Source organism: Escherichia sp. KTE96 (assembly GCF_000408525.1).
Lineage (GTDB): Bacteria > Pseudomonadota > Gammaproteobacteria > Enterobacterales > Enterobacteriaceae > Escherichia > Escherichia marmotae.
Genome location: NZ_KE137146.1, coordinates 165688 through 223358, shown reverse-complemented (window position 1 = coordinate 223358; position 57671 = coordinate 165688). Strand labels below are relative to the sequence as shown.

At 50.8% G+C, this 57671-nt stretch carries 42 protein-coding genes, 3 pseudogenes and 1 riboswitch (2 of these 46 only partly in view); of the genes and pseudogenes, 18 read left to right on the top strand and 27 right to left on the bottom strand.

Going from position 1 to position 57671, the window contains the following annotated elements:
• The 3 genes in view from A1WG_RS20155 to A1WG_RS20165 are tightly spaced (at most 4 nt apart) and all read left to right on the top strand, a layout consistent with a single transcriptional unit that may run on beyond the window.
• Window positions 1-685 carry the 3' portion of an ABC transporter permease gene (locus A1WG_RS20155; RefSeq protein WP_001516699.1) on the top strand. The gene continues 473 nt to the left of window position 1, outside the view, so 685 of the gene's 1158 nt are visible here — the last part of the coding sequence; its start codon lies beyond the left edge, outside the window; its stop codon occupies window positions 683-685.
• Window positions 678-1604, top strand: a complete 927-nt coding sequence (yehX, locus tag A1WG_RS20160; RefSeq protein ID WP_000569388.1) for a glycine betaine ABC transporter ATP binding protein YehX — start codon at window positions 678-680, stop codon at window positions 1602-1604. Before A1WG_RS20155 ends, yehX begins: the two co-directional genes overlap by 8 nt.
• Window positions 1605-1608: 4 nt before the next feature.
• Window positions 1609-2340 (top strand): ABC transporter permease, encoded by a 732-nt coding sequence (locus A1WG_RS20165; RefSeq protein WP_001516698.1) that lies wholly within the window; start codon window positions 1609-1611, stop codon window positions 2338-2340.
• Here the strand turns inward: A1WG_RS20165 and A1WG_RS20170 are convergent.
• Together A1WG_RS20170 and mlrA are read right to left on the bottom strand one after the other, a co-directional pair.
• Complete coding sequence (locus A1WG_RS20170; RefSeq protein WP_001216965.1) at window positions 2321-2428, bottom strand: protein YohO; 108 nt, start codon at window positions 2426-2428, stop codon at window positions 2321-2323. The genes A1WG_RS20165 and A1WG_RS20170 overlap by 20 nt on opposite strands.
• A gap of 59 nt (window positions 2429-2487) precedes the next feature.
• A complete protein-coding gene (gene mlrA / locus A1WG_RS20175) occupies window positions 2488-3219 on the bottom strand; it encodes an HTH-type transcriptional regulator MlrA (protein WP_001240391.1) in 732 nt (243 codons plus the stop codon).
• A gap of 225 nt (window positions 3220-3444) precedes the next feature.
• Here mlrA and btsS point away from each other — a divergent pair, with 225 nt between their 5' ends.
• From btsS to A1WG_RS20190, 3 genes are read left to right on the top strand one after another with little or no spacing between them, the layout of a single operon-like run.
• Entirely contained in the window at window positions 3445-5130 is a 1686-nt protein-coding gene (gene btsS / locus A1WG_RS20180; protein ID WP_001516697.1) for a two-component regulatory system sensor histidine kinase BtsS, read from the top strand.
• A complete protein-coding gene (gene btsR, locus A1WG_RS20185; protein ID WP_001516696.1) occupies window positions 5127-5846 on the top strand; it encodes a two-component system response regulator BtsR in 720 nt (239 codons plus the stop codon). The genes btsS and btsR overlap by 4 nt, the downstream gene beginning before the upstream one ends.
• A gap of 46 nt (window positions 5847-5892) precedes the next feature.
• The gene (locus A1WG_RS20190) at window positions 5893-6363 is read left to right on the top strand and encodes a YehS family protein (RefSeq protein WP_001516694.1); all 471 of its coding nucleotides are present in this window, start codon (window positions 5893-5895) and stop codon (window positions 6361-6363) included.
• A gap of 41 nt (window positions 6364-6404) precedes the next feature.
• On the opposite strand, the gene A1WG_RS20195 is transcribed toward A1WG_RS20190, so the two are convergent.
• From A1WG_RS20195 to metG, 11 genes and pseudogenes are all read right to left on the bottom strand, one after another.
• On the bottom strand, window positions 6405-6866 hold the full coding sequence (locus A1WG_RS20195; protein ID WP_001516693.1) for a YehR family lipoprotein: 462 nt from the start codon (window positions 6864-6866) through the stop codon (window positions 6405-6407).
• A 106-nt stretch (window positions 6867-6972) separates the two neighbouring features.
• Window positions 6973-8991 (bottom strand): SWIM zinc finger family protein, encoded by a 2019-nt coding sequence (locus A1WG_RS20200; protein WP_001516692.1) that lies wholly within the window; start codon window positions 8989-8991, stop codon window positions 6973-6975.
• The gene (locus A1WG_RS20205; protein ID WP_001516691.1) at window positions 8988-10124 is read right to left on the bottom strand and encodes a vWA domain-containing protein; all 1137 of its coding nucleotides are present in this window, start codon (window positions 10122-10124) and stop codon (window positions 8988-8990) included. Before A1WG_RS20205 ends, A1WG_RS20200 begins: the two co-directional genes overlap by 4 nt.
• On the bottom strand, window positions 10117-12390 hold the full coding sequence (locus A1WG_RS20210) for a DUF5682 family protein (RefSeq protein WP_001516690.1): 2274 nt from the start codon (window positions 12388-12390) through the stop codon (window positions 10117-10119). Before A1WG_RS20210 ends, A1WG_RS20205 begins: the two co-directional genes overlap by 8 nt.
• Before the next feature lie 10 nt (window positions 12391-12400).
• On the bottom strand, window positions 12401-13489 hold the full coding sequence (locus A1WG_RS20215; RefSeq protein ID WP_001516689.1) for an ATP-binding protein: 1089 nt from the start codon (window positions 13487-13489) through the stop codon (window positions 12401-12403).
• A gap of 600 nt (window positions 13490-14089) precedes the next feature.
• On the bottom strand, window positions 14090-14395 hold the full coding sequence (locus tag A1WG_RS20220) for a hypothetical protein (protein ID WP_001516688.1): 306 nt from the start codon (window positions 14393-14395) through the stop codon (window positions 14090-14092).
• A gap of 52 nt (window positions 14396-14447) precedes the next feature.
• Window positions 14448-18069, bottom strand: a pseudogene (gene yehI, locus A1WG_RS0121320) (DUF4132 domain-containing protein YehI).
• A gap of 9 nt (window positions 18070-18078) precedes the next feature.
• A pseudogene (locus A1WG_RS25350) lies at window positions 18079-19566 on the bottom strand (DUF4132 domain-containing protein); the annotation flags it as partial.
• 1328 nt (window positions 19567-20894) lie between these two features.
• Window positions 20895-21111 (bottom strand): annotated as a pseudogene (locus A1WG_RS25345) (WGR domain-containing protein); the annotation flags it as partial.
• Between the two features lie 12 nt (window positions 21112-21123).
• The gene (locus A1WG_RS20230; protein ID WP_016242518.1) at window positions 21124-24927 is read right to left on the bottom strand and encodes a WGR and DUF4132 domain-containing protein; all 3804 of its coding nucleotides are present in this window, start codon (window positions 24925-24927) and stop codon (window positions 21124-21126) included.
• Between the two features lie 140 nt (window positions 24928-25067).
• Window positions 25068-27101 (bottom strand): methionine--tRNA ligase, encoded by a 2034-nt coding sequence (gene metG / locus A1WG_RS20235; RefSeq protein ID WP_001516682.1) that lies wholly within the window; start codon window positions 27099-27101, stop codon window positions 25068-25070.
• Between the two features lie 132 nt (window positions 27102-27233).
• On the opposite strand from metG, the gene apbC reads away from it, so the two are divergent.
• The 6 genes from apbC to A1WG_RS20265 all read left to right on the top strand — a co-directional run bounded on the left by apbC (window position 27234) and on the right by A1WG_RS20265 (window position 34025).
• Entirely contained in the window at window positions 27234-28343 is a 1110-nt protein-coding gene (apbC, locus tag A1WG_RS20240) for an iron-sulfur cluster carrier protein ApbC (RefSeq protein ID WP_001005460.1), read from the top strand.
• Window positions 28344-28606: 263 nt separating this feature from the next.
• A complete protein-coding gene (locus tag A1WG_RS20245) occupies window positions 28607-28888 on the top strand; it encodes a DUF2574 family protein (protein ID WP_001516679.1) in 282 nt (93 codons plus the stop codon).
• A 293-nt stretch (window positions 28889-29181) separates the two neighbouring features.
• The gene (locus A1WG_RS20250; RefSeq protein WP_001516678.1) at window positions 29182-29724 is read left to right on the top strand and encodes a fimbrial protein; all 543 of its coding nucleotides are present in this window, start codon (window positions 29182-29184) and stop codon (window positions 29722-29724) included.
• Between the two features lie 85 nt (window positions 29725-29809).
• Entirely contained in the window at window positions 29810-30484 is a 675-nt protein-coding gene (locus A1WG_RS20255; protein WP_001516677.1) for a fimbria/pilus periplasmic chaperone, read from the top strand.
• A gap of 15 nt (window positions 30485-30499) precedes the next feature.
• Window positions 30500-32980: a fimbrial biogenesis outer membrane usher protein gene (locus A1WG_RS20260; RefSeq protein WP_001516676.1), complete on the top strand. Its 2481-nt coding sequence runs from the start codon at window positions 30500-30502 to the stop codon at window positions 32978-32980.
• Window positions 32981-32990: 10 nt separating this feature from the next.
• Window positions 32991-34025 (top strand): fimbrial protein, encoded by a 1035-nt coding sequence (locus A1WG_RS20265; protein ID WP_001516675.1) that lies wholly within the window; start codon window positions 32991-32993, stop codon window positions 34023-34025.
• Window positions 34026-34106: 81 nt separating this feature from the next.
• Here A1WG_RS20265 and rcnB read toward each other — a convergent pair whose 3' ends face one another.
• Together rcnB and rcnA are read right to left on the bottom strand one after the other, a co-directional pair.
• Entirely contained in the window at window positions 34107-34445 is a 339-nt protein-coding gene (gene rcnB, locus A1WG_RS20270; protein ID WP_000153060.1) for a Ni(II)/Co(II) efflux transporter accessory subunit RcnB, read from the bottom strand.
• Window positions 34446-34662: 217 nt separating this feature from the next.
• On the bottom strand, window positions 34663-35490 hold the full coding sequence (gene rcnA, locus A1WG_RS20275) for a nickel/cobalt efflux protein RcnA (protein ID WP_000134639.1): 828 nt from the start codon (window positions 35488-35490) through the stop codon (window positions 34663-34665).
• A 120-nt stretch (window positions 35491-35610) separates the two neighbouring features.
• Between rcnA and rcnR the strand changes: the two genes are divergently transcribed.
• The 5 genes from rcnR to A1WG_RS20300 all read left to right on the top strand — a co-directional run bounded on the left by rcnR (window position 35611) and on the right by A1WG_RS20300 (window position 39373).
• Window positions 35611-35883, top strand: a complete 273-nt coding sequence (gene rcnR, locus A1WG_RS20280; protein ID WP_000019944.1) for a Ni(II)/Co(II)-binding transcriptional repressor RcnR — start codon at window positions 35611-35613, stop codon at window positions 35881-35883.
• Between the two features lie 91 nt (window positions 35884-35974).
• Window positions 35975-36071, top strand: a riboswitch (TPP riboswitch).
• A 34-nt stretch (window positions 36072-36105) separates the two neighbouring features.
• Entirely contained in the window at window positions 36106-36894 is a 789-nt protein-coding gene (gene thiM / locus A1WG_RS20285) for a hydroxyethylthiazole kinase (RefSeq protein ID WP_001195641.1), read from the top strand.
• Window positions 36891-37691: a bifunctional hydroxymethylpyrimidine kinase/phosphomethylpyrimidine kinase gene (gene thiD / locus A1WG_RS20290; protein ID WP_001516674.1), complete on the top strand. Its 801-nt coding sequence runs from the start codon at window positions 36891-36893 to the stop codon at window positions 37689-37691. The genes thiM and thiD overlap by 4 nt, the downstream gene beginning before the upstream one ends.
• Window positions 37692-37756: 65 nt before the next feature.
• Window positions 37757-38575: a glycoside hydrolase family 25 protein gene (locus A1WG_RS20295; RefSeq protein ID WP_001516673.1), complete on the top strand. Its 819-nt coding sequence runs from the start codon at window positions 37757-37759 to the stop codon at window positions 38573-38575.
• Between the two features lie 51 nt (window positions 38576-38626).
• Window positions 38627-39373, top strand: a complete 747-nt coding sequence (locus tag A1WG_RS20300; RefSeq protein ID WP_000434029.1) for a GntR family transcriptional regulator — start codon at window positions 38627-38629, stop codon at window positions 39371-39373.
• On the opposite strand, the gene A1WG_RS20305 is transcribed toward A1WG_RS20300, so the two are convergent.
• From A1WG_RS20305 to A1WG_RS20315, 3 genes are read right to left on the bottom strand one after another with little or no spacing between them, the layout of a single operon-like run.
• A complete protein-coding gene (locus A1WG_RS20305) occupies window positions 39347-40312 on the bottom strand; it encodes a carbohydrate kinase family protein (protein ID WP_001516672.1) in 966 nt (321 codons plus the stop codon). The two genes, A1WG_RS20300 and A1WG_RS20305, sit on opposite strands and share 27 nt — an antisense overlap.
• Window positions 40309-41313 (bottom strand): ADP-ribosylglycohydrolase family protein, encoded by a 1005-nt coding sequence (locus tag A1WG_RS20310; RefSeq protein WP_000846195.1) that lies wholly within the window; start codon window positions 41311-41313, stop codon window positions 40309-40311. Before A1WG_RS20310 ends, A1WG_RS20305 begins: the two co-directional genes overlap by 4 nt.
• Window positions 41310-42587 carry a nucleoside permease gene (locus A1WG_RS20315; RefSeq protein ID WP_001516671.1) on the bottom strand — a complete coding sequence of 426 codons (1278 nt, stop codon included), beginning with the start codon at window positions 42585-42587 and terminating at the stop codon, window positions 41310-41312. Before A1WG_RS20315 ends, A1WG_RS20310 begins: the two co-directional genes overlap by 4 nt.
• 256 nt (window positions 42588-42843) lie before the next feature.
• Between A1WG_RS20315 and fbaB the strand changes: the two genes are divergently transcribed.
• A complete protein-coding gene (fbaB, locus tag A1WG_RS20320; protein ID WP_000129564.1) occupies window positions 42844-43896 on the top strand; it encodes a class I fructose-bisphosphate aldolase in 1053 nt (350 codons plus the stop codon).
• 115 nt (window positions 43897-44011) lie between these two features.
• Here the strand turns inward: fbaB and yegS are convergent, their stop codons facing one another.
• From yegS to mdtA, 9 genes are all read right to left on the bottom strand, one after another.
• Window positions 44012-44911: a lipid kinase YegS gene (yegS, locus tag A1WG_RS20325; protein ID WP_000753102.1), complete on the bottom strand. Its 900-nt coding sequence runs from the start codon at window positions 44909-44911 to the stop codon at window positions 44012-44014.
• A gap of 256 nt (window positions 44912-45167) precedes the next feature.
• On the bottom strand, window positions 45168-46529 hold the full coding sequence (gene yegQ / locus A1WG_RS20330; RefSeq protein WP_000476033.1) for a prephenate-dependent tRNA uridine(34) hydroxylase TrhP: 1362 nt from the start codon (window positions 46527-46529) through the stop codon (window positions 45168-45170).
• Window positions 46530-46872: 343 nt separating this feature from the next.
• Window positions 46873-47205 carry a YegP family protein gene (locus tag A1WG_RS20335; RefSeq protein WP_001516646.1) on the bottom strand — a complete coding sequence of 111 codons (333 nt, stop codon included), beginning with the start codon at window positions 47203-47205 and terminating at the stop codon, window positions 46873-46875.
• A 207-nt stretch (window positions 47206-47412) separates the two neighbouring features.
• Window positions 47413-48135: an envelope stress response regulator BaeR gene (baeR, locus tag A1WG_RS20340; protein WP_000137876.1), complete on the bottom strand. Its 723-nt coding sequence runs from the start codon at window positions 48133-48135 to the stop codon at window positions 47413-47415.
• Window positions 48132-49535 carry an envelope stress sensor histidine kinase BaeS gene (gene baeS, locus A1WG_RS20345; RefSeq protein ID WP_000675181.1) on the bottom strand — a complete coding sequence of 468 codons (1404 nt, stop codon included), beginning with the start codon at window positions 49533-49535 and terminating at the stop codon, window positions 48132-48134. The genes baeR and baeS overlap by 4 nt, the downstream gene beginning before the upstream one ends.
• Window positions 49532-50947, bottom strand: coding sequence for an MFS transporter (locus A1WG_RS20350; protein ID WP_000130868.1), 1416 nt, complete (start codon window positions 50945-50947; stop codon window positions 49532-49534). Before A1WG_RS20350 ends, baeS begins: the two co-directional genes overlap by 4 nt.
• The gene (mdtC, locus tag A1WG_RS20355; RefSeq protein ID WP_000667491.1) at window positions 50948-54025 is read right to left on the bottom strand and encodes a multidrug efflux RND transporter permease subunit MdtC; all 3078 of its coding nucleotides are present in this window, start codon (window positions 54023-54025) and stop codon (window positions 50948-50950) included.
• Window positions 54026-57148 carry a multidrug efflux RND transporter permease subunit MdtB gene (gene mdtB, locus A1WG_RS20360; protein WP_001516645.1) on the bottom strand — a complete coding sequence of 1041 codons (3123 nt, stop codon included), beginning with the start codon at window positions 57146-57148 and terminating at the stop codon, window positions 54026-54028.
• On the bottom strand, window positions 57148-57671 hold the end of the coding sequence (gene mdtA, locus A1WG_RS20365) for a multidrug efflux RND transporter subunit MdtA (protein ID WP_000679018.1). Its footprint extends 724 nt past the window's final position; 524 of the gene's 1248 nt are visible here — the last part of the coding sequence; its start codon lies beyond the right edge, outside the window — the gene reads right to left on this strand; its stop codon occupies window positions 57148-57150. The genes mdtB and mdtA overlap by 1 nt, the downstream gene beginning before the upstream one ends.

Here is a 57671-nt window from a genome sequence, read left to right as displayed (position 1 = left end):
CGATCTTTCATTAATGAAAGAGTATGCCAACCGTCAGGATGTATTCGATGATGCACTGGCTCAACATCTGGCACTGCTGTTTGGTTCGGTACTGCCTGCGCTGGTTATCGGCGTACCATTGGGCGTCTGGTGCTACTTTTCCACCGCGCGGCAGGGGGCGATTTTTTCTTTACTCAATGTCATTCAGACCGTGCCTTCGGTGGCGCTGTTTGGTTTGTTGATCGCACCGCTTGCCGGACTGGCCGCTACCTTTCCGTGGCTGGGGACGCTCGGCATAGCAGGAACAGGCATGACGCCAGCATTGATTGCCCTGGTGCTCTATGCCTTGTTGCCGCTGGTGCGCGGCGTGGTAGTGGGCTTGAACCAGATCCCGCGCGATGTGCTGGAAAGCGCCAGAGCAATGGGCATGAGCGGGGGGCAGCGATTCCTTCATGTCCAGTTACCTCTGGCGCTGCCGGTATTTCTGCGCAGTCTGCGGGTGGTAATGGTGCAGACCGTCGGTATGGCGGTGATTGCGGCGTTAATTGGCGCGGGCGGTTTTGGTGCGCTGGTTTTTCAGGGACTGTTAAGCAGTGCCATTGATTTAGTGTTGCTGGGGGTGATCCCGGTGATTGTACTGGCGGTGCTGATCGACGCGCTGTTCGATTTGGTTATCGCACTGCTGAAGGTGAAAAGTCATGATTGAATTTAGCCATGTCAGCAAACAGTTCGGCACGCAAAAGGCCGTTAACGATCTCAATCTCAATTTTCAGGAGGGGAGCTTTTCGGTGCTGATTGGCACGTCAGGCTCCGGTAAATCAACCACTCTGAAGATGATCAACCGCCTGGTGGAGCACGACAGTGGCGTGATCCGTTTTGCCGGAGAAGAGATTCGTTCGCTGCCAGTGCTGGAGCTGCGCCGCCGAATGGGCTACGCCATTCAGTCGATAGGTTTATTTCCCCACTGGAGCGTGGCGCAAAATATCGCCACCGTACCGCAATTACAAAAATGGTCGCGGGCGCGAATTGACGATCGTATCGACGAATTAATGGCGCTACTGGGGCTGGAGGCAAATTTACGCGAGCGTTATCCGCATCAGCTTTCCGGCGGTCAGCAGCAGCGCGTGGGGGTTGCCCGTGCACTGGCTGCCGATCCACAAGTCTTGCTGATGGATGAACCGTTTGGCGCACTGGATCCGGTAACGCGCGGCGCGTTGCAACAAGAGATGACGCGCATTCACCGTTTGCTGGGGCGCACCATTGTGCTGGTGACTCACGATATCGATGAGGCGCTGCGCCTGGCGGAGCATCTGGTGCTGATGGATCATGGTGAAGTGGTGCAGCAGGGCAATCCGCTGGCGATGCTTACCCGTCCGGCGAATGATTTTGTGCGCCAGTTTTTTGGTCACAGCGAGCTGGGCGTGCGCCTGTTATCGTTACGCAGTGTGACCGATTATGTGCGCCGCAACGAACGTGCTGAAGGTGAGGCGCTGGCAGAAGAGATGACGCTACGTGATGCACTCTCATTGTTTGTCGCCCGTGGCTGTGAAGTGCTGCCGGTGGTTAACGCTCAAGGCCAACCTTGCGGCACACTGCATTTTCAGGATCTGCTGATGGAGGCGTAATCGCATGAAAATAGTGCGCGATCCGCTTTTCTGGTTGATTGCCCTGTTTGTGGCGCTGATTTTCTGGCTGCCATACAGCCAGCCGCTGTTCGGTGCCTTATTCCCACAACTGCCGCGGCCTGTTTATCAGCAAGAAAGTTTTGCTTCCCTGGCGCTGGCCCATTTCTGGCTGGTGGGGATCTCAAGTTTGTTTGCCGTGGCTATTGGCGTCGGTGCAGGAATTGCGGTCACTCGCGCGTGGGGCGCGGAGTTTCGCCCGATGGTGGAAAACATAGCCGCCGTTGGGCAGACTTTTCCACCCGTAGCGGTACTGGCGATTGCCGTTCCGGTGATGGGGTTTGGTCTGCAGCCAGCGATTATTGCGCTGATCCTTTATGGTGTATTGCCCATCTTACAGGCGACACTTGCCGGACTGGGAGCGATTGATGATAGCGTGACAGACGTTGCCAAAGGTATGGGAATGAGCCGGAGTCAGCGATTGCGTAAAGTGGAGTTACCGTTGGCCGCACCAGTGATTCTGGCTGGCGTGCGGACTTCGGTGATTATCAACATTGGCACGGCGACCATCGCCTCAACGGTCGGGGCCAGCACGCTGGGAACGCCGATCATCATCGGACTTAGCGGATTTAATACCGCTTATGTCATTCAGGGGGCGTTGCTGGTGGCACTGGCGGCGATCATCGTAGACCGCCTGTTTGAACGGCTGGTGCAGCGACTTAGCCAGCACGCAAAATAAAGGTATAACCTGCGAGCATGACGCCACCGATACCGCCTAACGCCATCAACAGGAACAGGGTGATAACCCCAATTTTAGCTATGCGCATAATGCACTCCTTATGTTAACGAAAGGATTGTACAGTAAAGCGCATTTGTTAACGAATCATTAAATGCCAAGCGGAAAAATATCATGTCCTTGCTCTTGCCAGTGGGTAAGTTGCTGCTGCTGGGCGGGAGACTGGTTGTCACCGCACCATACCAATAATGTTCGGCCTTCGAACAGTTCCGGGCGTAGCTGATTGAGCGAGTGAGCGAGAACATCAATACGCCATCCCTGTTGGCTGGCGATCCAGCCTTCCAGCCACAGGCGGGTGGTGTCCTGAATATTCCAGCCGACGACCAGCGCATCTTTGCCCTGTTTTTTACGTGCCGAGGCCAGACAAATGGCGATGTAGTTGATCAACACGCCATCAAGGATCGCCAGCAACGTCTGGAGGGTTGGCTGCTGACACTGAAGCCGTCGGCGCAGAGGAATAAACAGATGTGTGGTGAGGGTCTGAGCGGGATAATCCTGACCGCGCTCTTTGATCCACATTCGCAGACTTTGCAGATTGCCGCTTTGCAGGTAATTAAGCAGAGTTTCTTGCTGATCGCGCCAGCCGTTCTGCACATCAACATTTTCATTACTGAGTAGCATTTTGACTTTGCTCACCTGCACGCCGTTGTCGATCCAGCGTTTGATCTCCCGGATCCGGTCGATATCCGCATCGTTGAACAGGCGATGACCGCCGTCGGTCCGCTGTGGTTTCAGCAATCCGTAACGTCTCTGCCACGCGCGTAACGTGACAGGATTGATATCACAAAGCAACGCCACTTCACCAATTGTGTAAAGCGCCATCCATCCTACCACCCTTGCTCGCGAGGTCCCGGTTTAACTTTAGACGTAGTTTTGCGAACCAGGTAGTTTTGCCCGTTTTTTGTTCATCTTCAGGGTGATTTTGTTTTTGCCAGATTGTTTTGAGTGATCGTAATCACGAATTCTCATTTTTCTGCAAGAGTTCAAAGAAAGTTAAACGCAGGCAATGTATGTTACGCATGTTTAAGGGATCTGTGGTTTGCGGGTATGTACGATTTTAATCTGGTGTTGCTGCTGCTTCAGCAGATGTGCGTTTTTCTGGTTATCGCGTGGTTAATGAGTAAAACGCCATTATTCATACCATTAATGCAGGTCACGGTTCGTCTGCCGCATAAATTTCTCTGCTATATCGTCTTTTCCATCTTCTGCATCATGGGCACCTGGTTCGGGCTGCACATTGACGATTCTATTGCCAACACCCGGGCGATTGGCGCGGTGATGGGCGGCTTACTGGGCGGCCCGGTGGTGGGCGGGCTGGTTGGTCTGACCGGCGGGTTACATCGTTACTCGATGGGAGGTATGACCGCGCTGAGTTGCATGATCTCGACCATCGTCGAAGGTTTGCTCGGGGGGCTGGTACACAGCATCCTGATCCGTCGCGGGCGCACCGATAAAGTCTTTAATCCGATTACCGCAGGTGCTGTTACATTCGTCGCGGAAATGGTGCAGATGCTGATTATTCTGGCGATTGCCCGACCTTATGAAGACGCCGTGCGTCTGGTGAGTAATATCGCTGCGCCGATGATGGTAACCAACACCGTGGGCGCGGCGCTGTTTATGCGCATTTTGCTTGATAAGCGCGCGATGTTTGAAAAATACACTTCGGCTTTTTCTGCCACGGCGCTGAAAGTGGCAGCCTCGACAGAAGGGATTTTGCGCCAGGGCTTTAATGAAGTGAACAGCATGAAAGTGGCGCAAGTGCTCTATAAAGAGCTGGATATTGGGGCGGTGGCGATTACCGATCGTGAGAAACTGCTGGCGTTTACCGGAATTGGCGATGATCACCATCTGCCCGGTAAGCCAATCTCTTCTACGTACACCTTAAAAGCGATAGAAACCGGCGAAGTGGTGTACGCCGACGGCAACGAAGTGCCTTACCGTTGTTCTCTGCACCCGCAGTGCAAGTTAGGTTCAACGCTGGTTATTCCATTGCGTGGCGAAAATCAGCGGGTGGTGGGAACCATCAAATTGTATGAAGCGAAAAACCGCCTGTTCAGTTCGATCAACCGCACGCTGGGTGAGGGGATCGCACAACTCCTTTCGGCGCAGATCCTCGCCGGGCAGTATGAGCGGCAAAAAGCGATGCTTACGCAGTCGGAAATCAAGCTGTTACACGCCCAGGTGAATCCCCATTTCCTGTTCAATGCGCTTAATACCATTAAAGCGGTGATCCGCCGCGACAGTGAGCAGGCCAGTCAACTGGTGCAGTATCTTTCTACTTTTTTCCGCAAAAACTTAAAGCGGCCTTCGGAGTTTGTTACTCTCGCTGACGAGATTGAACATGTGAACGCTTATCTGCAAATTGAAAAGGCGCGTTTTCAGTCGCGCTTGCAGGTCAATATTTCTATTCCGGAGGAATTATCCCAGCAGCAGTTGCCTGCGTTTACCCTACAACCGATAGTCGAAAACGCCATTAAACATGGGACATCGCAACTACTGGATACCGGGAGAGTGGCAATTAGCGCGCGCCGTGAAGGGCAACATTTAATGCTGGAGATCGAAGATAATGCCGGTTTGTATCAACCGGTAACCAATGCCAGCGGGCTGGGGATGAATCTGGTGGATAAGCGTTTACGTGAACGGTTTGGCGATGACTATGGGATCAGCGTCGCCTGTGAGCCTGATAGTTACACCCGAATAACGTTACGACTGCCATGGAGGGATGAGGCATGATTAGAGTCTTAATTGTCGATGATGAACCGTTAGCACGGGAAAACCTGCGCGTATTTTTGCAAGAGCAGAGCGATATTGAAATCGTCGGTGAGTGTTCAAACGCCGTGGAAGGGATTGGCGCGGTGCATAAACTGCGCCCGGATGTGCTGTTTCTCGATATCCAGATGCCGCGCATCAGTGGTCTGGAAATGGTGGGGATGCTCGACCCGGAACATCGTCCATATATCGTTTTTCTGACTGCGTTTGATGAATACGCCATTAAAGCCTTTGAAGAGCATGCTTTTGATTATCTACTGAAGCCGATTGATGAAGCGCGGCTGGAGAAATCCCTGACCCGCCTGCGTCAGGAACGCAGCAAGCAGGATGTTTCCTTGTTGTCGGAGAATCAGCAAGGACTGAAATTTATCCCTTGTACCGGTCACAGCCGTATTTATTTGCTGCAAATGAAAGATGTGGCATTTGTCAGCAGTCGGATGAGCGGTGTTTACGTCACCAGTCACGAAGGTAAAGAGGGCTTCACTGAACTGACTTTACGCACCCTGGAGAGTCGTACGCCGCTACTGCGTTGTCATCGGCAGTATCTGGTTAACCTCGCGCATTTGCAGGAGATTCGTCTGGAGGATAACGGCCAGGCGGAGTTGATTTTGCGTAATGGCTTAACCGTTCCGGTCAGCCGTCGTTATCTGAAAAGTTTAAAAGAGGCGATTGGCCTGTAAAAGACTGCTAAAATGGCTTTTTGCCTCATCAACACCTGAAGGCCTCATGCTAAGTAACGATATTCTGCGCAGCGTGCGCTACATTTTAAAAGCCAATAATAACGACCTGGTGCGTATTCTCGCGCTGAGCAATGTTGAAGCTACCGCCGATCAGATCGCTATCTGGCTGCGTAAAGAAGACGAAGAGGGATTTCAACGTTGCCCGGACATTATTTTGTCTTCATTCCTGAATGGCCTGATTTATGAAAAACGCGGCAGGGATGAGTCTGCACCGGCACTGGAGCCGGAACGTCGTATTAATAACAACATTGTGCTGAAAAAATTGCGCATCGCGTTTTCGCTGAAAACCGATGACATTCTGGCGATCCTCACCGAACAGCAGTTCCGTGTTTCCATGCCGGAAATTACTGCAATGATGCGCGCACCGGATCATAAAAACTTCCGCGAATGCGGTGATCAATTCTTGCGTTATTTTCTGCGAGGGCTGGCAGCGCGCCAGCATGTGAAGAAAAGCTAAGACGGATATGGCGGCCATGTAAGAACATGGCCGCCGACAGATTATTTCACTTCTTTAAAGCCTGCGGCTTTCATCACCAGTTCCATTTGCGCCATAGTGATGCCTTTTTTGGCATCTTCAGCAGAAATGTTGATGCCAGAAATACCCTGCAGGGCTTTAAAATCAACTTTCTCCATATCGATAGTTACGTTTTCCTGTGCGTAAGTATCTGTAAAAGTTAATTTTTCTTCAACGCCAGCAATGTTTTTATATTTTGCGCTTAACGGCTCAAGCGTTTTAGCTGCATCTTCTTTGTTAGCCGCACCGATGGATGCGAACTGAATTTTAGTTTCTGAAGATTGCTTAAGTACCTTGTCGCCTTTGTAGACATAGGTAATGGCAATTTCAGTACCGTTCAGATTGGCACTAAATTTCTTTGATTCTTCTTTGTCACCACAGCCAGCGAGAGAGAAAACCAGAACAGATGCAACAACGAGGGAAAACAGCTTGTTGAAAGCCTTCATGTAAAACTCCATTTTATCAAGATCAGAAAACTGGTGACTCTCACCAGGGCGCTATAGAATATTCTTTATACCTCGTCTTGAGCAGTCCGGAAATGGAGTAGAACTCTTAATAAAAAGCATTTTTCCCCCCTTGTTGCCCGAGCATCAGTAACAACTGTTCGCAGAGTAAAACGCAGTTGTTTAATGTTTCACCCAGAGCCTCTCCCTCTGTAGTACGCAATTGATTCAACAAATGTGCCAGCCGGTAAAAGCCCTCCCCGGTCAACTCATTTACCAGCAAGCCGACCTGACTGATGACACTTTGCCCCTGATAGCGCCAGCCGTTATGTAGCACCTGAATTAATAATGACTGGCAGCGCATCAACAACTGATGAGCGGTGGACGGCACAGGAAGAACGCTGGCGGAAGGTAGCGGTGCCACAGACGCAGTTTCTGCATCCAGCGCCCAGGCGCGAGATTGCGTCATCATCACCCGTGGCTCCAGCGTTAACTGTCCTTCGGTAAAACTGACGAATCCAGAAACCAGACACACGGGATCATCTTGCTGTCGTAACAGGGACGCCATGCGTTCAACGGCAAAGGGTGAGCTGGCAGAGGCTGGCAGTGATAACGTCAGCACATTATCTTCGCCTTCGCCACTGATTACCTGCGCATCCAGTGTCTGGCGGCTGCTGTCCCAGCCAAGTGAAATACACTCAGCCACAGGCAGAATAAATAAATTATCCACCTGATTAAGCGGGCGAACGGAGACTGGCGGGCGCTGGCGTAAGTATTCCCGTAACGCTACGATTCCCGGCTGGCGCAGCGGCGCACTCAGCATTTGCCACGCATCCGGAGACAGTGGAACGACGCTGCTTAAGCGGTTGCGCGTACCTAACAACAGCTCACCTTCGGCACTGCGTTTCGCTGCTTGTGAGACGATTTGCCCTCCCGCCAGCGCCCCTGCCTGAAAGGTAAATAGCCGACGCGTTGCCGCAGGCGCGTTTTCCTGTTCACTTCTCGGCCAACTGCGTGAAAGGTGCAAAATACTACCGGTGTCGGGGTCGGTGAACCAGATCCGTAAACCATACTGTTGGAAGTCTTGCCAGCTACGCATACCTAATGACACCAGCCGCAGATGATCCAGTTTTGCTTCTCCGGCAATCCCTGCGCCAACGACCGTGCGCCACGGCATGGGCGGTACTTCACCGACACAGTCACGTCGTACCATCTCTTGTGCACTGGCTAACCGACTGTTTAATGCTGCAAGCTGGCGCAAACATTCTCCTGCGTGATAGTGGCTGGCGCGGGCGTGGAACGCATCAACGCTGGCACGCAGTTGCCGTAGCGATTCACTTACCCATCGCCAGTTGCAGGCTTCTGCCGCTTGCCGGGCGCGGCTGAATGCTGCCTCGTAATGAATTAACGGCTGGCTGATCCCCCCCAGCCATAACGCGTAACTTAATTGCTGGACATATTTACGACAGGCTTTGCCCTCATCGCTGGCAAATGGATCGTCATTTGATGCGATTTGTTCGCTGCGCATCTGCCAGAGCAAATGAGAAAATTCTGCCTGCTGTGCTTTGGCCTGGACGAATGCCTGCACTGCCAGTACCACGTGTTCGCACAGCGTTCCTTCAATGCAATCACAACGGGCGAAACGAATACTGCTGCGGGAATAAAAACGCACATCGCTCATCGGTAAGCGGGCAGAGGGAATTTCGCCTGGCGCGCAGAACAGTTCAATAGTTATACCTTTGGCGACCAGGGATTGTGCGCGTTTGTGCGTGGCAGTGGGCAGGGTAGTCAGTTCTTCCAGCCAGATTGCCGGGGGCCATTCCTCTGCTTTTTCCGTGGGCTGAGGGGTAGCACAAAGTCGCTGATAACTTAACACCAACATCACGCGATGGCGGCACATGCCGCTGGCCCCGCAGCTACACTGGGCCTCTTTCAGAGCCTGACCGTTTGCCAGTTGGCTGCGTGTACCGTCACTGAAAGTGGCGATCAGTGTGCCGCTCTCATAGCTAATTTCTGGGATATTGCCATTTTCCAGTTCCTTAAGGCTGCGCTTAACAAAACCGGCATTACTTAACGCTGTCAGTGCCTGTGGCGTCAGTTCTAATAATTCCGGGCGTAGTGAATTCATGACTGAAGATTCTCCGCCAGCCAGGAAGCCAGTTCACCCGGCGTCATGGCAGCTATTTGTGCACCGACATTGACCAATGCCTGGGCCATATCCCGGTCATAACAGGGGGTTGCTGTGCTGTCGAGCGCCGCCAGCCCCAGCACCTTGATGCCGCTTTGAACACACTGCTTCACCTGGTGGATGAGTGATGACGATGTTCCGCCTTCATAAAAATCGCTTACCAGAACAATCACGCTTTTACCTGGTTGTTCAATAAGTTGACGGGCGTACTCCACTGCACTGGCGATATGCGTTCCACCGCCCAGTTGCACTTTCATTAATAACTCTACCGGGTCGGCAACGTCGGCAGTGAGATCTACGACGCTGGTATCAAATGCCACCAGATGGGTGCGAATGCCGGGTAATTGCCATAAACAGGCCGCCATCACTGCTGAGTGGATCACTGAATCAACCATCGATCCGCTTTGATCGACCAGTAAAACCAGTTGCCATTGTTCACTATGGCGCTTAATGCGACTGTTAAAGCGGGGTGATTCGATATACAACTTGCCGCGTTTGGGGTCCCAGTGCTGCAGGTTGGCCCGCAGGGTACTTTTGAAATCGAAATTGCGCGCCAGGGGAATATGCGAGCGGCGACGGCGGTCACGCACACCAGAAAAAGCCTGACGAACTTCTTTGGCCAGCCGCGCCATAATTTCTTCAACAACCTGGTGCACTATCTTGCGAGCGGCTGCCAGCACCTCGGGATTCATCAGATGTTTAGTGTGCAATACGGCGCGTAGCAGGCTTTCGGAAGGTTGCATGCGTTCCAGCACTTCAAGATTTGTCACCACATCTTCTATGCCATAGCGCAGCACGGCGTCGCTTTCCAGTCGCTCAATTACCTGCTGTGGGAAGAGCGTGTGAATATCATTGATCCACTCGGGTGTTGTGAGAGTTGAACTGCCCAGCCCTCCGTGCCGTTCACCGCGTTGAATGCGCTCAGGATCGCGCCCGTATAGCCACTCCAGGGCGTGGTCTATCCGTCGGGCGTTGCCATCAAGACCGCAAAGGGTAGTTTCAGCCGCTTCACCAAGAATCAATCGCCAGCGCTGTAGCTCACGGGTAGTCAGAAGGTCGTTCAGTTCAGACATGGAAAACTCCCCAGTGTTGCAGTGACGCCAGTGCCTGCTGTTCCAGTTGTTGATGATGAGCAATGGTTTGCGGTGGACAATGTAACGGCATTTGCAGTGCCGGGACGGGGAGCTGCGCCAGTTGGTAATGCTCAAGCACCTGATGCGCCAGCGCCCCGCGTTCTCGAGGCGGTAGCCAGGCCATCGCTGCACGTAAATCGGGCAGAGCGTTAATAAAATCGGCGTCGCTAAGTTGATTCAAATGAGTGCTGAAACCGGCGATAAATGCAGGCTGAGAAGCCAGTTGATGGCGAGCCAGCGCCAGCAAACCATGTAGGGCTTCGCCTGACTCAGTCGGGGATAATTGCGCCAGCATATCCAGTGCGCTTTCGGCACTGGCGTTGGGATGTTCCAGACGCATCAGCGCACCGAGAGCCGCGCCGCGATCCAGCGCCGTGGCATGAATCGCCTGACTACGGCGCTCCAGTAAGGCCAGGGCGGCGGAAAGCGAAACACCTGGCAGTTGAATGCCACAATGGAGATCGCGCAGGATATGGCACAGCGCCTGCCAGCTATGCAAATGGGCGTGAAATTCTTTTTCGTCCGGCCTGCCGTTGGATTCACATAACCACAACGTTCGATCTATCGCCGCACACAGTGTTGTTTGCAGTATTAGCGCCCCTTGCATACCGCCAGTCTCATCCAGACGCCACAAGGCATAAAGCACTTCCAGCGCCTGGCCCATTTCGGCAAACTGATTTTCCTGGGCGATTAATAATGTGAGTTGCTCCAGTAATTGCTGACTGAAGGACTCCAGACCAGCTAACGCCGCCTGGCTAAGACATGTGGTGATGTTGCCGATTCCTCCTGTGTCCAGCATATCGGCTTCTAATTTATTGCGTGCGGCTTCCAGGAGTGTGGCACCAAAGCAGGCGGCCTCAATCAATGCCGCATGTTGGCTAAGCGGCAGGGTTAATTTCCATTGTTCTTCACCGTTACCCGCAAGCGTCAGTGTACTTCCCTGCTGGCGCACTATCCCCGGGATCTCCAGTATCGTCAGCCGATGCAACACCTGACTTTGTACCAGCCCGCAGGGGGTAAAGCGATTTAACGCCAGGTTGGACGGAAGAGTGATTTCGGTACGTTCCAGTTCAGACGTGACATCTTTTGGCAGCGGCGGTTGTGGCGTGGAGGGGGCTAGTTTACCGAATCTGGCACCCGCTAATGTGTCTATCAACGTTAGCAGAATTGGATCGGTATCGGGATGAATGATCCCGCGATAGCTCCACGGCAACGGCGCGTTTAATGCCTCTTTAATAAGCGATCCGGCTAATGCATCCAGCCAGTCACTGCGTAGCGGCAATCTGTGACCGCGCAATTGTGCCAGTGCCATCGCATGTAGATGCGCGGCAGCCATATCAGCGGTAGATGCGGGTAAGTGGTGCAGGCGCAAACGGGTAAGAATCGTTTTAAGTAACAGCTCACCTGCGCGTTGCAAACCAAATTTCCAGCACCAGTTTTGCCAGACCGGAGCAGGCATTCCTGAAAGGTATCCCGCCAGCACATCAAGGCGCTTTTCACTGTATGGCGTCAGATAACAACCGGTCACTGCATCCGGTAATGAGGGTAGCCTGGGTTTTCTCTCTTCCTGAGAATATTGGCGCCACAATTTTTCCAGTGCAGGGGCATGCCAGCCACCGCAGACGACTAATACATTGCCGTTGTTTTGCTGCATCGCCCAGGCAATCCAGCGGGCCATAAAGGCTTCGCGCTGGCGATTTACCGAATCACCCGCATCATTACCACGAAGTTGCACAAAGTATTGCGCCAGAGCGGATTGAAGTGTGGACTGCTGGCTTTCATCTTCGAACAGGTGATCCCACAGGGTATCGCTGTTATCCATACTGGTAGCGAGTAGCAGTAAGGCCTGATGGTCATTAGCCGCAACAGGTTCATCTTCTTCACTCTGTGCCCAGCAAGGTAAATCGATAAACCAGGTTTGTGCCTGGATGCTGCGGGCAGCATGTAGCGCCTGCCACTCAGGTGAAAACTCGGCAAATGGGGTCCAGGCACCGCGCCCTGGGGCAACACCGTCCTGATACTGACAATAACTGTATATGGCTACCGGAAGCTGGTGGACTAAAAACAGTTCATCTACCCGGTCATTAAAATCGGCCGGTCCTTCAATCAACACGTATCGCGGTTGCTTGCTTTCAATTAGCGATTTCACCAGACGGGCGCAGGCCGGACTATGGTGCCGGATGCCGACAATTAACGGCTCACTCATGCATCTTTCCTCACGGCAGGCGGTGGCGAGCCTGGTAATAAGCCTGCCAGTGAGCTTCTTTGTGTGTGGCAACGCGCTGTTCAAAGTAACGGCGCAGACGAGCGCGATCTTCTTCGTTGTCTTTGACGATGGTGCCAGCAATACAGTCCACCAGATCGGCAGGTTCACCCGCGCGATTTGCTAAAAACCAGGCGCGGACGCCCACGGCGTGCGCTACGTTAACGGCTTCGGCGGTGGACATAATGGCCGTCAGGGTATCCATTGACGTTTTCTTCTCACCGTTGGCCCGCAGATCGCGGAACGTGCGTACCAGCAGCTCCAGTACTGCGTCAGGCACCCTATGCGGAATGCCACTATGGGCCAGTAAACGCGCTGACGCACTGGCGACCAGTTCCAGTTCCTGGGCGAAATCCATAATCGGAAAGACGGTTTCAAAATCGAAGCGACGCTTGAGCGCGGCGCTCATTTCATTGACGCCGCGATCGCGGGTATTGGCGGTGGCAATAATGTTAAAGCCTTCGCGAGCATAAAGCTGGCTTTCTTCACCGGCCAGTTCCGGCACCGTCATCACCCGATCAGAAAGCATGCCTAACAGACAGTCCTGCACTTCCAGCGGTGTACGCGTTATCTCTTCAAAACGGACGATTTTGCCATCGCGCATGCCTTGATAAAGCGGAGCCGGGACAAGCGCTTCTGTTGACGGACCGTGGTTGATAAGCAGAGCGTAGTTCCAGCCGTACTTGATTTGGTCTTCGGTGGTTGATGCGCCGCCCTGAATGGTTAAACCGGCATCGCCGCTAATGGCCGTTGCGAGCAATTCAGAAAGGAGAGATTTGGCCGTACCCGGTTCCCCGACCAGCATTAAACCGCGCCCGGTGGCGAGAGTCACTAACATGCGTTCAATAGCAGAAGGGCTTATTACGACTTTACGGCTGATGTTTTTCGTCTCATCACCAAGAATAAAAGCACGCGCTGCAGGCAAACTTAACTGCCAACCGGGCGGGCAAGGTGCGTTATCATTTTGTTTTAATTTTGCCAGTTCATCGGCGTATAACACAGCAGCAGGCGGACGCTGCAGATGATTATTCTGCGGTGACATATATTCATCCCTGAAATGTATTAATGAAATAAACGATATTTTACGCGCAATAACTGTTTGGCGCATTAGTTGTTTGAGCGGAAAATAGTAATAAAATATCTGGAAAGCAGATCACAGGAAATAAAAAAACCTGCTGGTGAGGCAGGTTTTTTTATTTACTACTTTCAGGCCCAACACCGCAGCCTGTGCAACATCGTGTTCCAACGAACGAATTATAACCACCGCTGGACCCCGTTGCAATTAAGATAATGAGATTTATAATCCTGACTGTTGGGACGTTGCGCCGGATCGAACCCATTTCAAGTCCTGGCTACCGGACGGGTGGTGCTGCAGGTGGTGCCCTGATCCGGAGTGCAACATCGTGGTCCAACATACGTAAACCAGTATCGACAGGCAGTGTAAGGGTAAGGTGCTGGTGTTGCGCTCCTTAATAAGGAGAGCGGATGGACACGCTGACACGAAAGTTAACCGTGCTCATTGCCGTACTGGAGCTATTAGTGGCTCTGTTACGGTTGATTGATTTGTTGAAGTAACGGGCAAATTGAAACGCAACTAAGGGGGAAACCGCTTCCCCCTTTAATAAAACTATCTTTATATTTGTTAGTTAAATATATTCTGTAGTTCACGATTAAAAATCGCCATTACAGCTTCTGGTGATTCCCCACGTAATCTTCCCTCATCAATAAATTCATCTCTTATATAAATCAACGCATCATTTATTAGCGGAACGCTATCATCTCGATCAAATTGATTAAATGTTGGATGTAACCGGAAGCGTTCCTGTCGGTAGACCGTTCCAGTAAATAATTGGGCGTACTTATGGATTGCAAGTCGGAAGGAAAAGGGTTCTTCGGGATCAATAACCTGATAGTCGTAAACAGCGACCAGTTCACTTTGCACGATCATGGATTTTCTCAGTTGTCAGATAGCGGGCAGTTCTGTTACTACCCGCTGTGTGTTAGTGGAAAATGACGTCTGGAGTACTTAACGCCTCACTCAAATCAAACACATCGAGTTCAGCAAAAGTGACAGATTGATTGTCACGATACACTCGAAGAGAACGGAAGCCCATTAGCGCTTTGCTATCAATATTGTAGTGGTTAAAACCGGGTGAAAACTTAAGGACCAGCCGGTTCTCGCCCAGGTCATAGACAAATGCGTCCTCATAGCCTGACTCCCAGCCTTTGTAGCGCATTCCCATAAGTTGCCCAACGGTAGCGGATTTACCTTCCCAGCGAGTCAGGCTGTTACTGGTTGACTCGTCAGGAGTGAGCAGTACCGTGCGCCGCGCCAACTGGCGAAAAGGCGGCATAATTTCGTAGTCGGCAAAAAGTTGTTCAAATTCACCACGCATTTCTGCTGACATTTCTAACGGATGCGCAATGCCAATCAGAGCGTCCGCAGGCAGGTCAATTGGCTCATCTTGTGCATTGCAGAATTCCCCCTCTGCGGCCACACGAAAGGCGTTGAGTAAATGTCGCGGTTCATTTGCCAGATAAACGCCCCATATCAGTCGCTGGCTAACCAGGCGAGTAAATGGATGATTAACAAAGAGAGAATGAAAATCTGCCAGCGGCCAGCGTCGGGTGGTGCGCAGGGCAGTTTCAAGACGCGGGAGCAGGTTTTTGCTCACCTGAGTGGCATCTTTTTTTAGCCCTTTTAATCGGGCCAGTGCCTCGGGCGCTTTCAGTTGATCGTCATCGGCTCGCAACCGGGGAACACTTTTCTGGCGAACGTTTTGCTGATCGTAGACAACTGGGTTGAGGTTTTCATCGAAGCGAACGGTAAACAGCCGTGGACCAAAATCAAAAATCAACGCCTGCGGGTCATCAAGGCCCAGTGTTGGGACTAATCTGTCCGCTAACTCTTCCTCGCTTAACCCGCGATTTTCTGCGACCAACTGGAGATACTCCACCGCATTTTCACGTAAAGGGCGCGATTTCGCGCGTTGCGAAATATGGTGCAGTTGTATCAGCGCCATATCATTATTCATCAGGGTAAGTATGTTCAGGCCACTGACAGCACGGGCAGATTTTCCTTCCTGTGGCCAGGTGAGGATCTGCGTCGCCAGATCCCGTGCCGTGCTTTCGTCGCCAAAGAGACTTAACGCCAGAAATGCCCAGTTGTCTTTTGCGGGGGCTCCAGCCTGTTGCCAGGCGGTAAACAGATCCCAGGCAAAAGCGGCCAGCGTTTGTGGTTGACAGAACGTTTTCAATTGTTCCAGCCCGCTATAAAAACGCCCACCCTGAGTAAAGCGCAGCATTTCGCCAATAATTTCCAGAGCATCATCGGTAACAAGCTGATTATTATTGATAAGCCGTGGCCTGCGCCACATTGTCGGATGCCAGAAATCAGGGGCTTTCGGAATGCGTGGTGGGTAAATTTCCAGTGGCTTCTGTATAAGCAATTGCTCCAGGGCAGGCCACACATCAGCACGCTGCCAGCGGTTTGCCACGGTTTGCAGTAATTCTCCATGTCCCTGTGCATACAGTAAACGCAGGGCAAGTAATGCGGCTTCGCGGTTGTCGCCGGGCTTGGTGAAGACGAGAGGAATAAGTGCGGTAGCCGTATGTTCTGGCCATTGTAAAATCCACTGGCGTGCCAGATTACGCTGAGTGGTAAAACGGTGCCAGACGCGGGCAACGGGTAGCGCCAGTTCGGTAGCGCCGAAATTTAAAATTAACGGAAATGTTTCTTTTGGACGATGTGAAAAAGCCAGCAACAGGCCGGGTAATGCATCCAAACCGAGGATGCTGAGAAAATAGTTTTCACCCGCGAACAGATGCTTTTTCTCATTGATACGCAGCCAGAAAGTCACTGCCATCTCACGCGGAAGCAGTGCCAATAAATACAGATTCCAGACACTCTTTTCCTGATGATAAGGCGAATGATTGTCCTTTTCCCAGATGTCAATTAACGTTTCAACGTCGCCGCTGCGCTGCTGATTTTGCTTCCGGAGAATGCCAGCCATTGTTGATTTCCTCGACTCTGCCCTGGTAGTAATGCCACTGAAGCACTAATGATTCGCGTGCTGCATCCAGTTTGCCGGGCAGTATATAATTCAGGAACAGCCATACATCATCCCCAAAACCCAGCTCCTGTAGTACAACCCGACTACTTTTTCGTTCCATGCGTTCCGCAAGTGATTCCGTGCTGAAATAACGGGCAGACTCTGTGGTGGCAAGCCTCTCTTGCTCGCCCGGTTGCCAGTAAACTTGTGACGTTAATTCGAGCGGAACCAAATCAAGACGTGGTTGCGGCGATTTTTTCTTACTACGCCACGGAGGTGAAACCAAAATTTCAGGCAGAGCACTGCTATCAGGGCTATCAATGGCAGATTTCGGCGGCACGGATAAAAAACTATTCAGCACGGTTTGTGCTTTTGTACTTAGCCTGGGCTTCACTTCATCTGCCAGTTGTGGCTGCGATGTAATCAATGTTTGCAACAGATTACGCCAGTATTGATCACATGCTTTTTGCTGTGCGGGCAGTTTTTTGTCTTCAATAATCGGATAACCGGGGCGAGCAGGTGGTGCTTCCAGCGCGATAAGTTCTGCCAGTGCAGTGAGCGTTGCATGGGGGAAATTTTTACTGTATTTGGCAACACGCTGCAGGCTGGGTTTATTTTTATCAGCCACCAGTAGCAAGATGCGGATGACCAGCGGGTGGTTTATTTGTACCAGCAGGCTGCCACAGTCTTCTTTATGAGCATACATCGCCAGGCGGGGAACGGCTGCAATTCCCTGTTCGCGTAAAAGGGCCGCGCAGGCAGCGTAACCGAAGTGGTTTTCATGCGACATATAACTGGCTTCACGATCGCTAAATACGTCCAGGCTCCAGTATCGTTCGAGTTTTTTTACCGCCGTATTATCAGTAGCAACGACCTTTAACCACTCCTTTGAGTAAAAACTCGTTGATGGGCTTTCAAGGCTGGCAAGCTCATTCGCTATATCTGGTTTTTCCGGAAGCAGCAGCGCAATAAAAGGGCGGCGAACTATGGGGATCTCTGGCAGTGCGGCAATGAGTTTGTCGGCACAACGCTGCCAGCAATTTTCCTCTGCCAGTGAAAGATGTTTACGCAGACGAAAATCGAAATTGCTATAAGTCTCTGAGCGATAGCCATAGCCCGTATTCTCGTTCGGTGTCATTAAACACACTGTTGATGGATCAGCATGATAACTCTGTACAATGAACTGACGCGCTATCACCACATCCGTCGCATATTCCAGCCCATATTTTTGCACGATTTCATCAAGTAACTGCTGGCTATCATTTTTCTCGATACAGATCAGAGCCGCCATTGTGCGGGCTGGGATTGACGGTTTATGCTCACCAATCAAATTGATCGCCTGCTGGATGGCGGACTGCCACTCCAGTGAACATTTATCGTAATGCCAGGTGATATTTTGCTTCTTGCCTGCTTGTTGTAGTAATTCATCTCCTAATGTCTGAATGAGACTTTCAGTGACAGCGGGCACCGGTTCGCCCGGCCAGCGGCGATGGCTTAGCGGCGTTTTGCCTTTTTTAAATTTCAGTTCCAGTTGCGCGTCGTCCGCCAGCCACAGTAATTCCTTGTTCATGTTCTTTCCTTATTCAAACAGTGCTTCGATGTCGTTAATCAACTCGCTGGCGGTGATGGCATCGAGCACGGAGAACAGTGCTTCCTGTGCAGAATTTCTTCCCCAGCCATAACTCTCTGCTTTTCCATCCCATAACCATAATTTGCTTAAGAGTTGCTCAGCGCTGAGTTCGACTGGCGACATGCCTACAGCAAAACCTTCATCGATTTCCATGATTAACGACCAGCGGCCCAGAGGTTTGATCATCCAGCCGATCCAGCCTGCATCCTGCGGTTCGCCACGCAACCAGCCTTTATTTGCCAGCCCCATCACCCGACCGCTCGGGCATTTTCTGCCTGTCCAGCGGGTCAGTTCGCTGGCATTGCGTTCGGCTTCTGTCAGGGTGTAACTGTTACGATCAAGCTGGCGGAATGGCGGTAACAGTTCGTAGTCGGCAAAAAGCTGACCAAAAGCGGCGACATCCGTCGGTGATATTTCCAGAACGTGAGGGATACCAATCGCTATATCACCTTCTGGGAGAGTGAAGAGATCATCGTCAGCGGTGCTGTAGCTGTTATCTTCCGCCACGCGGAAACAGGCCTGCAACTGGTTGTCGGTGTTATACGCGCCCCAAATCAGGCGACGGGTTAGGTGGCGAACCAGCGGATGCTCAACCAGGAAGAGTTGAAAGTTTTCCGCTGCCCAGCGGCGGCGCAGGCACATGGCTGATTCCAGCCTTGCTACCTGTTGAGCGGCGACGGTACGGGCATCTTTTTTCAGCAGTTTAAAGCGGTTAACGGCATCGGCAGCCAGCGTTTTATCATCGCTTTTGTTCGGTTTGGGCAGGTCTTTCAGGCGGCTGCCAGACGCATCGCGCACAAACGGTTTTAGGGTTTCATCAAAGCTGACGGTGAACTGACGCGAGCCGAAATCCAGCAGCAGGGAGCCGTTATCATCCAGCCCCAAATCCGGGGCTAACCGGTCTTCAAGTTCTGCTACTGTCAGTTCGCGGCTTTCGGCAATGCTGGCAATTTTTTCTTTTGCCCGCTCCTGCAATGCTTTGAATTTCAGCTTCTGGGCGATACCGTTAAGTTGCATCAGGGCAATGTCACTGCCGATAGCGGCGAGAATATCCAGCCCGACGGTGGCGCGTTTATGCTGGGATTCGCCAGGCCAGACGCGAATAAGCGGCGTTAGTTTGCGGGCGGTGTCATCGTTACCGAGAACACCTAACGCACTGAATGCCCAACTCTCTTTCGACGGCGCGCCAGCAGTCTGCCAGGCGATAAACAGATCCCAGGCAAATTCAGCCAGTGAGTCTGGGGTACAGGCATCTTTCACCTGTAATAATCCCGGATACAGTGCTTCTTCCTGAGGGAAGCGAAGCATTTCACCGAGGTGGAGGAGGGCGTTATCTGGTAATATCTTGCTACTATTTTTTAGTACCGGGCGTGTCCATAACGAAGGTTGATAAAATAGCGGTAAAGAGGGAATTTTCGCCGGGTATTTAGCCAAAGGACTGTTGTCGTCATTTTTATTTCGAACCACCCACGGCGGCGAGACTAACACTGTTGGCAGAATTTCTGAGTTTGCGAAATCTTCATCGCGACTATTCAGCAATTGTTGGCATTGATGTACTAATTTCGCAGCTTGTGACGATAGCCATTGGCCTAATTTTTCGACCAATAAAGGATTTGCATTAAGTAGTGAAACCAGCAAAGTATGTTTACGTTGATCGTTATTTTTTATTAATGCTTCGGCTAATGCCGCTATTGTGGCAGAAGGAAAACTTTCGGCACTTTTTATCAGTCGGTCATAACAACGTTTATTATAATCTGCGGCGTCTATAAGTCCCGTAACAGCCAGCGGATGATTGATACATTTTAGTACGTCACCGCAATTATCTTCTCCAGCATAGGGAAGCAGGCGAGTAAGAGCCTTGATGCCTTGTTCTCGCAGTACAGTGGCAGACCAACTTCTTCCAAATACATTAGTATCCTGATATGGCTCTAATATTTCCAGTATTTGTGGATCTGTCGCTACAAGTTTTAACATTTCCAGTTGTGGAATGTTCATCACTTGATGCAACTGGCGTGCGATATCATGGGCCACTTCGGGTATTTCAGGTATTAAAATGGCAATTAACGGCTGGCGATAGAGTGATATATGCGGCAACGCAACGAGTAATTTGGCAATGCAATTTTGCCAGACTTCCTCTTCAGCCAGCGATAAATGTTTACGCAGACGTAAACTAAAGTTGTCTCTATTCCTTCTATAGTTATCCTGGCTGTAATCTGAATTATTAATAAAGAAGGTCAAATGTTCCTTTTTATAATCAAAATCGAAATCAATTTGCCACCAGTAGATGACAGTTTCAGTTGCGTATTCAATACCGAAGGTGCTTACAATTTCATCCAACAACTCGGATGAGGTTTCATCATTCCAGCTTTGACAAAAACAAATTTCCAGTAAGGTAAGTACAGCCATAGTACGTGCAGACATCTCAGGCTTTCGTGCATTAATTAAGCTGATTGCCTGACTGATGGCATTACTCCATTCATCGGAGCATGAGCTGTAATCGAAAGTCAGATTCTTATAATAGTTGTAGGTTCGATTTGCCAGCCGAGAAATTAAATTTTGTTTCTCAGGTTGGGTTGGTTTTTTTACCGGATCTCCCGGCCAAAGGCGGTGGCTGAGAGCATAGCGAGCAATATTTGGGGGAAGAATAATGGGATCGTTGTCTGCTAACCAGGGAAAATTGTTCGCCGCTACCTGATGATCATTTATGGTGTCTTCCTGTTTTTTCGCTGCGACAGATTCTTTTTTCACTGACACCGCTGTTAATTTAGCATTTGTCTCCGCTTGTTCCACATATCCCTTTTTTGTTTTCTCCGCAATCAGTTTCAGCTCTGCCTTTTCCGCCGCCGCAGCGTCCGCAAAGTTTTTGACCTGGCTTTGCCCGTTGGTGCCGACCTTACCCCAATTGATATGCAACTCGTTGCCTTGCTGCTCAACCGCCCAGAATTTATGTGATTTTTCGTCCTGATAAATATAGGTTTTCATTGCAAAGTCCTTTTAATCAAACAGTGATTCAATATCGTTAATCAGTTCGCTGGCGGTGATGGCATCAAGCGCGGAGAACGTGAGCGAGGGCTGTGTACTGTAGCGTTCCCCTGGTGAAGTCATTTTTACGCTTTCAACAGGTAGCAGGTCGCCATATCCCGTTTCGCCGTAAATCAATGAAAAAGGTTCTGTTTCAAGTTCGAGATCGCCATAAGGAGTAGATTTGCGCATCGCATAAACGCTGCCGCTTTCTTCCAGACGTTGCCAGCCTCGGCGTTCCAGTCCGACAATGCGCCCGGCCTGGCAAAGCCGCCCGCTCCAGCGCGTCAGTTCGTGGGCGCTACGTTCATTATCAGCAAGACGATAACTACCACGATCGAGCTGTTGGAAGGGGGGAAGCAGTTCGTAATCAGCGTAAATTTGCCTGAATGCAGCGGCGGATTCAGCGGGAATTTCCAGCACATGCGGAATACCGATGTTTCCTGCTGGCAGCGTGAATAGCTCATCTTGTGCATCGCTGTAGGTGCTGTCTTCTGCCACGAGGAAACAGGCTATAAGGGTGTTTTCATCGTTATATACTCCCCATAACAGCCGTCGGGTTAAGTGACACATCAGCGGATGTTCCACCAGAAAGAGACGGAACTGCTCTGCCGTCCAGCGTCTGCGCTGGCACATGGCTTGTTCCAGACGGGTAATTTGCTGGCTGGCGATAGCACGAACATCTTTTTTCAACTGTTTGAAGAGGATAACTGCGTCAGTTGACAGTGTTTTATCATCACTCTGGTTGGGTTTAGGTAAATCTTTCAGAACTTTGTCGTTTTCGTCGCGCACGACGGGTTTTAAGGTTTCATCAAAACCAACGGTGAATTGGCGTGAGCCGAAATCCAGTGTCAGCGAGCCGTTGATATCAAGCCCTAAATCCGGTGCCAGGCGGTCTTCCAGTTCGGCCATTGTCAGTCCGCGATTTTCAGCGACCATGTTGATTTTGTCGCTGGCATGTTCCTGTAATGCAACGAATTTAATCTTTTGCGCAATACCATTAAGCAACATCAGCGCAATATCGCTACCGATATTGGCTAGCACATCCAAACCATAAACAGCTCTTTTATGCTGGGATTCACCCGGCCAGGCGCGGATGAGCGGGGTTAGTTTACGCGCGGTGTCGTCATTGCCTAAAATCCCCAGCGAGGTAAATGCCCAGTTTTCTTTTGCGGGTGCGCCAGCTTCCGTCCATGCGGTATACAGATCCCAGCCAAAGTCAGCCAGTGATTCGCGGGTGAAGGTTTCTTTGATGATCGCCAGCCCAGCGTAGGGGGTAATGTCGCGAGGAAAGCTCAACATTGTGCCGAGGTGGCGCATAGCGTCATCTGGCAGAGGCAGGTTGTTACTTTTAAGCCGTGGTCTGCGCCATAAGCTGAACTGATAAAAGCCGGGCAGTGGGGCGATTTTAGCGGGATATTCTTCCAGCGGGTCGCTATCAAATAATGTTGCCAGCGCAGCTAAAACATCAGGTTGATTATACCATTGGGCGATTTCCTCAATCGTTTCTCGCTGGTTTAATTTCACCAGCAGGCGGAGTGCCTGGCGGGCACAATCACGATCTTTTCCTTGTTTGCCCAGTGCCACAGGAAGTAGCCCGGCGGTTGCATGGCGTGGGAAGTTAACCAGCCATTTTCGGGCATCTTCAGCAGACATTTTTTTCTGTAATCGCTGCGCCATCGGTAATGCTAATTCGCTGACGCCCAGGAAAAGGGTGAATATCCACAACTGTTGTGGCTTACGTTGCAGACATTTCATAAACGCAGGAATGGCCGCGTCACCAAAAATCGCCAGAATTTCTCTCTCGCCGGAGAATTGCTCTTCATTAATTATTTGATTGAGAAAATAAATAGCATGCTGAGTGGGTAGGAAGCAGAGCGCGTACAACTGCCAGTGTCTGCTTCCTTTGTTATGGTATTGCGCAAACTCTGCTTTCAGCGCGGGGAAATCGAAACGTAACAGGGCATCAACTGCGCTTTGTGGCATTATTTTTTTTTCGTATTGTTCTTCTCCGGTTCTGCGCCATTCCTTAAACCCCAGTTGCCAAAGGATTTGCTGTTCTGGCGTTAAAGGGATGAAAGACGTTTCCCAGCTTTCCTTTTCAATTAGTGGCAGATCGGTAAATAATGTTTGCTGTGATGTCTGAAATTTCGCGATTTCACTGAATCTGGATATGTCAGTATGACTGATTAACTCTGTAATTCCTGGTGTGATATCAGTGACGGCAGGAACTGGAAGCACCGGTAAATCAAATACGGGTATTGCATTCTTTTTCTTATTTATTACCCACGGTGGAGCGGTAAACAGCTCCGGCAACATATCCGCAGTGGCATATTCACATTCATCAGTCACAGGTTGCGGACGACATTCAGATAATATGCCTGCCGCTTTAGCATTAACCCAGGGAATAACGTCACATACCAACTCTGGCGTGGCGGTAATCAGTTTGACAAGTGCGTTACGCCACTGTGCATCTTCATGTATTGCCAGTAAAGTTGCATAAGCGGCAATAGCCGCAGCGGGATGTTTTTGGCAGGCTTTGCTTAAGTATTCCAGGTGCTTTTTCTTGCCAATTACACCAAGGATCAGAATTTGAATCGCATCCGGGTGATTCGTTTTCCATAACCATTTGACAAGATTTTCAGTCTCGCTGATGCGCTCGAAGAGATAAGTGGGATTGTCAGAATGGTCTTCCGTTAACTCAAGAAGTATCCGGCTTACACCGCATATCCCATGATTTGCCAGCAACATTGCCAGGTAAGCGCGAAAATCACGATACAACGGTGGGAAGTCGTATTTTTCCGCTGTGCTCAGAGCTGCATTATCGGTTACCACCAGTCTTAACCAGGTCATTGCCGGAACGTTTTGATCTACATAACGTAGCGCCATAGCATTGGCGATATCCGGTCGTTCAGGGATCAGTAGCGCCGCAAAAGGTTGCCGTGCTGGGGAGAGTGAGGGAATGGCGGTAAGTACTTTATCTACACAGCGTTGCCACTCATCTTCTGAAGCGAGTGAAAGATAATGGCATAGACGCTGATGCCAACTCGGTAGCGATTCTGCTTCGAGATCAGGAGGAATTATGGTCGTGACGTCAGTTTTTACTGGTTTATATTTTAGTTGAAGAGCACGAAGAGCGATTTCAACGGTAGTTTCCAGTCCACAGCGAATGACTAAGTCATCGACCAGTTCATCTGCAGAGTAAGAGTTCCAGAAACTCCAGAGCAATGCAGCATCAGATTGCACACTCCCTGTTTGTTGATTATCCAGAATTCGCCTTTGTAACTCGGCAAACGCTAGCAGCCAGTTTTCAGGATAAGAGCGGTAATTGTTGTCGGGGTCATATGCCCTGGTGTTATCTGCGATGCGCTTCCATATTTCACCATCTTTATACAGGTAACCGATTTCTCTCGGCCTGCGGCGATGAGGAAAAGCAAATCGATTAATATCGTCAGTTACCGGAATCGTCGCATCATCAGCAAGCCAGGGGCATTTATTCTTATTTACAGGAGGAGTTTCAACTTCAGGAGTGACTCTGGCTTTGGTGGCTGGCGGGAGATTCACATTTGCCGAAGCGTCTTCCACATAGCCTTTTTTCGTTTTCTCCGCAATCAGCTTCAGCTCCGCTTTTTCCGCTGCTGCAGCGTCCGCAAAGTTTTTTACCTGGCTTTGTCCGTTGGTGCCAACTTTGCCCCAACTGATATGCAGCTCGTTGCCATGCGGCTCCACCATCCAGAATTTATGTGATTTTTCGTCCTGATAGATAAACTGTCTCATTCTGCATCCCTGTATTTTTATCCAGTCGAATACAGATGCTAACAGTATTTATGCAGGTTAGAGAGAGACGAAATCGCAAGAAAACAACTTTAGGAATTTATAAAGAAAAGGCGCTGTCGATGCAGCGCCTTGAAGGGGAATTATTTCACCTGATGACCCGGTTTAGCACCGGCATCCGGGCTTAACAGGAAGATATCTTTCCCGCCAGGACCGGCAGCCATCACCATGCCTTCGGAGATACCGAAGCGCATCTTACGCGGCGCCAGGTTAGCCACCATAATGGTGTGACGACCAATCAACGCTTGTGGGTCTGGATAAGCAGAACGAATGCCGGAGAAGACATTGCGTTTTTCACCGCCGAGATCCAGCGTCAGGCGCAGCAGCTTGTCAGAACCTTCAACAAACTCTGCGTTTTCGATCAGCGCCACGCGCAGGTCAACTTTGGCGAAGTCATCAAAGGTGATGGTTTCCTGAATCGGATCGTCTGCCAGCGGGCCAGTAACTGGCGCGGCGGTGGCTTTCACTTCTTCTTTGGATGCTTCCACCAGTGCTTCAACCTGCTTCATGTCGATGCGGTTATACAGTGCTTTGAACGGATTCACTTTATGCGCCAGCAGCGGTTGCTGGATACCATCCCAGGTCAGTTCCGTATTCAGGAACGCTTCCGCACGTTCAGTCAGTTTCGGCAGAACCGGCTTCAGATACGTCATCAGCACACGGAACAGGTTAATACCCATCGAGCAAATCGCCTGCAGGTCAGCATCGCGGCCTTCCTGTTTCGCCACCACCCACGGAGCCTGCTCGTCAACATAGCGGTTAGCCAGGTCAGCCAGCGCCATGATTTCGCGCACAGCTTTACCAAATTCGCGGCTTTCCCACGCTTCGCCAATCACTTCAGCGGCATCGGTAAAGGTTTTGTACAACTGCGGGTCAGCCAGCTCGCTTGCCAGTACGCCGTCAAAACGCTTGTTAATGAAGCCCGCGTTACGGGAGGCCAGGTTAACCACTTTGTTAACGATATCGGCATTCACACGCTGAACAAAATCTTCCAGGTTCAGGTCGATATCATCGATGCGTGAAGAGAGCTTCGCGGTGTAGTAGTAGCGCAGGCTGTCAGCGTCAAAGTGATTCAGCCAGGTGCTGGCTTTAATGAACGTGCCGCGAGATTTGGACATCTTCGCGCCGTTCACCGTCACATAGCCGTGAACAAACAGGTTGGTCGGCTTGCGGAAGTTGCTGCCTTCCAGCATGGCTGGCCAGAACAGGCTGTGGAAGTAAACGATATCTTTACCGATGAAGTGGTACAGCTCGGCGGTGGAATCTTTCTTCCAGTATTCATCGAAGCTGGTGGTATCGCCGCGCTTGTCGCACAGATTCTTGAAGGAACCCATGTAGCCAATCGGCGCATCCAGCCAGACATAGAAGTATTTACCCGGCGCGTTCGGAATTTCAAAACCGAAGTAAGGCGCGTCGCGGGAGATATCCCACTGTTGCAGACCGGATTCAAACCACTCCTGCATTTTGTTTGCCACCTGTTCCTGCAACGCGCCGCTGCGGGTCCATGCCTGCAACATTTCGCTGAAAGAGGGCAGATCAAAGAAGAAGTGTTCGGAATCACGCATTACCGGCGTAGCGCCAGAAACCACCGATTTCGGTTCAATCAGTTCAGTCGGGCTGTAAGTCGCACCGCATACTTCACAGTTATCGCCGTATTGATCTGGCGCTTTACATTTCGGGCAGGTGCCTTTCACAAAACGATCCGGCAGGAACATGCCTTTTTCCGGGTCGTACAACTGAGAGATAGTGCGGTTTTTAATAAAACCGTTCTCTTTCAGGCGAGTGTAAATAAGCTCCGACAACTGGCGGTTCTCTTCGCTGTGCGTCGAGTGATAGTTGTCATAGCTGATATTAAAGCCTGCGAAATCAGTCTGATGCTCCTGACTCATTTCGCCAATCATCTGCTCCGGGGAGATACCGAGTTGCTGAGCTTTCAGCATGATCGGCGTACCGTGCGCATCGTCGGCACAGATGAAGTTGACTTCGTGGCCGCGCATTCGCTGGTAACGGACCCAGACATCAGCCTGGATGTGCTCCAGCATATGGCCGAGGTGGATTGAGCCGTTAGCGTACGGCAGTGCGCACGTCACCAGAATTTTCTTCGCGACTTGAGTCATAGTAGGCATTACTTCTTAGTAGTGAAAAGGGGTTAGATAGTACCAAATGGGAAAATGTTAAGTAAGTACTTATCTATTTTCTTCAGGTAAACTATTTAGCTGATGGTTTATCTATATAAATAAGGAGTCGGGATGAACGAACAATCCCAGGCCAAATCACCAGAAGCCTTGCGCGCAATGGTCGCCGGGACACTGGCTAATTTTCAGCACCCAACCCTGAAGCATAACCTCACCACGCTGAAAGCATTGCATCATGTCGCCTGGATGGACGACACGCTGCATGTGGAACTGGTTATGCCGTTCGTCTGGCATAGCGCGTTCGAAGAGTTAAAAGAGCAATGTAGCGCCGAATTGCTGCGTATCACCGGGGCAAAAGCTATCGACTGGAAACTGTCGCATAGCATTGCCACGCTGAAACGCGTTAAAAATCAGCCGGGAATTAACGGCGTGAAGAACATTATCGCGGTCAGTTCCGGCAAAGGCGGCGTGGGTAAATCCTCCACGGCGGTAAACCTGGCGCTGGCGCTGGCGGCGGAAGGAGCGAAAGTCGGCATTCTGGATGCCGACATTTATGGCCCGTCGATCCCAACCATGCTGGGGGCAGAAAATCAGCGTCCGACCTCGCCGGACGGCACTCACATGGCGCCGATTATGTCTCATGGTCTGGCAACCAACTCGATTGGTTATCTGGTCACTGACGACAACGCGATGGTGTGGCGCGGCCCGATGGCCAGCAAGGCGCTGATGCAAATGTTGCAAGAAACCTTATGGCCCGATCTGGACTATCTGGTGCTTGATATGCCGCCAGGCACCGGTGATATTCAATTGACACTGGCGCAGAATATTCCAGTGACCGGTGCTGTAGTGGTCACTACGCCGCAAGACATCGCATTGATTGATGCGAAAAAAGGCATTGTGATGTTCGAGAAAGTCGAAGTGCCGGTACTGGGCATTGTCGAGAACATGAGCGTGCATATCTGCAGTAATTGTGGTCATCACGAGCCGATTTTTGGCACCGGTGGTGCAGAGAAACTGGCTGAGAAATATCACACGCAGTTGCTGGGTCAGATGCCGTTGCACATTAGCCTGCGTGAAGACCTCGACAAAGGCACACCGACCGTTATCAGCCGTCCAGAGAGCGAATTTACCGCTATCTATCGTCAACTGGCTGACCGCGTTGCTGCCCAGCTCTACTGGCAGGGAGAAGTTATTCCTGGCGAGATCTCCTTCCGCGCAGTCTAACGCGTATTAACCTTTCTGGGTACACTTCATACACCGCAGCAATGTTACATTGATGCGGTGTATTTATTTTTGCAGCTATAATGAACAGCTTTTTTAATGCTGCGAATATTCTGCGGATCTTCGTCCGAAACTGAACAAAGTAGATTGATCGTGCAGGCAATGCCCATTTACCATCCTTCGTGGCTGTGTAGTGGATGTACAGCTATAGTTTGTTATGCACTCAATCTATCCAGGCATAACCTTTACTACAGGGATAACGTTCAATGAATAAGTATTGGCTGTCAGGAATTATTTTTCTCGCCTATGGATTGGCGTCTCCCGCGTTTTCATCAGATACCGCCACATTAACTATCAATGGCAGGATCAGCCCCCCGACATGCAGTATGGATATTGTTAATAGCCAGCCCCAACAGCATTGCGGTCAGGTATTGCAAAGCGTTGATTCCCGCCATCGGATTTCTTCACCGGTAAAAGGCGTCACGACAGAGCTGGTTGCTGCGGGTAATGGGAACAAACGGCAAATCGTTTTAAATCGCTACGATTAAATCTGGCAATATCGGGGTTAAAGAGTTTAGAAAGCTGAAATCATTCATGTGAATGATTTCAGCTTTTTTATTGATATTAAAAATGACAGCTACAGTAATTCGTATTAATTAATAGATTTGATAAATATTTAATGCCATTAACTATTTGTTGCGTTTATATTGCAATAGTTAATTTGCTTTAAATCAATAAAACAATATGTTTACATTGCGGTAACTTTTGAGGCGTGAGAAATTTGTTCCCAGGAGATACAGACTCTTAACAACCAAAAATAAATTCTATTAAGGAACATGTTATGAAACGTTCAATTATTGCTACCGCTGTCTTTTCTTCTTTTTTCATGAGTGCTGAGGTATTTGCTGCTGATGTTGATACCGGGACTTTAACCATTAAAGGGAATATTGCAGAGTCCCCATGTAAATTCGAAGCAGGTGGTGATTCAGTAAGTATTAATATGCCGACTGTACCAACTACTGTCTTTGATGGTAAATCTAAATATTCTACCTATGATGATGCGGTCGGTGTAACCAGTAGCATGTTAAAAATTAGCTGTCCGAAAGAGGTTGCTGGTGTAAAACTTTCGTTGATTACCAACGATAAAATAATTGGCAACGATAAAGCTATAGCCAGTAGTAACGATACCGTGGGCTACTATCTCTATTTAGGTGATAACAGCGATGTCCTGGATGTTTCTGCACCTTTTAATATTGAAAGTTATAAAACAGCGGATGGTCAATATGCGATCCCGTTTAAAGCGAAATATCTGAAACTGACAGAAAACTCAGTGCAATCAGGTGATGTAGTATCTTCTTTAGTTATGCGTGTAGCCCAGGATTAATAATTAAATAAATTTGCAAGTTTCTCCAGGTAATAGACATGGCCGCTATCCCCATGGCGGCTTTTTAATTTAAAGAGGAATTAAGATGAAAGGATTATTACCCTTGCTCATCTCTTCGATGGTTTTTCCTGCACATGCCGGAGTTGTTATCTACGGGACACGTATTATTTACCCGGCAGAAAAAAAAGAAGTGATGATACAGTTGATGAATCAGGGTGATCGCTCTTCGCTGCTTCAGGCGTGGATTGATGATGGTGATACTTCACTCCCACCAGAAAAAATCCAGGTTCCTTTTATGTTAACGCCACCAGTGGCAAAAATAGGGGCAAATTCCGGGCAGCAAGTAAAAATTAAAATCATGCCGAATAAACTGCCCACTAATAAAGAGAGTATTTTTTATCTGAATATTCTGGATATTCCACCAAATAGTCCAGAACAAGAAGGCAAGAATGCACTGAAGTTTGCGATGCAAAACAGAATTAAATTGTTTTATCGACCGGCGGGTATCCCACCGGTAAACAAAGCAATATTTAAAAAATTGCTGGTGAATCGCAGTGGTAATCATTTGGTGATAAAAAATGACTCAGCGAATTGGGTAACGATTTCTGATGTAAAAGCCAATAATGTCAAAGTTAATTATGAAACTATCATGATTGCACCATTAGAAAGTCAGAGCGTTAACGTCAAAAATAATAATGCAAATAGCTGGCATCTGACCATTATTGATGATCATGGCAACTATATTAGTGACAAAATTTAATTGCAGGAGCTGCCTATGTTGAGAATGACCCCACTTGCATCAGCAATCGTTGCGTTATTGCTCGGCATTGAAGCTTATGCGGCTGAAGAGACCTTTGATACCCATTTTATGATGGGGGGAATGAAAGACCAACAGGTTGCTCATATTCGTCTGGATGATAATCAACCTTTGCCTGGCCAATATGAAATCGATATTTATGTTAATAAACAATGGCGCGGTAAATATGAAATTAGCGTTAAAGATAATCCGCAAGAAACGTGTTTATCGAGGGATATTATCAAACGGTTAGGTATTAATACCGATAACTTTGCCAGCGACAAGCAATGTTTAACATTAGAGCAACTTGTTCAGGGGGGGAGTTATGCCTGGGATATCGGCGTTTTTCGTCTCGATTTCAGTGTTCCGCAAGCCTGGGTGGAAGAGCTGGAAAGTGGCTATGTTCCACCGGAAAACTGGGAACGGGGAATTAATGCGGTTTACACCTCTTATTATGTGAGTCAGTATTACAGCGACTATAAAGCGTCGGGAAATAGCAAAAGTACCTATGTACGTTTTAACAGCGGGTTAAATTTTCTGGGGTGGCAACTGCATTCTGATGCCAGTTTTAGCAAAACAGATAACAATACAGAGGAGTGGAAAAGCAATACACTGTATCTGGAACGTGGATTTTCTCAAATTCTCGGCACGCTGCGTATTGGTGATATGTACACGTCAGCCGATATATTTGATTCCGTTCGCTTCAGCGGAGTTCGGTTATTTCGTGATATGCAGATGTTGCCAAACTCGAAGCAAAATTTTACCCCGCGGGTACAGGGGATTGCCCAGAGTAACGCGCTGGTAACTATTGAACAGAACGGTTTTGTCGTTTATCAGAAAGAGGTTCCACCAGGCCCGTTTTCGATTAGTGATTTGCAGTTAGCGGGCGGAGGTGCGGATCTTGATGTGAGTGTTAAGGAAGCCGATGGTTCAGTTACTACATATCTGGTGCCTTATGCGGCAGTACCTAATATGCTGCAACCCGGCGTGTCGAAATATGATTTTGCAGCGGGCCGTAGTCATATTGAAGGTGCGAGCAAGCAAAGTGATTTTGTCCAGGCAGGTTATCAGTATGGTTTTAATAACTTATTGACGCTGTATGGCGGCACGATGATTGCTAATAATTACTACGCGTTTACCCTGGGAACAGGTTGGAACACGCGCATTGGCGCAATTTCAGTCGACGCAACTAAATCGCACAGTAAGCAAGACAATGGTGATGTGTTTGACGGGCAAAGTTATCAAATTGCTTATAACAAATTTTTGAGCCAAACATCGACACGTTTTGGTCTGGCGGCCTGGCGTTATTCGTCGCGTGATTACCGGACGTTTAACGATTATGTGTGGGCAAATAATAAAGATAATTATCGTCGTGATAAAAACGATGTCTATGACATTGCCGATTATTACCAGAATGATTTTGGTCGCAAAAATAGCTTTTCCGCCAATATGAGTCAGTCAATGCCAGAAGGCTGGGGATCTGTGTCATTAAGTACTTTATGGCGGGATTACTGGGGGCGTAGCGGCAGCAGTAAAGATTATCAGTTGAGTTATTCCAATAATTTGCAACGGATAAGCTATACCCTCGCGGCAAGTCAGGCATATGACGAGAATCATCATGAAGAGAAACGCTTTAATATTTTTATATCGATACCCTTTGACTGGGGAGATGACGTTACGACGCCTCGTCGGCAAATATATATGTCTAACTCAACGACGTTTGATGATCAGGGTTTTGCCTCAAATAATACGGGATTATCAGGAACAGTAGGGAGTCGAGATCAGTTCAATTATGGTGTCAACCTGAGTCATCAACATCAGGGAAATGAAACGACAGCAGGGGCGAATTTAACCTGGAACGCGCCTGTGGCGACAGTGAATGGCAGTTATAGTCAGTCGAGTAATTATCGGCAGGCTGGAGCCAGTGTTTCAGGGGGCATTGTCGCCTGGTCGGGTGGCGTTAATCTGGCGAATCGTCTTTCTGAAACTTTTGCCGTGATGCATGCGCCGGGAATTAAAGATGCTTATGTGAATGGGCAAAAATATCGCACCACGAACCGTAATGGTGTCGTGATATACGACGGAATAACTCCTCATCGGGAAAATCACCTGATGCTGGATGTATCGCAAAGTGACAGTGAAACAGAATTACGCGGTAACCGTAAAATTGCCGCCCCTTATCGCGGCGCGGTCGTTCTGGTCAATTTCGACACCGATCAACGCAAACCCTGGTTTATAAAAGCATTAAGAGTGGATGGGCAACCGTTAACATTTGGCTACGAAGTCAATGATATCCACGGTCATAATATTGGCGTTGTCGGCCAGGGAAGTCAGCTTTTTATTCGCACCAATGAAATACCACCAGCGGTTAATGTGGCAATTGATAAGCAACAAGGGCTTTCATGCACAATCACCTTCGGTAAAGAGATTGATGAAAGTAAAAATTATATCTGTCGGTGAGAGGTGGAATATGATTTTCAGAAATGGAATGTTACTAATTTTTATTTTATGGGCTAATTTTACCTGGGCTGGATGTCGTACCACTGCATCATTAAATATTACTGATAGTATTAATGTGGGGGAGATTTTAGCGAATGAGGTTTCCTTTAGTAAAAGTGTCGTGTTTACGGGGATATCTTGTGATACGAGCACGGATAAAATAGTCTATAAAAATATCCAAAGTGATTGGGTTGAAGTTGGACCTTTTGGTAATGGCGAAAAGTTAAAGGTTAAAATAGAGTCTTTAGGTAAAACCAGTGACACGATTGGGAAATCCAGCAATGCGCAGGCAGTATTACCCTATGTGGTTAAAATATCCAAAGGTACACCTGATTTTACTGGAGAAAGAAAACCTACCTGGTTTATTTCAGATACTGTGATTGCAAATATTGGCGGTGAGTCATCTTCATCCATTGACTTTTGGTTGGGCATTTGTAAGACATTGAAGATTAACTGGTGTGTAAGTTATCTCACCAGTAAACTGGCGGGGGATACATTTACGCTTGGGTTAAGTATTTCCTATTATCCTAAAAATACGACCTGTAAGCCTGAAAACACAATAATAAAAGTAGATGATATTGCCTTGTCCCAACTCAGAAGTCAGGGAAAGATTACGGCGAACAGTAAGGAAGGAATAATTACGTTGAAGTGTGATAATCTTTTCGGCGGCACAAAACAAGCATCGCGGAATATGGTCGTATATCTTTCCAGCAGTGACTTAGTTACAGGAAGCAATACAATTTTGCGTGGCAACATAGATAATGGTGTAGGATTTGTTTTGGATCTAAAAGAACCACCAAAAGGGACTGAAGCAGCCATCAAAATTTCTGCTAGCGGCGATCAGGGCGCGGCGACATCATTATGGAAAACAGATAAACCCGGAGCTCCTTTAAATAGTAATATTATTAATATACCTGTCCTGGCCAGTTACTATGTATACGATAAAAATAAAGTTAAATCGGGTGCACTTGAGGCAACTGCACTGATCAACGTGAAATACGACTAATAACAAACAAGACGAGCAAGTGGCTAATAATAAAAAATAATAAGGTGTCTGCATTTCCCCCTCTCTCCGAGGGGGCTTTTTTTAGCGATGATAAAAAATCTCACCGTCGTAGGCTTTAATGATTTTTCCGTCGGTATCATTGATCAGCACATATGCACCGCCCATATAGGTCCAGTGGGTTCCAGCGTCAGGTGCGGGCAAGTTACGCAACTGCCACTGCTTAATGTTGTACTCATCGGTACGGTACATTTCTGGTACGGTGTCACCTGGTTTGAAATGCTTGAAGTCAGCAATGAAACTGCTTAACTCATACTTCGAAATTCCCGAGGCATTGGTCGAACCCGCGGTGGCTGGTGCGGCCCATGCTGCGCTGGTTACCAGCAAAAGCGCACCCAGCAACATCTTATTTTTTATGGTCATATACTCTCCACTTTGGGGATCAGTAAAATCAGTCGCATATCTTTCCTGCCATACAATATAACCGACAAGAGATATTTTGTTAGTGATCCCATGATTTCGTAAAAAGTGTAAATGAAAGGATGCAGCAAAAGCATCCTCATTGAGCGAGAAGTGAGCGGAATAAGCTGATTTAAGAATCATCCTGGGCTAAAGGGATAACGAAGCCCAGGTGATTGTTTTATCTCATAATACCCATAAAGCCATGCACTCCCATATACAATCCGACTAAACCAATTAACAGACTGGAAAAATAGGGGGCACGTTTAGCGAGGGTGTTAAATCCGCTCCAGCGTTTTGCAACCTGCTGAACACTGATTGCTGCGCCAACGCCTACGGTGACCAGCGTTAATGCCAGGCCGATGCTGAAACTGACGACCAGAGTTGCACCCAATGTGAGGGCTTTCAACTGAATGCAAATCAACAACACTGTTATTGCCGCAGGGCAGGGGATAAGCCCGCCGGTTAAGCCAAACAGCAAAATTTGCCAGTTGGTGACCTCTCTACCATCAAAGCGTCGTTTAATGTCACTGGCATGGGCCAGCGCATGAGCATCCTGATACTCGTCGCTCTGACCATGCTCGTGATGGTGATGATGTTCGTGATCATGGTCGTGATGATGTTCATGGTCATGATGGTGATGCTCGTGCATATTCTCAAGCCAGTTTCTTTCACCGCGCCAGGTACGCCAGAACATCCAGAATGCGGTGCCAAGAATGATCACCGCGGAAATCAACTGAAGCCACGGCTCCGCTGACTGCGCAGTAAAGCGTTTGCTGATCACCATCCCGCCAAAGGCAATCAACCAGACCACCGCCGTATGTGAAATAGTTGCCGCCAGTCCAAGCATCACCGCCTGTTTAATGGTGCCTTTAATGGCGATGATAAACGCTGCCATCATCGTTTTTGAGTGCCCTGGCTCCAGCCCATGAAGCGCACCAAGTAAGATGGCGCTGGGGATGAAAAACCAGGCGTTTCCTTGCTGAAGAAGAGTGGTAAATTCGGTCATGATAATAATTCTTAGTATTAAATCGACGCCCTGATTCTACTCCCCCCCAGTACATGATACTACCCCCCAGTAGATTAATAGTGCTATGATTTTTCATTATCTTGTTAACCAGGTGTTGCCATGTCTCATACCATCCGTGACAAACAGAAACTGAAAGCGCGCGCCAGTAAGATTCAGGGACAGGTTGTTGCGCTCAAGAAAATGCTCGACGAGCCGCACGAATGTGCTGCCGTACTACAACAGATTGCCGCCATTCGTGGTGCGGTAAACGGCTTGATGCGAGAAGTGATTAAAGGCCATCTGACGGAACACATTGTTCATCAGGGCGATGAATTAAAGCGTGAAGAAGATCTGGATGTCGTTCTGAAGGTGCTGGATTCTTATATAAAATAATTTCACAACGTTATTGTAATATCGCCGTTTTTCCTCGTTTACAACGTGTGCGCGGGGCCTTACCATCCTTATCTGCGATCCATCATCGCAACCAAACGACTCGGGGTGCCCTTCTGCGTGAAGGCTGAGAAATACCCGTATCACCTGATCTGGATAATGCCAGCGTAGGGAAGTCACAGACCATCAGGTCATTGCTTCTTCACGTTATGGCAGGAGCAAACTATGCAAGTCGACCTGCTGAGTTCCGCGCAATCTGCGCGCATGTTACACCTCTTTCACCAACACTCTCCCCTTGTGCATTGCATGACCAATGATGTGGTGCAAACCTTTACTGCCAATACCTTACTGGCGCTCGGTGCATCGCCAGCGATGGTTATCGAAACCGAAGAGGCCAGTCAGTTTGCGGCCATCGCCAGTGCCTTGTTGATTAACGTAGGCACACTGACGCAGCTACGAGCACAAGCGATGCGTGCTGCCGTAGAACAGGCAACACGCTCCCAAACCCCCTGGACGCTTGATCCGGTCGCGGTTGGCGCACTCGAATATCGCCGTCATTTTTGCCACGAACTTTTATCGTTAAAGCCAGCGGCGATACGCGGTAATGCCTCTGAAATTATGGCATTAGCTGGTATCGCCAATGGTGGTCGCGGTGTGGATTCCACCGACGCCGCAGCCAACGCGTTACCCGCAGCACAAACACTGGCGAATGAAACCGGGGCTGTCGTCGTGGTCACGGGCGAGGTAGATTATGTTACCGATGGTCGTCGCATCGTTGGCATTCACGGCGGCGATCCGTTAATGACCAAAGTAGTAGGAACTGGTTGTGCATTATCGGCAGTTGTCGCTGCCAGTTGTGCATTACCGGGCGATACGCTGGAAAATGTTGCATCTGCCTGCCACTGGATGAAACAAGCCGGAGAACGTGCGGTCGCCAGAAGCGAAGGGCCGGGCAGTTTTATCCCCCATTTCCTTGATGCGCTCTGGCAATTGACGCAGGAGGTGCAGGCATGAAACGGGTTAACGCTCTGACGATTGCCGGTACTGATCCGAGTGGTGGTGCGGGGATTCAGGCCGATCTTAAAACTTTCTCGGCACTTGGCGCTTATGGTTGTTCGGTAATCACCGCACTGGTGGCGCAAAATACCCGCGGTGTACAGTCGGTGTATCGCATTGAGCCTGACTTTGTTGCCGCACAACTCGACTCAGTGTTCAGCGATGTGCGAATCGATACCACCAAAATCGGCATGCTGGCAGAGACGGATATTGTTGAAGCGGTGGCAGAACGGCTGCAACGTTACCAGATCCAAAACGTGGTGCTGGATACCGTTATGCTGGCTAAAAGCGGTGATCCGCTGCTTTCACCTTCGGCGGTTGCCACGCTACGCAGTCAATTATTGCCGCAGGTTTCATTAATCACCCCAAATTTGCCGGAGGCTGCTGCTTTACTCGATTCTCCACACGCGCGTAATGAACAGGAAATGCTGGAGCAGGGGCGTGAATTATTGGCGATGGGCTGTGGTGCCGTGTTGATGAAAGGTGGTCATCTGGATGATGAGCAAAGCCCGGACTGGTTGTTTACCCGCGAAGGTGAACAACGGTTTACCGCACCGCGTATTATGACCAAAAACACGCATGGCACTGGTTGTACATTATCTGCGGCGCTGGCAGCGCTGCGTCCGCGTCACACGAATTGGGCTGACACCGTACAGGAAGCAAAAAGCTGGCTATCAGCGGCGTTAGCCCAGGCCGACACGCTGGAAGTTGGCCACGGGAATGGTCCGGTTCACCACTTTCACGCCTGGTGGTGAGCATCATACTATAGCTGCTTTGGCATTTTTCAGCGTGTTCGCGCTGAAATTCAGGGATGAAACCAATGCAGCTAAAAATAGCCAGTCGAAAAAAATTCACCGCCTTGTTCTGCGCTCTGGGGCTAATTTCCATCGTGGCGATTTATCCTCGTCAGACGGTGAATTTTTTCTGGTCGACAGCAATTCAGATTAAAGACTACATCCACTTTTATGGTTATCGCCCGGTCAAATCTTTTGCTATTCGAATCCCTGCCAATTACACCATTCATGGTATTGATGTTTCACGCTGGCAGGCGCGGATCGACTGGCAACGTGTCGCAAAAATGCGCGACAACGGTATCCGCTTACAGTTTGCTTTTATTAAGGCTACGGAAGGCGAAAAGCTGGTAGACCCGTATTTCTCGCGTAACTGGCGTCAAAGCTACAAAAATGGCTTATTGCGCGGGGCATATCACTATTTTTCTCCGTCGGTCTCAGCTTCCGTTCAGGCGCGATTATTTCTGCAAACGGTGGATTTCTCACAAGGCGATCTGCCAGCGGTGCTGGACGTAGAAGAACGTGGGAAATTATCGGCAAAAGAATTACGCAAGCGGGTAAGTCAGTGGCTAAAAATGGTTGAAAAGAGCACGGGCAAAAAGCCGATTATTTATGCGGGGGCGACGTTTTATCACACGAATCTGGCGGGATATTTCAATGAATACCCGTGGTGGGTGGCCCATTATTATCAGCGACGCCCGGACAATGACGGCCTGGCCTGGCATTTCTGGCAGCATTCCGACCGTGGACAGGTGGATGGCGTAAATGGTCCGGTGGATTTTAATGTGTTTAATGGCACGGTGGAGGAGCTGCAGGCTTTCGTTGATGGCATTAAAGAAACGCCTTAAATAACCAGCAGTGATATACTTCCTCCAGACTCCCCGGCAGGAAAAAGACAAATGGAACAAGCGCATACCCAGCTTATCGCTCAACTGAACGAACGTATTTTAGCGGCGGACAACACGCCGCTTTATATTAAGTTTGCCGAAACGGTAAAAAATGCCGTGCGCAGTGGGGTGCTGGAGCATGGAAATATTTTGCCCGGCGAGCGTGATTTAAGTCAGTTAACCGGCGTTTCGCGCATTACGGTGCGCAAGGCGATGCAGGCACTGGAAGAAGAGGGAGTGGTGACGCGTTCGCGTGGCTACGGAACGCAGATCAACAACATCTTCGAATACTCGTTGAAAGAAGCGCGAGGTTTTTCTCAGCAGGTGGTGTTGCGTGGGAAAAAACCCGATACGTTGTGGGTTAATAAGCGAGTGGTAAAGTGTCCCGAAGAAGTTGCGCAGCAACTGGCGATTGCCGCGGGCAGCGATGTCTTCTTGCTTAAGCGTATTCGCTATGTGGATGAAGAAGCGGTATCGATAGAAGAGTCGTGGGTTCCAGTGCATTTAATTCATGATGTTGATGCCATCGGTATTTCTCTCTATGACTATTTCCGCAGTCAGCGTATCTTTCCCCTGCGCACCCGTTCCCGCGTTAGCGCCCGAATGCCGGATGCCGAGTTTCAGTCACATATTCAGTTAGATAGCAAAATACCGGTGCTGGTGATCAAGCAAGTGGCGCTTGACCAACAGCAACGGCCTATTGAGTACAGCATCAGCCACTGTCGCAGCGATCTATACGTTTTTGTGTGTGAGGAGTAGTTCTTCGCGCGTTGGCGCGCAATCACCGCCGCGATGTCCGACAACCCACGACGCTACCGCATTGCCCAGCAATACGGCGTCTGCCAGTGGGAGACCGGAGGCCAGTCCGGCAAGCACGCCACCAGCATGGCTATCACCTGCGCCAATAGTGTCCACGACTTGCGTTGGAAATGCCGGAACGCAATCAGAAGCGTTGTTGCTGAAATACCACGCGCCTTCTTTATCGAGACGAACGATCAGCGGCGCGGCAAATTTCTCCTGCCATTGCGTGCCAAGCATTGTGATATTTGCGGATAAAGCAAAACGTTCGGCGGCAATCTCAGCTTCCTGGCGATTGAGCGACACCAGTGGCCGACAGGCCATGATGCGCGCAAGCAATGCATCCGGGATATCGTCAATCCGCGGGCCGAAATCAATAAACGGCGTCACGTCTTGCAGTCCTTCCAGCCATTCCACTAACAATTCGCCACAGGGCGAGGCCAGTTGATAACCGGAAAAATAGAGCAGGCTATCTGGTGCAACGGTTAATCGCGTCAGCCACTGGCTATTCCACTGATTTTCCACACCGCTGAACGACATAAAGGTACGTTCACCATCAGGTTCAACCAGCGCCAGACACCAGCCGTTATCGCCTTCGGCGTTATCGAGCAGGCTGAGCAATCCCTCTTTTGCCATCCGGTTACGAATAATCTCCGACCACACCCCCTGACCGAGCGGCAGGGCGTTATCCGCTTCTATACCGAGGCGCTTTAACGTCACGGCAATGTTCAGCGCACAGCCGCCAACATTTACGCTCTGCTGTTTCAGTTCGATATCGCACCCGCGCCAGGGCAGGGCGTAAGCGTCAGCGATCACATCAATGACAGCCGCACCGACAACCATCACCGGTTGACGCGTAGTTAATTGCGACAGCAGCGTGTGTAACCTGGTGCCGCTCATACCGCCTCCCGTTGTTGGCGATACTTCGCCAGCGCCGTGGCATAGCGGTTGAAATCAAGCTGATTAACCGCATCCAGCTCAGCCTTTAATGCCGGATCGATAGCATTTACGCCATGCAATGCGCCACAAATCGCCGTCGCCATAGCGCCGATGGTGTCAGTGTCACCACCAAGATTGGCGCACAGAATAGCGCAGCGGTTCGGATCGGTTTGTGCCAGTTCAACCAGCGCAATGGCGCACGGAACGGACTCAATAGTGCTGGTGCCTGCGCCAATCACTTGATATAGCTGTTCGCTGGCAGATTCGGTGCCGTCGGCGTGACGAACGATTTTTAGTGCAATCTCCAGACGTGCCGCCAGTGAGGCGCTGAAGGTAGTGATGCGTTTTTGTTGAGCATGTCGCGCAATCGAGGGTAGAGAATCAACAATCGCTGACCAGCTTTCGCCGTCAATGGCACGAGAAATCGCCCATGCAATAACCACCGCCCCCGCAATCGCCAGATCGGATTTATGGGTCGGGCTGGACGCCAGCGCCACATCATCAATAAAGGAATCAACATCACGCGCCGGGAGTAAACACCCCAATGGTGAGACGCGCATCGCCGCACCGTTAGTCACGCCGTTGTTTTCCAGTTCAGCGACGGGTTTACCGTCGCGAATGGCGTTAAGCGCAATTTTTGAGGTCGGGCCAAGCACGTTTTTGTTGAAGGCGTCGAAACGCAGTGCCCAGTCGAGGATTTTACGCCCAATCAGATCCGGGTCGATCTCGCCTTCGCGTTCCAGCAACGCATCCGCCAGGCACAGCGCCATCGAGGTGTCGTCGGTAAATTCGGCGCGGTTAAAATAGCAGGCCGCGTTATTCTCCTTTGGGCCGGGCAGAAAACGGTCAATCCAGCCAAAATGCGCTTTGACGCGGCTGCGCGGCCAAAGCTCGGAGGGCATCCCCATCGCATCCCCTAACGCCTGCCCGTAAAGAGCACCGAGAATACGTTCTGTTTTCATTTTGCTTCCCCTTGTGTCAACGCAATATCGCGATCATCGACCCTAATAGCCGTAATTTCGTTGTCGGATTCGCGGAAAAAAATCATGAACAGCACGGCGATAATGGCAATCATCACCGCACCGAAAGTCCATATCCCGGCCCAGTTGAAGGTCAGCCCGTTGACTGGTTCCTGATAAGCGAACATCATTTCCATCATTACGCCGCCAAGACGATAGCCGAGCAAACTACCGAAACCCTGGCAGCAGAGCGTAATCAACCCCTGCGCGGCAGTACGCATGTGCACGGGGGCTTTTTTGTCGACATAGATGTATGCGGTAACGTAGTAAAAATCGTAACTTACGCCGTGCAGCAAAATGCCGAGGAACAATAGTGCGTAGGTGAAATATTCATCCGCGCTGCCGTAAATAAAGAAGCCATAACGAATCGCAGCGGTGACCAGACCAAGTAATAATACCTTTTTGATACCAAATCGTTTGGTGAAAAACGGCAATGCCAGCATAAAGAAGATTTCAGAGAACTGGCCGAGCGTCATCCAGCCGGTCGCGTTTTTCATACCGACTTCGGTCAGATAACCGTTGGCAAAGATGTAATAGAACGCCAGCGGCATAGCAAACAGGAATGAACAGAAGAAAAAGACGAGGAAGTTTTTATCGCGCAGCAGGATCAGTGCATCCAGGCCAAGCATGACTTTAATATCCATTTTGCCAGTGCTTTTTGGTGGTGTGTCGGGCAGGAAACATGCAAACACACCGAGTAGAGCAGAACTTCCGGCGGTAATCAGCAGCGGAATATTAGTCGGTGAGATATCGGCATAACCCAGCATTTGCGGCAAGAATCCACATGCCAGACCAGAGGCAATCCAGCCGATAGTACCCATCACACGAATGCGTGGGAAATCACGTTCCACATCCGGCACGTTGGCAAAGGCGATGCTATTAGTCAGTGCAATGGTCGGCATATAGGTTAGCGAGTAGGCCAGCAGTAACGGGAAGAATCCGGCAAAAGTGGTCTGTTGCGCAGCGAAATACATCAGCACTGCACCTGCGAACATCAACACAGCCAGCACTTTCTGCGCCGAGAAAAAGCGGTCAGTGATGGAGCCAACCAGAATAGGGGACAGGATCGCCGCGATGGCGGTACAGGCATACGACCAGCTAATTTCTCCGGCACTAAACCCGCTTTTACTTAACCACAGCCACAATGGTACAAACCACGCGCCCCAGATAAACCATTCAACAAACATCATGAACGACAGCTTTGCTGTTGTTTTCATCTTTTGATTCCTTCATGACAGGTAATGTAAGGTACGCGCTGACAATACCATTTGATGATACCTTTTAAATACCTTTGTGGTGAAATCTTGACCGCGGTAACACTTTTTCTGATGAGTCGTGCCAACAGGAAACGCTGAAAAAACAGCCGAAAGATGGAAAAAATAGCTCATAACGACCAGGATTATAATTGCCCGCAAAAGGTGGGCCAGGACAATCCATAGCCGATATCCAATCGGAATTTACGGGAGCATAGTAATGACAGATATTGCGCAGTTGCTTGGCAAAGATGCCGACAACCTTTTACAGCATCGTTGTATGACTATTCCTTCTGACCAGCTTTATCTCCCCGGACATGACTACGTAGACCGCGTGATGATTGACAATAATCGTCCGCCAGCGGTGCTGCGTAATATGCAGACGCTCTACAACACCGGGCGTCTGGCTGGCACAGGATATCTTTCTATTCTGCCGGTTGACCAGGGCGTCGAGCACTCTGCCGGAGCTTCATTTGCCGCTAACCCGCTCTACTTTGACCCGAAGAACATTGTGGAACTGGCGATCGAAGCGGGCTGCAACTGTGTGGCGTCAACTTACGGCGTGCTGGCATCGGTATCGCGGCGTTACGCGCACCGCATTCCATTCCTCGTCAAACTTAATCACAACGAGACGCTAAGTTACCCGAACACCTACGATCAAACGCTGTATGCCAGCGTGGAGCAGGCGTTCAACATGGGCGCGGTGGCGGTTGGCGCGACCATCTATTTTGGCTCGCAAGAGTCACGTCGCCAGATTGAAGAAATTTCTGCGGCCTTTGAACGTGCACATGAGCTGGGCATGGTGACCGTGCTGTGGGCTTATTTGCGCAACTCCGCCTTTAAGAAAGAGGGCATCGATTACCATGTTTCCGCTGACCTGACCGGTCAGGCGAACCATCTGGCGGCGACCATTGGCGCGGATATTGTCAAACAAAAAATGGCGGAGAATAACGGCGGCTATAAAGCGATTAATTACGGTTATACCGACGATCGCGTTTACAGCAAGTTAACCAGCGAAAACCCGATTGACCTGGTGCGTTATCAGTTAGCTAACTGTTATATGGGCCGCGCAGGGCTGATTAACTCCGGCGGTGCCGCGGGCGGTGAAACCGACCTTAGCGATGCGGTGCGTACTGCGGTTATCAACAAACGCGCGGGCGGAATGGGGCTGATTCTCGGGCGTAAAGCGTTCAAGAAATCGATGGCCGACGGCGTGAAACTGATTAACGCCGTGCAGGACGTTTATCTCGATAGCAAAATTACGATTGCCTGATACGCTTCATTTATCTGGCCTGCGAACAACACACCTCCCGTAGGCCGGATAAGGCGTTCGCACCGCATCCGGCAAAAATTGATGTACCCCTGTTCAGGAGAGAATAAATTTTTGACTAGCGCAATAACGGGCAGTCCGGCGGTAATCGACAACGCAACGCCGCCGGAAGTATTTCTATATGAAAACGTTGGCCACTTAATGGTTCGCCATCAAGGTTAAAGGTGATTTCATGAGGCGCTTGTATCTCGAACCACGCCGAAGCGCCTTCAACAATATTCGGGTTTTCTTCATCAGGTTTTAAGGTTGAGAAGAGAGCGGGAAGAATTTCGTCACCGGTGAAAATACGCAGTTGCAATAACCCATCGTTAATCAGCGCATTCGGGCACAGTTGCTGACCGCCACCGGCCTGACGCCCGTTGCCAATACCAATAACCAGCGCATCGCCTTGCCAGTGAAAATTTTCACCACGGATTTCGCAGCGGTCCGGTTGCAACGTATCCATGCGCATTAAGCCGTGAATGATGTAAGAGACGCCACCCAGCGCGGCTTTTAATTTCTCCGGTGTTTCGGTGGTAATGCGCGTACCAAATCCGCCCGTCGCCATGTTGATAAAACAGGTTTGTTTGTTGACCTGCGCCATATCAATCGCAATGGCGTTACCGGCAATTGCCAGTTTAAGTGCCTTATCCAGCGCTTCAGGAATACCCACACTGGTGGCAAAATCGTTCGCTGTACCTAGCGGCAATATTCCCAAAGCAGGAATGTCATCACCTTCGCACTGAATCAATGCCGTGGAGACTTCATTAATAGTGCCATCTCCACCTCCGGCAATTACCGTTGCAACGCCAAGCTGACGGGCTTCAGCAACATAACGCGCGGCATCATCTTTCTCCCAGGTGGTTCGTACATGGATCGTCATTCCTTCCTCACGCAACAGCATAATCGCTTCGCGCAATATCTCATTGCCAGCACTTTTGCCGTTAAGAATCAGTAAGCTGGCGGGAAAATCTGCCATGGTCGTCTGCCTTTATGATTGGTCTGTAGATAGTGTAGAGCAGAAAAGAAAAGGCGGAGTCAGAACAGGATGAAAGCGTGGTACAAAAAAATAAGCCCGTGTAAGGGAGATTACACAGGCTAAGGAGGTGGTTCCTGGTACAGCTAGCATTTTATGGGTTATGTTTTTCAGCGAAACAGATAATAACCTTAATAAATGCAGCCGTATGTGATCGGTTTCTAAGAATTTTCTATCCGGGAAAAATAATCGAAATGAATCACTTACCGTGCGGGTTACGCGTGGTTTCCCCGGAGAAATTACGCATCAGCAGTGCGTAATTCAGCTCGAGATCCTGCGGAACCGGGAGCCACACGGTATAGCCATCGCCAGGCGCGACCGGCATCGCTTCACCTTTGGCGTTTTCCATGTGCTCAAGGGTAAAGTTGATATTGCCCTGTGGCGTCATCAGTTCCAGGCTGTCGCCAACGGAGAATTTATTTTTCACCGCTACGGCTGCCAGAGAGCCTTTACGCTCACCGGTAAACTCTCCAACAAACTGCTGGCGGTCAGAAACGGAATAACCGTATTCGTAGTTCTGGTAATCGTCGTGAGTATGACGACGCAGGAAACCTTCGGTGTAACCACGATGCGCCAGGCCTTCCAGTGTTTCCAGCAGGCTGGTGTCGAACGGTTTGCCCGCAGCGGCGTCATCGATAGCTTTACGATAAACCTGCGCGGTACGTGCACAATAGTAGAAAGATTTAGTGCGGCCTTCGATTTTCAGCGAATGCACGCCCATTTTGGTCAGGCGTTCAACGTGGGCGATGGCGCGCAGATCTTTCGAGTTCATGATGTAAGTGCCGTGCTCATCTTCAAACGCGGTCATATACTCGCCCGGGCGCTGGGCTTCTTCGATCATAAACACTTTGTCGGTTGGCGCACCGATACCCAGCGTCGGCTCGACGTTTTGCACCGGAATCGGCTCGTATTTGTGTACGATGTTGCCAACGTCATCTTCTTTCCCTTCCTGCACGTTGTACTCCCAACGGCAGGCGTTGGTGCAGGTGCCCTGGTTTGGATCGCGTTTGTTGATGTAGCCAGAGAGCAGGCAGCGGCCGGAGTAGGCCATGCACAGCGCGCCGTGAACGAAGATTTCAAGCTCCATATCCGGAACCTGATTGCGGATCTCTTCAATCTCTTCCAGCGACAGCTCGCGGGAGAGGATCACGCGGGTCAACCCCATTTGCTGCCAGAATTTCACCGTCGCCCAGTTTACGGCGTTGGCCTGCACGGAAAGGTGGATCGGCATTTCAGGGAAGTGTTCACGCACCAGCATAATCAGCCCCGGATCGGACATAATCAGTGCGTCCGGCCCCATTTCCACCACCGGTTTCAGATCACGGATAAAGGTTTTTAGCTTGGCATTGTGTGGCGCAATGTTGACCACGACATAAAACTTTTTCCCCAGCGCGTGGGCTTCATTGATGCCGAGCTGGAGATTTTCGTGGTTAAATTCGTTGTTGCGCACACGCAGGGAGTAACGCGGTTGCCCCGCATAAACAGCATCTGCGCCATAAGCGAAAGCGTAACGCATATTTTTCAGCGTTCCCGCCGGGGAAAGGAGTTCCGGTTTAAACATAATTCTCTCGTTCTGATGACAGGTCAGATCCGCTTCACCTGATGAAGCGGTTAGGGGAGTGTCCCCACTTTAAGGGCGGGCATTGTAGCGCAATCGGTGGGGTTGGCTCCAGTGCAAATGTCTGGTCGCGTCCTGGTTTTGGTAAGGATACGAATAACGATAATTTCTTCGGCACTTGCAGGAAATAAATAACGTGGCGTTCAAAAAGAAGAACAAAAATTCTTTCACCTGATATGAAACTTATCCTCCCATTATTTTAATGGCGCGGATTGATCCTTAGCATCAATAAGTAAGTGTTTATTAGAAATAAAGCCGGGCGCGTTATCCGCGCCCGGCATAACAATTAAGTCTTATCTTTCACAGTCTGGCTTACGCCATTGTTTTTTACTGAGGCAATTCCGATTTCGCGTGATTGAGCGGTGGCGTACATTTGACTGGAGCCGATTATCTGATGATTAGCGGCTTTCAGATTGAAATAAAATTTGCCGTTGCTCGCTGTTTTTTTCTCATAGCGTTCATCCTGCGGGCTGTTGCTTTGCACAGAGGCAATGCCCTTTTCCGCAGCGGCTTTTGAGGTATACAGTTCGCTGGTGAGAATAGTCTCACCGTTACCCGCTTTTAACACAAACCGGAACTGATTATCACTGCTCTTATTGAGTTCAAACCAACCAGCCATAATGACTCCTTGATTGAAATTGCGTATTGAAAACAGTATGTAACGATTTAAGTATGGGTGATATTCATAAGGTTGCCAATCAGGGGAATACCCCCCTAAAGGAGCTGTCTCTTGATCAGATCTCCTGATCAAGAGACAGCTCCTTTCAGAGAGGGGCATGACGGATTAATAAACAAGGAATTCAGCCCTCGCGAGGGCAAAGATACGTTAAACAATGCGGCAGGCGTCGGCTTCCCAGCGATAACCGACACCGTAAACGGCGCGGATAAATGACTGCTCTTCGTCCAGTGCTTCCAGCTTGCGGCGCAGGTTTTTAATGTGGCTATCGATGGTACGGTCGGTCACTACGCGGTAGTCGTCATAAAGATGATTGAGTAACTGCTCGCGGGAGAACACTTTTCCCGGTTCATGGGAGAGCGTTTTCAGCAGGCGAAATTCCGCAGGGGTCAGATCAAGCATTTTGCCGCGCCACGAAGCCTGAAAACGACCTTCGTCGATAATTAACGGGCTTTCTGCATCCTGCTGTTGCAACTCACGCTGCGGTTTGCAACGACGCAATATAGTTTTGACGCGCGCTACCACTTCCCGCGGGCTATACGGTTTACAGATGTAATCATCAGCACCGATTTCCAGCCCCAGCAGGCGGTCGATCTCTTCGATTTTCGCTGTCACCATAACAATGGGAATATCAGAAAAACGACGAATCTCCCGACACAGTGTCAGACCATCGGTGCCTGGTAGCATCAGATCTAACAGGATCAGATCCGGTGGCGTCTGGCGCACATACGGCAGTACCTGATCGCCGTGGCTAATCAACGTCGGCGCATAGCTTGCGGCACGCAGATAATCAATGAGCAACTGCCCCAGTTTGGGTTCATCTTCCACGATCAAAATACGCGGCGTGTTTTCGTCGATAGGTAACTCGGTCATACTTCTCTCTGTAAATCCCGTTCCAGCGGTAACTCTACTGTAATGCTAACCCCGCCAAAAGGCGAATGGGCGGCAACAATGCGACCATTATGTGCTTCAACAATGTTCAGGCAAATTGCCAACCCCAGCCCGGAGCCGCCGCTGGCACGGTTGCGGGAACCTTCCGTGCGATAAAAACGCTCAAACAATTTTTGTAACTGATCGTCGCTGACTCCCGGTGCGCTGTCGGCAAAGGTCAGATGCACCATTTTGTCGTGCTGTTCGGCGGAAATATGCAGGCCACCGCCACTGTCGGTGTAGCGCAGGCTGTTTTCCAGTAAGTTATTAAACAACTGCATTAAACGATCGCGATCGCCAAATACGGTAATGCTGTCCGGCAAGGAGAATTGCAGAGTCAACCCACGACTGGCGAAACGTTCGCGAAATGCGCCGCCCGCGACTTCAAGTAGTGGAACGAGATCCACCGTTGCTTTCTGGTAGGCGAGAGCGCCTTCATCAGACATCGACAACTGATGGAGATCGTCGACCAGTTTAGTCAACGTTCCGACCTCCGCCTGTAAAGAAGCCACTGTCTCTGGCGTGAATTTACGTACACCATCCTGGATGGCTTCCAGTTCGCCGCGCAGTACCGCTAAAGGCGTGCGCAGTTCGTGAGAAATGTCGGCCATAAAATCGCGGCGCATCTGCTGGTTTTTCTCCAGCGTACTGGCGAGCTGGTTGAAGTCCTGTGCCAGTTTGCCCAGTTCGTCTTCGCTGGTGGGCGTCACGCGAGTGGTGAAATCACCTGCTGCCAGTTTGTGCGTGCCGTCAACTAACCGTTTTACCGGTGCCAGCAAGCCGCGTGCCAGTGGGAACGTCGCCAGCGCTGCCAGTAAAGTAGATAAAGCCACAATCAGCCAACTGGTTTGCCGTTGTTGCTTATCAAAATTGATATCGGTATTGCGGGTCAGCCGCTCGACAGGGGAGGCGATCACCGCGCCGACTTCCAGACCATTGACCAGAATAGGCCGCCGTGTGCCGTCCGGTGGAATAGGTGAGCGAGGGCCAACCAGCACTTTGTTATTTTGATCGACCACCCAGAATTGGGTGCGCCAGCCGTGCGGCGGCATACCGGGGCCGGGCTTATCGTCGTTGCTATCATGTTCAAGTGAACGCAGGATCTGAAACACAAAACGATCGTTGTTACGCAGGAAGCGCCAGTTGCCATGCTGGGCGTACTGCTCGCCAAGTGCGTCGCCAAGCATTTGCAGCCGTTGCTCATTGCCATGCTTAATGTAATCGATAAAGCCGCGCTCAAAACTGATACGCACCGCCCAGTGCATCGTGATCAGCAAGACGATGCAGGTGGCGAAGATCGCCAGAAACAGTTTGCCGGTAATGCCGGGCCGCCAGAACTTCATTCAGTGCTCCTTTTGCGCCGCGAAATAGCCACATTTTGATGTGTATCGTTCGGAACTCTGGCAAAGATGAACGCCGGAAGGGCGATAAGAAACGCCATGCTTAGCCAGGTGTACATAAAGACGGTTTGTGTGGCACCGCTGTCGACGCTGACATGCTGCGAACCAAAAAGCCCAAGCAACAGCCCGGCGATGGTCACGCCGATACTCATCGACAATTGCATAATCATCGACAGCAGGCTGTTGCCACTGCTTGCCAGTTTGTCCGGCAGATCTTTCAGTGTCAGCGTGTTCATGGAGGAAAAACGCGTTGAGTTGACCATCCCTTGTAAAAACAGAACGAATGGTAAAACGTAGTACCAGCCAAGCAGCGCGGTGGCCATAAACAGCAGTGTGACCAGCGACAGGCCCAGCGTAGTCGCCACCAGTACCCGACGATAACCAAAGCGGTTCACTACCTGCACGACTATCCGCTTCATCCCCATGCTGCCGAGCACCATTGGGATCATCATCAATCCGGCATGAAAGGGTGAGAAGCCGAGACCAATCTGCAAGAAAACCGGCGTCATAAAGGGCAACATACCGCTGCCGATACGTCCGGCGAAGCTCCCCGCCAGGCCCAACGAAAAGGTACGGGTGCGGAACAGTTTCAGGCTGAACAGGGCGCGGGCGTTATTTCTGGCATGTATGAGATAAAGCATAAGCGCCACCACGCCAACAGCAACCAGGCCAGCAATCGCCAGCGGCGATAAGCCCGTACCTTTACTGCCATCCAGCGCCAGCGTTAATACCGCCATGCCAACCGCCAGCAACAGAAAGCCGGAGAGATCAAAGCGCCGCGTCTGCATGGTGTAGTTCGGCATTAACATTAGTGTGGCGATCGCGCCGATAATTCCAACCGGAATGTTGATCAAAAAGATCCAGTGCCATGACGCGTACTCCACCAGCAGTCCGCCCAGCGCCGGGCCAAGCAGTGGGCCAACCTGGCCAGGCAGCGTCACAAAGGTCATCGCCGCCATATATTGCTCGCGCGGAACAATTTTCATCACCGTCAACCTGCCAACCGGCACCATCATCGCACCGCCCACGCCCTGCAATGCGCGCGCCAGCAACAGTTCATTAAGGGTGCCGGAAAGCGCGCAAAACAGTGAACCAAGGGTAAACAGGACAATAGCGGTAAAGAAAATATTGCGCACGCCGACTTTGTCCGCCAGCCAGCCGCTGGCAGGCAGCATCACCGCCACGGTCAGCACATAAGAGACAATGACCATGTGCATATGCAGCGGGCTTTCCCCCAGGCTTTGCGCCATTGAGGGAAGGGCAGTGTTAACGATGGTGGTGTCCAGCGACTGCATAAAGAAGCCGAAAGCCACAATCCACAATTGCCAGCGGGTGCTGTCGGGAAGATCTGTCATTTACTCGGTTACCGTTTCTTTAGATTTTCGCGAAAAACGCAGTCGCAGACGGTCGAAAAAGAGATACACCACCGGCGTGGTATACAGCGTCAGGAGCTGACTCATCACCAGGCCGCCGACAATGGTGATCCCCAATGGTTGCCGCAGTTCCGAGCCATCGCCGCCCGACAATACCAGCGGCAGCGCGCCAAACAGCGCCGCCAGGGTCGTCATCATTATCGGGCGAAAACGCAGCAGGCAGGCCTGGAAAATGGCCTCCTGCGGCGTCAGATTAGCGTGGCGTTGGGCTTCAAGCGCAAAATCGACCATCATGATGGCGTTTTTCTTCACGATGCCGATTAATAGCATAATCCCTATCAGGGCGACCAGGCTGAACGGAGCATTAAACAGCTCCAGCGCCAGTAGCGCTCCAACGCCCGCCGAGGGCAGGGTGGAGAGAATGGTCAGCGGATGCACGTAACTCTCGTACAACATCCCCAGCACGATATACACCGTGGCGATGGCCGCGATAATCAGGATCACCTGCGAATTCATCGTCTCCTGGAACACTTGCGCCGTTCCGGCAAAACTGCCGCGCACCGTGGAAGGTACGCCAAGCTGCGTCATTGCGCGGTCGATTGCCGCACTGGCGTCCGAGAGTGATTTCCCGGTCGGCAGGTTGAACGAGATGGTTGAGGCTGCGGACAGTCCCTGATGATTCACTGACAGCGGCGCATTCGCCGGTTGCCATTTAGCGAAATATGACAGCGGGATCGCTTTGCCTTCGTTATTAATGACGAACATTTTTTCCAGCGCGCTGATGTCCTGGGTATAGCGCGGATCAACTTCCATCACCACTTTATACTGGTTCATTGGCTGGTAAATGGTCGAGATTTGCCGCTGACCGAAGGCGTTATTCAGCAGGCTGTTAGCGGCCTGCACGTCGATTCCCAATCGCGCCATCGTGTCGCGGTCGTAAACCAGGTTCATCTCCGCGCCGTTGTCTTGCTGGTCAGAGTTAACGTCCGCCAGTTCCGGCAACGTCGCCAGTTTTTTGCGGATTTTCGGCTCCCATTCGCGCAGTGCTGCCAGATCGTCAGACAATAACGTGTACTGGTAGCTGGCGTTCGACTGACGTCCGCCAACGCGAATATCCTGTACCGCCATCAGGAACAGATTCGCCCCTGGCTCTTTCGCCAGCTTCACGCGCAGACGGTCGATAATTTGCTGGGCGGTTTCGCTGCGTTCATCGCGCGGTTTCAGCGTGATAAACATCATTCCGCTGTTAACTCGCGAGCCACCGGTAAAGCCAGTGACATTATCCACCGCCGGGTCATCACGGATAATTTTCATGAAGTCCTGCAACTTACCGCGCATCGCCTGAAACGAAATGCTCTGATCGGCCTGTATCCCGCCCATCAGTACGCCGGTGTCCTGCTCCGGGAAGAAAGTTTTCGGGATCGAGATATACAGCCAGATATTCAGCGCAATGGTGCCAAGCAGCACTACGCCTACCAGACGGGTGTGATTGAGAACCCATTTCAGCGACTTGCCGTAGCCTTGTTGCAGTGCAACCAGCATCCGGCCAAAACCGCGTAACCGTGTTTGCTCACGCGGCTTGCTGGCTTTCAGCATCCAGCCGCACATCATCGGCGTCAGCGTCAGGGAAACCAGCAGTGAAATACCTATCGCCACCGAAAGCGTCACGGCAAACTCGCGTAACAAGCGCCCCGGCAAGCCGCCCATCAACAACAGCGGCAGGAACACAGCTACCAGTGACAGGCTCATCGACAGAACTGTAAAACCGACTTCGCGGGTGCCTTGCAGTGCGGCCTGTAGCGGTTTCATTCCCGCTTCCAGATGACGGGCAATGTTTTCCAGCACCACGATGGCGTCATCGACTACAAAGCCAGTAGCGATGGTGAGTGCCATCAGCGACAGGTTATTGAGACTGAAACCGCAAAGATACATCGCTGCAAAGGTGCCAATCAGCGAAACCGGCACTGCAACCGCAGGAATGATCGTCGCCCGACCTGAACGCAGGAACAAAAAGACCACTAAAATCACCAGCGCCACCGAAATAATCAGCGTCTGCTCGACTTCTTCCAGCGAGGCGCGAATGGTGGGGGAGCGATCCTGAGCTATTTGCAGATCAATCGCCGCCGGGATTGTCTCCTGTAACTCCGGTAATTTCGCCCGGATGCTGTCTACCGTCTGGATGATATTGGCTTCCGGCAGTTTGCGGATCATCAACAAAATAGCCGGTTTGGCGTTGGTCATCCCGGCGTTGCGCACATCCTGTACTGAGTCGGTTACCGTTGCCACATCACCCAGACGAACCGCGCCGCCGTTGTTGTAATGAATAATCAACGGCTGGTATTCGGCGGCAGTTTTCAGCTCATCGTTGGTCTGGATCTGCCAGCGGTGAGTGTCATCTTCCAGCGCCCCCTGCGGTTTACGCACGTTGGCATTGCTGATGGCGGTGCGCACATCGTCCAGCGACACGCCCTGATTAAACAGCGCCTGTGGATTCAGCCCGACGCGCACCGCAGGCAGCGAGCTGCCGCCGACATCGACATCACCGACGCCGTCGATTTGTGCAATTGTCGGAGCCAGTTGCGTCGAGGCAAAATCGTACAGTTCCCCCTGCGAATAAGTATCGGACGTCAGCGTCAGGATCATAATTGGTGCATCCGACGGGTTCGCTTTGCGATAAGTCGGACGGCTTGGCATCCCACTGGGCAGCAGACTTTGGGCGGCGTTGATCGCCGCCTGTACATCGCGCGCCGCGCCGTTGATATCCCGGTCAAAATCAAACTGCAAAATGATACGCGTGCTGCCGAGCGAACTGCTGGAGGTCATTTCACTGACTCCGGCAATGCGTCCAAGCGAGCGTTCCAGCGGTGTGGCAACGGAAGACGCCATCGTCTCTGGCGACGCACCGGGCAGCGAGGCGCTGACCATAATTACCGGAAAATCGACCTGCGGCAGCGGGGCGACCGGCAGCATACGGAAGCCCAGTATGCCGCAAAGGGTAATGGCAACCGACAGTAAAATCGTCGCCACCGGGCGGTAAATGAAGAGGGCAAAAAACTTCACTTACGCCTCCTCTTCATGGCGGGCAAAGCGGCTTTTGGTCCACAATGCCAGGCGGTCGAACAGCAGATAAATCACCGGCGTGGTGAACAGCGTCAGCACCTGACTGACAACCAGACCGCCGACCATGCCGATACCTAACGGACGACGCAGTTCCGCGCCGACTCCGGTACTCAACATCAGCGGCAATGCACCGAGCAGCGCTGCCAGCGTGGTCATCAGGATCGGACGAAAACGCAGCAGGCAGGCCTGGTAGATGGCATCTCGCGGTGACATGCCTTGCTCGCGCTCAGCGGCCAGCGCGAAGTCGATCATCATGATGGCGTTTTTCTTCACAATACCGATCAGCAAAATAATGCCGATAATGGCGATCACATCCAGCTCACTACCGGCAATCAGCAACGCCAGCAATGCGCCGACACCTGCCGTTGGCAACGTCGAGAGAATAGTGATCGGGTGAATAAAGCTTTCGTACAGAATACCGAGCACGATATACATCGCCACCACTGCCGCGACAATCAGCCAGACAGTGCTACCCAATGCCGACTGGAAGGCGAGGGTACTACCCTGGAATTGCGTGGTGATATCCACTGGCAGATTTAGCGTCTTCTCGGTATCCATAATCGCCTGCACCGCATCGCCCAGTGAATAGTTATCCGGCACGTTAAAGGAGATGGTCGTTACCGGGAACTGATCCAGATGGTTGATGGAGAGCGGCGCAAAACGCTGCTCAATTTTAGCTATCGAGCTGAGTGGCACTACGCCGCCGTCGCTGCTGGTCAGGCGAATGGTATCCAGCGCCGCCAGCCCTGGTGTGTTTTCAGTGTTGTGCTCCAGCACCACGCGATACTGGTTGGCCTGAGTATAAATCGTCGAAATTAGCCGCTGACCAAAGGCGTTGTACAGGGCGTTATCAACATCCGCCATGCTGATCCCCAGACGGCTGGCGCTGTCGCGATCAACGTTAACATACGCCACCAGTCCTTTGTCCTGCCAGTCGCTGGAGACATCAGAAAGCTGCGGCAGTTGCTGGAGTTTTTCCATTAGCTGCGGCACCCAGGTACTGAGCGCATCCAAAGACGTGGCCTGCAATGTAAACTGGTACTGCGTGCGGCTGACCTGAGTATCGATGGTCAGATCCTGCGTTGGCTGCAGGAAGAGATCGACGCCCGGCACTTTATCTACCGCCGTTTGCAAACGGGCGATAACTTTTTGTACCCGATCATCACGCTCATCCAGCGGTTTCAGATTGATCTGCAAACGCGCACTGTTCAGCGACGGGTTAGTGCCATCAACGCCCACAAATGAGGTCAGGCTTTGCACTGCCGGGTCTTGCAAAATCACCTCCGCGACCTGGCGTTGCCGCTGGGCCATATTGGCAAAGGAGCTGGATTGCGGTGCCTGCAAGGTGCCCTGAATAATGCCGTTGTCTTGCACCGGAAAGAAGCCTTTTGGAATAAATACCCACAGCAGCACGCTAAGCAGCAGCGTACTGAGCGCCACGCTTAAGGTCAGCCACGGATGATTCAGCACTTTCGTAAGTCCGCGACCATAGGCGGCGATTATCCGCTCGAACATTTTTTCCGAGGCGCGGGAGAAGCGGTTCTGTTTACGCAGCGACTCCTGGCTAAGCATCCGCGCGCACATCATCGGCGTCAGGGTCAGCGACACGACGGCTGAGATCAAAATCGCTACTGCCAGAGTAATGGCAAATTCGCGGAACAGTCGCCCGACGATATCGCCCATAAACAGCAATGGGATCAGCACTGCAATCAGCGAGAAGGTCAGCGAGATAATGGTAAAGCCGATTTCGCCTGCACCCTTGAGCGCCGCTGCCAGCGGTTTTTCACCTTTTTCGATATAGCGCGAAATGTTTTCGATCACCACGATGGCATCATCGACCACAAACCCGGTGGCGATGGTTAACGCCATCAGGGTCAGGTTATTGATCGAGAAATCGAGAAATACCATGACCGCGAAGGTGCCGATTAACGACAGCGGCACCGCGACGCCAGGAATGATGGTTGCCGGAATATTTCGTAGAAACAGGTAGATAATCATCACCACCAGCGCGATAGCCATCATCAGCTCAAACTGGGTATCGTCGACCGATGCGCGGATATTGGTGGTGCGGTCAGAAAGCACCGTCACTTTTACCGATTTCGGCAGACTCTCAGTGAGCTGCGGCAGCATCTGACGAATGCTGTCAGCGGTGGAGATAATGTTAGCGCCAGGCTGGCGCTGAACATTCATGACGATGGCTTGTTCTTTATTCGCCCACGCACCAAGCCAGGTGTTTTCCGCCCCTTGTTCTACGGTAGCGACATCGCCAAGACGAATCGGCGCGCCGTTCTGGTACGCGATAATTAACTGACGGTACTCTTCCGCAGACTGCATTTGATCGTTTGCGGAAAGCGTGACTGCGCGGGAGGGGCCGTCGAGGCTACCTTTAGCTGAGTTAACGTTCGCGCCGGTAATAGCTGTGCGTACAGTTTCGCTGGTCAGGCCGAGGGCGGCAATCGCCTGAGCGTTAAGTTTGACGCGAACGGCCGGACGCTGACCGCCGGAAAGCGTTACCAGCCCGACGCCGGAAATCTGCGAGATTTTCTGCGCCACGCGGGTTTCTACCATATCTTCCACCTGCGTCATCGGCATGGCGGTTGAGGTAACGGCAAGCGTCATGATCGGCGGATCTGCCGGATTCACTTTGCTGTAAACCGGTGGGTTAGGCAGATCGCCTGGTAACAGGTTAGTGGCGGCGTTAATTGCGGCCTGCACTTCCTGCTCGGCAACGTCCAGCGGTAATGTTAGCTGGAACTGTAAAGTGATGACCGACGCGCCGCCGGAACTTTGCGACGACATCTGTTTCAGTCCGGACATTTGCCCGAACTGGCGTTCAAGTGGCGCGGTAACGGCAGAGGTCATCACATCCGGGCTGGCACCGGGGTAAAGCGTAACCACCTGAATCGTCGGATAATCCACTTCCGGCAACGCCGAAACGGGCAGGGTGCGGTAGCCAATAATCCCGGCGAGTAAGATCGCTACCATCAGCAGCGTGGTGGCGACAGGACGCATAATAAACAGGCGCGACGGGCCGCCTGTGCTGCTCGGAGGTAACACCTGCATCAGGAGCGCGCTCCTTTTTTCGCATATTCGCGGCTGGTGGCTTTCTCTTCTGGTGTGCTTGTGCCTTGCGCTTCAACCACTTCCACTTTCGCCCCTTCGGTCAGGCGGTCAATGCCGTCCGTCACTACCCGATCGCCTGCGGAAATACCTGCGCGGATCACCACTTTCTGGCTGTCCTGAATGCCCGGTGTCACCAGATGCTTGCTGACTTTGTTTTCGCTATTCAGCACCCAGACAAAGTGACCTTCGTTACCCATTTGCAGTGCAGCGGTTGGGATCACCACGGCGTTTTGTTCAGTGTCCACTAACATGCGGGCGTTAACAAACTGGTTGGGGAACAGCGCATCATCCTGATTATTAAAGCGTGCTTTTACTTTGATGGTGCCAGTGGTGGCGTCGATTTGGTTATCGAGACTTAACAGCGTACCTTCACTTAATTTCTTCGAGTTGGTGCGATCCCAGGCTTCAACAACCAGCGGTTTTCCGGATTTTTGTGCCTGCACAACGGTGGCGATATCGCTTT

Excerpts from the sequence above, each read along its gene's own strand:
- yehX (WP_000569388.1), top strand. The coding sequence starts at position 678 with ATGATTGAATTTAGCCATGTCAGCAAACAGTTCGGCACGCAAAAGGCC.
- A1WG_RS20165 (WP_001516698.1), top strand. The coding sequence starts at position 1,609 with ATGAAAATAGTGCGCGATCCGCTTTTCTGGTTGATTGCCCTGTTTGTG.
- A1WG_RS20170 (WP_001216965.1), bottom strand. The coding sequence starts at position 2,428 with ATGCGCATAGCTAAAATTGGGGTTATCACCCTGTTCCTGTTGATGGCG.
- mlrA (WP_001240391.1), bottom strand. The coding sequence starts at position 3,219 with ATGGCGCTTTACACAATTGGTGAAGTGGCGTTGCTTTGTGATATCAAT.
- btsS (WP_001516697.1), top strand. The coding sequence starts at position 3,445 with ATGTACGATTTTAATCTGGTGTTGCTGCTGCTTCAGCAGATGTGCGTT.
- btsR (WP_001516696.1), top strand. The coding sequence starts at position 5,127 with ATGATTAGAGTCTTAATTGTCGATGATGAACCGTTAGCACGGGAAAAC.
- A1WG_RS20190 (WP_001516694.1), top strand. The coding sequence starts at position 5,893 with ATGCTAAGTAACGATATTCTGCGCAGCGTGCGCTACATTTTAAAAGCC.
- A1WG_RS20195 (WP_001516693.1), bottom strand. The coding sequence starts at position 6,866 with ATGAAGGCTTTCAACAAGCTGTTTTCCCTCGTTGTTGCATCTGTTCTG.
- A1WG_RS20200 (WP_001516692.1), bottom strand. The coding sequence starts at position 8,991 with ATGAATTCACTACGCCCGGAATTATTAGAACTGACGCCACAGGCACTG.
- A1WG_RS20205 (WP_001516691.1), bottom strand. The coding sequence starts at position 10,124 with ATGTCTGAACTGAACGACCTTCTGACTACCCGTGAGCTACAGCGCTGG.
- A1WG_RS20210 (WP_001516690.1), bottom strand. The coding sequence starts at position 12,390 with ATGAGTGAGCCGTTAATTGTCGGCATCCGGCACCATAGTCCGGCCTGC.
- A1WG_RS20215 (WP_001516689.1), bottom strand. The coding sequence starts at position 13,489 with ATGTCACCGCAGAATAATCATCTGCAGCGTCCGCCTGCTGCTGTGTTA.
- A1WG_RS20220 (WP_001516688.1), bottom strand. The coding sequence starts at position 14,395 with ATGATCGTGCAAAGTGAACTGGTCGCTGTTTACGACTATCAGGTTATT.
- A1WG_RS20230 (WP_016242518.1), bottom strand. The coding sequence starts at position 24,927 with ATGAGACAGTTTATCTATCAGGACGAAAAATCACATAAATTCTGGATG.
- metG (WP_001516682.1), bottom strand. The coding sequence starts at position 27,101 with ATGACTCAAGTCGCGAAGAAAATTCTGGTGACGTGCGCACTGCCGTAC.
- apbC (WP_001005460.1), top strand. The coding sequence starts at position 27,234 with ATGAACGAACAATCCCAGGCCAAATCACCAGAAGCCTTGCGCGCAATG.
- A1WG_RS20245 (WP_001516679.1), top strand. The coding sequence starts at position 28,607 with ATGAATAAGTATTGGCTGTCAGGAATTATTTTTCTCGCCTATGGATTG.
- A1WG_RS20250 (WP_001516678.1), top strand. The coding sequence starts at position 29,182 with ATGAAACGTTCAATTATTGCTACCGCTGTCTTTTCTTCTTTTTTCATG.
- A1WG_RS20255 (WP_001516677.1), top strand. The coding sequence starts at position 29,810 with ATGAAAGGATTATTACCCTTGCTCATCTCTTCGATGGTTTTTCCTGCA.
- A1WG_RS20260 (WP_001516676.1), top strand. The coding sequence starts at position 30,500 with ATGTTGAGAATGACCCCACTTGCATCAGCAATCGTTGCGTTATTGCTC.
- A1WG_RS20265 (WP_001516675.1), top strand. The coding sequence starts at position 32,991 with ATGATTTTCAGAAATGGAATGTTACTAATTTTTATTTTATGGGCTAAT.
- rcnB (WP_000153060.1), bottom strand. The coding sequence starts at position 34,445 with ATGACCATAAAAAATAAGATGTTGCTGGGTGCGCTTTTGCTGGTAACC.
- rcnA (WP_000134639.1), bottom strand. The coding sequence starts at position 35,490 with ATGACCGAATTTACCACTCTTCTTCAGCAAGGAAACGCCTGGTTTTTC.
- rcnR (WP_000019944.1), top strand. The coding sequence starts at position 35,611 with ATGTCTCATACCATCCGTGACAAACAGAAACTGAAAGCGCGCGCCAGT.
- thiM (WP_001195641.1), top strand. The coding sequence starts at position 36,106 with ATGCAAGTCGACCTGCTGAGTTCCGCGCAATCTGCGCGCATGTTACAC.
- thiD (WP_001516674.1), top strand. The coding sequence starts at position 36,891 with ATGAAACGGGTTAACGCTCTGACGATTGCCGGTACTGATCCGAGTGGT.
- A1WG_RS20295 (WP_001516673.1), top strand. The coding sequence starts at position 37,757 with ATGCAGCTAAAAATAGCCAGTCGAAAAAAATTCACCGCCTTGTTCTGC.
- A1WG_RS20300 (WP_000434029.1), top strand. The coding sequence starts at position 38,627 with ATGGAACAAGCGCATACCCAGCTTATCGCTCAACTGAACGAACGTATT.
- A1WG_RS20305 (WP_001516672.1), bottom strand. The coding sequence starts at position 40,312 with ATGAGCGGCACCAGGTTACACACGCTGCTGTCGCAATTAACTACGCGT.
- A1WG_RS20310 (WP_000846195.1), bottom strand. The coding sequence starts at position 41,313 with ATGAAAACAGAACGTATTCTCGGTGCTCTTTACGGGCAGGCGTTAGGG.
- A1WG_RS20315 (WP_001516671.1), bottom strand. The coding sequence starts at position 42,587 with ATGAAAACAACAGCAAAGCTGTCGTTCATGATGTTTGTTGAATGGTTT.
- fbaB (WP_000129564.1), top strand. The coding sequence starts at position 42,844 with ATGACAGATATTGCGCAGTTGCTTGGCAAAGATGCCGACAACCTTTTA.
- yegS (WP_000753102.1), bottom strand. The coding sequence starts at position 44,911 with ATGGCAGATTTTCCCGCCAGCTTACTGATTCTTAACGGCAAAAGTGCT.
- yegQ (WP_000476033.1), bottom strand. The coding sequence starts at position 46,529 with ATGTTTAAACCGGAACTCCTTTCCCCGGCGGGAACGCTGAAAAATATG.
- A1WG_RS20335 (WP_001516646.1), bottom strand. The coding sequence starts at position 47,205 with ATGGCTGGTTGGTTTGAACTCAATAAGAGCAGTGATAATCAGTTCCGG.
- baeR (WP_000137876.1), bottom strand. The coding sequence starts at position 48,135 with ATGACCGAGTTACCTATCGACGAAAACACGCCGCGTATTTTGATCGTG.
- baeS (WP_000675181.1), bottom strand. The coding sequence starts at position 49,535 with ATGAAGTTCTGGCGGCCCGGCATTACCGGCAAACTGTTTCTGGCGATC.
- A1WG_RS20350 (WP_000130868.1), bottom strand. The coding sequence starts at position 50,947 with ATGACAGATCTTCCCGACAGCACCCGCTGGCAATTGTGGATTGTGGCT.
- mdtB (WP_001516645.1), bottom strand. The coding sequence starts at position 57,148 with ATGCAGGTGTTACCTCCGAGCAGCACAGGCGGCCCGTCGCGCCTGTTT.